The organism is Pseudomonas sp. Sample_20 (assembly GCF_004307585.1).
GTDB classification, from domain to species: domain Bacteria; phylum Pseudomonadota; class Gammaproteobacteria; order Pseudomonadales; family Pseudomonadaceae; genus Aquipseudomonas; species Aquipseudomonas atacamensis.
On sequence record NZ_RCOA01000020.1, the window covers coordinates 56,474 to 114,144 of the forward strand.

The following is a 57,671-nucleotide window of genomic DNA, read 5'->3' on the forward strand; positions in this document are numbered from 1 at the left end:
CGAGCTGCTCTTCCAGACGTTTCATTTGCTGGCTGATCGCCGGCTGCGTGGTGCCAAGCTCCACCGCAGCAGCGGTAAAACTGCGATGGCGGGCCGCCGCTTCAAAAGCGCGCAGCAGATCGAGGGAGAGGTCACCGAGGGCGTCATACATAAGCTGTACTTATCCTAGTCATTGTCCGGCGCGGGCTTTACCGGAACAGGCATGGAATCCATGCTCGATCGCAGCACTCTCGCATAACTATTCAACATGGAATGCCGCGATCACATGAAGCGCAAGAACATTCTTTTCATCATGGCCGATCAAATGGCCGCGCCAATGTTGCCGTTCTACGGCCCATCGCCGATCAAACTGCCGAATCTGTCCCGCCTCGCCGCCCAAGGCGTGGTGTTCGATGCTGCTTACTGCAACAGCCCGCTGTGCGCGCCGTCGCGCTTCACCCTGGTCAGTGGCCAGTTGCCGAGCAAGATCGGCGCCTACGACAACGCGGCCGATTTCCCCGCCGACATTCCAACTTACGCGCATTACCTGCGGCGTCTCGGCTACCGCACCGCGCTGTCGGGCAAGATGCATTTCTGCGGGCCGGACCAGTTGCACGGTTATGAAGAACGCCTGACCAGCGACATCTACCCGGCCGATTACGGTTGGGCGGTGAACTGGGACGAGCCGGACGTGCGGCCGAGCTGGTATCACAATATGTCTTCGGTGCTGCAAGCCGGGCCGTGCGTGCGCACCAATCAGCTGGATTTCGACGAAGAGGTGGTGTTCAAGGCGCAGCAATACCTGTTCGATCACATCCGCGAGGACGGCGAGCAACCGTTCTGCCTGACCGTGTCGATGACTCACCCGCACGATCCGTACACGATTCCCAAGGCTTTCTGGGATCTGTATGGCGATGCTGATATTCCGTTGCCTACAGCCTTGAACCAGGACGAACTCGATCCGCACTCGCAACGTCTGCTCAAGGTTTACGACCTGTGGGACAAGCCGCTGCCTGTGGATAAGATCCGCGATGCCCGTCGCGCCTACTTCGGCGCTTGCAGCTATATCGACGCCAATGTCGGCAAACTGCTGCAAACCCTTGAGGAAACCGGGCTGATCGATGACACCATCATCGTCTTCTCCGGTGACCATGGCGACATGCTCGGCGAGAAGGGCCTCTGGTACAAAATGCACTGGTTCGAGATGGCCGCGCGGGTGCCGCTGTTGATCAGCGCACCGGGACAATTCGAGGCGGGCCGGGTCAGCGCCGCGGTTTCCACCGCAGACTTGCTGCCGACGTTCGTGGATCTGGCCGGTGGCACGCTTGAGCCGGGCCTGCCACTGGACGGCCGTTCCTTGCTGCCACACCTGCAAGGGCAGGGCGGGCATGACGAGGTGTTCGGCGAATACATGGCCGAAGGCACTGTCAGCCCGGTGATGATGATCCGCCGCGGCGCCTACAAATTTATCTACAGCGAAAGCGACCCGTGCCTACTCTTCGATGTGGATAACGATCCGCGCGAAGAGGAGGAGCTGAGCCAATCGCCGCAACATCGTCAGCTGTTCGAAGACTTTCTCGCTGAAGCGCGGGCCAAGTGGGACATTCCGGCGATCCACCGGGACGTACTGGCCAGCCAGCGCCGACGCCGTTTCGTCGCCGATGCGTTAACCATCGGCAAGCTGAAGAGCTGGGATCACCAGCCGCTGGTCGATGCCAGTCAGCAGTACATGCGCAACCACATCGACCTTGATGATCTGGAGCGCAAGGCACGTTACCCACAACCCTGCCAAAACCAATAACGTTAAGGGGAAGTCCATGCGCAAGTTATCCACAGCTGTCACCGTTGGTCTGATCGCATTGAGCAGCGCCTCGGCTTTCGCCGAGCAAAGTTGCGAAACCGTGAAGATGGCCGATCCGGGCTGGAGCGACATCGCCGCGACCAATGCCATCACCGGATTTCTGCTCGACGGCATGGGCTACAAGGCCAAGGTCGACACCCTCGCGGTGCCGATCACCTTTGGCGGCTTGAAGGATGGCCAGGTGGACGTGTTCCTCGGTAACTGGATGCCGGCGCAGCAGGGCTTCTATGACAAGTTCGTCGCCACCGGTGATGTGACGCAATTGGCCAAGAACCTCGAAGGCACTGAATTCACCCTCGCCGTCCCCGACTATGTCTGGGAGGCGGGTGTGCATGATTTTGCCGACCTGAACAAATTCGCCGACAAGTTCGACAAGAAAATCTACGGCATCGGTTCGGGCGCGCCGGCGAACATTTCGCTGCAGGAAATCATCAAGAAGAATGACTTCAACATGGGGCAGTGGAAGCTGATCGAGTCCAGCGAACAGGCGATGCTCGCCGAAGTGTCGCGGGCGGTGAAGAAACAGAAATTCGTCACCTTCCTCGGCTGGACGCCACACCCGATGAACGTGCAGCTGAAAATGCGTTACCTGAACGGCGGCGAAAAATACTTCGGCGACACCGGCAACGTATTCACACTGACCCGTACGGGCTACGCCGAGGCCTGCCCGAATGTGGGCAAGTTGCTGACCAATCTGGCATTCACCCAGGACATGGAGAACAGCATCATGGCCGAGGTGGTGAACAAGAAGGTCAGCAATGCCGAAGCGGCGAAGGCGTGGATCAAGGCCAATCCGGCGGTGCTGGACAAGTGGCTGGATGGGGTGAAGACCGTGGATGGCAAGGATGCGTTGATGGCGGTGAAGGCCAAGCTTTGATCTCAGGGTTGCTGGAATAGCGTTCGGCTGGAGATTTTTGCCCCCTCACCCCAGCCCTCTCCCCCAAGGGAGCGAGGGGGAAAGGGAGCCGATCGCTGTTGAATCAAAACTTGCGTTCAACGCCGAAATCGCAGGTCGGTGAATCTTCAACAAACAGCTCGGTCAGTCCCCTCTCCCTCAGGGAGAGGGCTAGGGTGAGGGGCTTTTACACCTGACACCCTGATAACCTTGAACAAAACCCCAACCGCGAGGCCCCATGGCCATCCCCAGCCGCCATTCACTTTTTCCTTTCCTGAGCTGGTTGCCACGGCAAACCCGAGCCAGCGTCGGGCGGGACCTGATCGTCGGCCTCAGTGGTGCGATTCTCGCCTTACCCCAGTCGATTGCCTACGCACTGATTGCCGGGCTGCCACCGGAATACGGACTCTATGCGGCGATCATCCCGGTATTGATCGCGTGCCTGTGGGGTTCGTCATGGCATCTGATCTGCGGCCCGACGGCGGCGATTTCCATCGTGCTGTACGCCAGCGTCAGCCCGCTCGCCGTGCCTGCGTCCGAGGACTACATCACCCTGATCCTGCTGCTGACGTTCCTTGCGGGGATTTTCCAGTGGCTGCTCGGTTTGCTGCGCTTCGGCGCGCTGGTGAATTTCGTTTCGCATTCGGTAGTGCTCGGCTTCACCCTCGGCGCCGCCGTGGTGATCGCCATCGGGCAATTGCCCAATCTGCTCGGGCTGGAATTGCCGGCCAACACCACAGCGCTCGCCAGCCTGATGGATTTGCTGCGACATCTGGGGGCTGTGGATAAGCCTTCACTGATGCTCGGCGTCGCCACGGTAATCGTCGGCGTGACCCTGAAAAAACTTCTGCCGCGCTGGCCGACGCTGTTGCTCACGCTGGTGCTGGCCAGCCTGCTGGTGTGGATCTGGCCGGGAATGTTCGGTCATGTGCATCTGGTCAGCGCTTTCGTCGGACGCCTGCCGCCGCTGAGCGCCTTGCCGCTGGATCTGGAGGTGATCCTGCGCCTGCTGCCAAGCGCCGTGGCGGTGGGCATGCTCGGGCTGGTCACCAGTCTGTCGATCGCCCGTTCGATATCGGCGCGCTCTCAACAGTTGCTCGACGCCAATCAGGAAGTCCGCGCACAGGGTCTGTCGAACATCGTCGGTGCGTTCTTTTCCGGGTCGCTGTCCGCCGGATCGTTTACCCGCTCGGGATTGAGTTATGAGGCGGGTGCCTGCTCGCCGCTGGCCGGGGTGTTTTCGGCGCTCTGGGTGGCGCTGTTCGCGGTGTTCGGCGCGGGGCTGATCGCGCACATTCCGATCCCGGCCATGGCCGGCAGCATCCTGTTGATCGCCTGGGGTCTGGTCGATCACCGGGGCATTCGCGCTTTGCTGCGGGTCAGCCGCGCCGAGTTCGTGGTGATGGCCCTGACCTGTCTTGCGACCTTGCTGCTGGAATTGCAGACGGCGATCTACGCCGGGGTGCTGGCGTCGTTGTTTTTCTACCTCAAGCGCACCTCGCAACCACGGGTGCAGCATTGGCGCGATGGTGACGACGATGTGTTGCGCGTGGGCGGTTCGATCTTTTTCGGCGCCAGCCATTACCTGCAAGTGCGCCTGCAACGCCTGCATGGCGCACGGGTGGTGATCGAGGCGCAGCAGATCAACTTTATCGATTATTCGGGGGTGGAGATGCTGCATCAGGAAGCGCGACGCCTGCTGGGCCAGGGTCGCAGCCTGACCCTGCGCCGGGCGCGGCCGCCGGTGGTGGAGGAGTTGAGGAAGCTGGAAGGGGCTGAGAAGTGCCCGATCAGGTTTGAGGATTGATCTGATATCGCGGTGGTGATGCGATTCGCGAGCAAGCTCGCTCCCACATTGATCGTATTTCAATGTGGGAGCAAAGCTTAAAGGGCCAGTTGGCGTCGCAGCTCGGCGAGCACCGGCGCGGTATCCGGGCGTACGCCACGCCACAGCCAGAACGCCTCCGCCGCCTGCTCGGCGAGCATGCCCAGACCATCCATCGCCAGCGCCGCGCCGTGCTCAGTGGCCCAGCGGCAAAACGCGGTCGGTTCCTTGCCGTACATCATGTCGTAGCACAGCGTCTGGCCTGGCTCGATCAGGCTTGGCGCAATCGGCGGCACGTCACCGGTCAGGCTGGCGGAGGTGGCGTTGATGATCACGTCCACCGGTTCGCGCAGCCAGTCGAAACCACTGGCCGACACCGGCCCGAGGTCGCAGAACAACTCGGCCAGCAGTTCAGCCTTGTCCACGGTGCGATTGGCGATGATCACCGAGGCCGGCTTCTCCGCCAGCAATGGCTCCAGCGCACCGCGCACCGCGCCGCCAGCGCCGAGCAAAAGGATGCGCTTACCGGTCAGGCTGAACCCGGCATTCACCGTCAGATCGCGGACCAGGCCGGCGCCATCGGTGTTGTCGCCGAGCAGTGAGCCATCGTCCAGTTTGCTCAAGGTGTTCACCGCACCGGCGCGCTGCGCGCGGGCGGTCAGGCTGTCGGCCAGACGGTAGGCGTCTTCCTTGAACGGCACCGTCACATTGGCGCCGCGCCCTTCGCGAAAGAACGCCGTGGCGCAGCCGGCAAAATCATCCAGCGGCGCCAGCAGCGTGCTGTAATCGAGGCGTTGGCCGGCCTGTTCGGCGAACAACTGGTGAATCATCGGCGACTTGCTGTGGCCGATCGGGTTACCAAAAACAACGTAACGATCCATCACCCGTCCTCAGGCCTCGGCCAGCCAGTCGCGATCCTGCAGGAAATACTCGGTCAGACGCGCTTCTGCGCTGCCCGGCTCGGCCTTCCAGTCATAACCCCAGCGCACTTGCGGCGGCAGCGACATCAGAATCGATTCGGTACGGCCACCCGATTGCAGGCCGAACAGCGTGCCACGGTCGTAAACCAGGTTGAATTCGACGTAGCGGCCTCGGCGGAATTCCTGGAATTCGCGCTGCTGAGCAGTGAAGGCGTCGTTCTTGCGCCGCTGCACGATCGGCAGGTAGGCCTCGATGTAGGCATCGCCGATGGCGCGCATGAAGGCGAAACTGGTGTCGAAATCCCACTCGTTCAGATCGTCGAAGAACAGACCGCCAATGCCGCGCGGCTCATGGCGATGCTTGATGTGGAAGTAGGTGTCGCACCAGGCCTTGTAGCGCGGGTAGACGTCCGCACCGAACGGCGCACAGGCTTGCTCGGCGACGCGGTGCCAATGAATGCAATCTTCCTCAACGCCGTAATACGGGGTCAGGTCGAAACCGCCGCCAAACCACCAGACCGGTTCTTCGCCTTCTTTTTCAGCAATGAAAAAACGCACGTTGGCGTGGGAGGTCGGCACATGCGGGTTGTGCGGGTGGATCACCAGCGACACGCCGAGCGCCTCGAAACCACGCCCGGCCAGTTCCGGCCGATGGGCACTGGCCGACGGCGGCAGGCCGCTGCCGAACACGTGGGAAAAGTTGACCCCGCCCTTTTCGATCAGCGTGCCGTTTTCCAGCACGCGGGTGCGCCCGCCACCGCCCGCCGGCCGGGTCCAGGCGTCTTCGACGAAGCATTTGCCGCCGTCTTCGGTTTCCAGTGCAGCGCAGATGCGGTCTTGCAGATCGAGCAGATAGGCCTTTACGGCGTCGGTGCGGGTCGTCATGGCTTCACCTTGAATCGGGCGGCGCCCCGGCAGGCGGGCGGCGCAAATGGGCGCGTAGCATACCATCGCAGACCGGCGCGCCGCAGTTGACGAAGATCAAGCAGGGGAGTTGGATAGAGGGCTTAGCAACGACCCAAGGAGAGCAGGCAGATGGCAAAGCGTATCCAGTTCCGCGCCCACGGCGGTCCCGAAGTGCTCGAGTATGTTGACTACGAACCCGCTGCGCCCGGGCCGAATCAGGTGCGCGTGGCCAACCAGGCGATCGGCCTGAACTTCATCGACACCTATTACCGCAGCGGCCTCTATGCGCCACCCGCGTTGCCGTCCGGCCTGGGTTCGGAAGGCGCCGGCACGGTCGAAGCAGTGGGCAGCGACGTCACCCGTTTCAAGGTCGGCGATCGCGTCGCATACGGCAGCGGCCCGCTCGGCGCCTACAGCCAGCTGCATGTGCTGCCGCAGGACAATCTGGTGCACCTGCCCGATGAAATCAGTTTCGAAACTGCCGCCGGGGTCATGCTCAAGGGCCTGACCGTGCAATACCTGCTGCGCCAGACCTACCAACTGCAGGGCGGCGAAACCATCCTGTTCCACGCCGCAGCCGGTGGCGTCGGCTCGCTGGCCTGCCAATGGGCCAAAGCGCTGGGCGTGAAGCTGATCGGCACCGTCAGCTCGAAGGAGAAAGCCGAGCTGGCCAAAGCCAACGGCGCCTGGGCGACCATCGACTACAGCCATGAAAACGTTGCCGAGCGCGTGCTGGCGCTGACTGACGGCAAGAAAGTCCCGGTGGTGTATGACGGCGTCGGCAAGGACACTTGGCTCACATCCCTGGACAGCGTCGCACCTCGGGGCCTGGTCGTGAGTTTCGGCAATGCTTCGGGCGCAGTCGACGGCGTCAATCTGGGCATTCTCGCCGCAAAGGGTTCGCTCTACGTCACCCGGCCTACGCTGGCGACCTACGCCAACAACGCCGAGAACCTGCAACGCATGGCCGACGAGCTGTTCGAGATGATCATCAGCGGCAAGTTGAAGGTCGACATCAGCCAGCGCCATGCACTGGCGGATGCGGCGAAAGCACAAACCGAACTGTCGGCACGGCGCACGACCGGTTCCACCATTCTGCTGCCATAACACCTCAAGTTGATACTCGGCGAACTCCTCCATGAGTTCGCCGAGCATCTTGCGGCTATATCAAGTACATCTTGCGGTGAAGTTTCTTCACCGCAGGCCTACGACCGGCAAACTTCCTGCGCAACTTCTTCGATTCATATACGAGCCATTTCTCAGCCCACTCTTCAATCACTGGCGGATCAATACTGACGGTTAAAAACATCACGATACTCCGGCTGATGCGCGTTCATGTTCACAGGCTGATCCAGGGCCATTAGGATTTGTCGCCACTCGGCAGACATCAGCCAATAATCGCCCCGAGCACGCTGCTCGATATGCATGGCGTGCGAAGCAATAGGTGTCAGGCCGAAACGCTGAAACAGTTGTCGCTGTGGCGATCTGCACAAGGCCGTCACCCCCTGATATCCGCGATCGATCGCCCATTCGGCGGCGGTAGCGAGCAGGCCATTGATCGACACCGGCCGGTGCTGCTGGGAATGGGTGATCAAGCGACTGAATTCGACATGCCGTGCCAATGCCACAGTGGGAGACACATGATGCTGCGCCAGTGAAGCCCATTCGAAGGGCGCCGGGGTTGCCCGCAGCACCGCAATAAGCTGATCACGCTGATACAACAGAAAGTGCGTGCTGCGTGAGGTGATCGCCAGTCGGGTTTCCAACGCCCGGGCTCTGGAGGTGAGCATGTAATGCTGCAATCGCAGGCGAAACTGTCGATTGATGAAGCGTTCAAATTCCCCGGCATCCGATCCTGCCTCAAGAATGGCTACACGATAGTCGGCCTGTTGATTCTTGAGTGTCTCCTGAAAGCCCTGCAGATAATCCTTGAGGTGTAAATCCGTAATATCCATTACTTCTCCGCAGCCATTAATATTTCGAAGTTGCTTCAAGCACATTGAAAGAATGGATGCTTTTGGAAATCTCGCCACTGCACGCGTTCTGATAATCACGTGGGAAAACTTACAGATATTTCAGACTCAAAGATTCGTCTGACGCATGCAAGAACAATGGCAACGGATAAGTTCTGAACGAATGCAGGAATAAACTGCGGGCATGCGCAGAACTCCTCGGCGACGCCGAGGAGTCCGCAAAAAAATAAAAAGAATGGCGTCAGTCAGGACGAACGACGTTACCGGTGGCGAGGTCGCGGATCACGCTGGGATTCTTGCGCCCGCCAAGGCTCCCGCCGAGCACCACATCGACCTGCCCACGGAAATACTGCTCGATGCGCAAACGCGTGCGCGCCGGCGGTCGCCCCTGGGGGTTGGCCGATGTGGAAATCAATGGCCCGACCAGCGAGCACAGGTCGCGCACCTGCGGGTGATCGCTGACCCGCAGCGCCACGGTGTCATGCACGCCTGTGACCCATTCCGGCAACAGGTTCTGATGCGGCACCAGCCAGGTGTTCGGCCCCGGCCAGGTGCTGGCCATGCGGTCGATCCAGTCCTGCGGGAAGTCCTCGAAGAGGAAATCGAACTGGCGGATATTGTCGGCGACCAGGATCAGCCCTTTGCTCACCGAGCGATTCTTGATCGCCAGCAAACGGTCCACCGCGTCTTCGTTCCACGGGTCGCAACCCAGCCCCCAGACGGCTTCGGTTGGATAGGCAATCACCGCGCCGGCGCGAACTTCACGCGCGGCTTGTTGCACACGCCAACTGTTGACCATGAAAAAACTCTCCACAAACAGGTTTCGCGCAGTTTACCGATCTTCATCGTAAAACCTAGCTCGACCGCGCCAGCCAGCGACCGTTTTCGCATACCGCACGGCCTTCGATTTCCAGCTCGGTCAACGTTGCCAGCACTTTCGGCAACGCCCAGCCACAGCTCGCGGCCAGGGCCTCGCTGGTGTGCGGCGCCGCGTGCAACAGCGCCAGCAACGGGTGATCGGCCTGCGGCGCCGCCGTGGATAACAGTGGCTGCTGCCAGCCGCGCAGGGCTTCAAGGATGTGTTCGATAGTCTCCACCAACACCGCCCCGTCGCGAATCAACTGGTGACAACCGCGCGCGCCGGGGTGATGGATCGAGCCCGGAATGGCATAAACCTCGCGGCCCTGTTCGGCTGCCAGCCGCGCGGTGATCAACGAACCGCTGGCAACACTGGCCTCGACCACCAGTACGCCGAGGGACAACCCGCTGATGATGCGGTTGCGCCGGGGGAAGTTGCTCGGGCTCGGCCCGGCGTCCAGCGGAAACTCGGAAAGCACCGCGCTGCCCGAGGCAATCATCGCCTCGGCCAGGCGTTTATTGCGTTGTGGATAAAAATTTTCCAGCCCCGTGCCGAGCACACCCACGGTCAAGCCGCCAACATCCAGAGCAGCCTGGTGGGCAGCGGCATCGATGCCCAGCGCCAGACCACTGTTGATGACAAAACCGGCCCCGGCCAGACTGCGGGAAAACGCCGCCGCCGTATCCATGCCCGGGCGCGAAGCGCGGCGGCTGCCGACCATCGCCAGTTGCGGTTTTTCCAAAATCGACGGATCGCCGGCGACGAATAACAGCGGCGGCGGATCGGCAATTTGCGCCAGCAACGCTGGATAATCCGCTTGGTCCCACATCAATAAATGCTGGTCGGGGTGCTCTAGCCAGCGCATTGCGTGGCTGGCGCCGTCGCGCACCGCTGGACAACGCCGTGCTTCGGCGCAGGCCGCCGGCAACCCCAGTGAGCGCCAGGCACTGGCCGGCGCGCTGAGGGCTTTCGACGCCGAGCCGAAGGCTTCGAGCAATATGGCAAAACGCTTGGGGCCGATATCCGGCATGCGGTGCAGGCGCAGACGCGCTTCCAGTTCCGCCGGGGAAATGGCCGTACTGACAGACAACATGAATGGATCATCCTTGATCGTTCTATGCTCCGAACCATTCGGAACAAGCTGTGGATAACTCTGTTGGTAACTTGTTAAGCAAGCTTACGGATTTCGCACCTTGTCGAGCACCGCCAGCGAGCGTGAAGCATTGAGGACCAGGCCGTAACTGAGTTTGTCGTAGGTGCGGAACACCATCAGCAGGCCGGCGCGTTCATCGGGAATTTTCAGCGGCTGGCCGGTGATCCGGTCGCGCACGGTTTCGCCGGTTTTCATCACCGCCAGAACATTGCCTTCGGCCAGACCGTCACGTTTGCCTTTGTTCAGGGTAACCACGTCCATTACACCGATCTGCGTTACGCCGCGTGGCACGTCAATGATCAGCCCGTCGATGGAACGCTTCGGCGCGCTGGGCATGAAAGTCGAATTGATCGAACGTTCTTCACCGCCGAACAAGCGGTCACCGAGGCGCACTTCCTGGGTGGTGCGTTGCAAGGCGAGGGTGGCGACGTCGCCTTCGGTGGCAATAATCTCGCCGCCGCCGATATCGTCGGCGTTGATGCCGAGAAACTCCTTGGTCTGCGGGTCGGTGTAGACCTTGCCCTGGCGGAAGATGCCGTACACCGGTTGCTCCGGATCGAAATGGCCACGGGCGAAGATGCGGTCACCGGTACCGCTGAGCACCCGTTCGGCATCGCCGGCGACGATGTACGGCGCCTTGTCGAAGTCTTCGGCCTTGTCGACGATACGGTTGCTCAGCAGAAAGCTGTTGATCGATTTCAGCGGAATGCTCGGAATCGCCTCGGCCACCGGGCTGGTGCGAATCCGTGGCGAGAGCTTGATGGTGCCGCGCGACTCGCCACGATGGACGGTCAGTTGCGGCTGGCCGTTGACGTAGCTGAGGGTCAGCGTGTCGCCGGGATAGATCAGGTTGGGGTTTTCGATCTGCGGGTTGGCCCGCCACAATTGTGGCCATTGCCAGGGCTCGCGCAGGTATTTGCCGGAAATGTCCCAGAGCGTGTCCCCTGAAACCACCGTGTATTGCTGTGGAAAACCATCCCTGAGTTGCACTTGCCCTTGCGCGGCGCCGGCCGAAGCCAGAAGCAGCAGGGCGAGTAGTGTTTTCCTCATGCAGTGAATCCCTTTATCATGTGCATTCGCGTGAATCGTCAGAGCCCCCGTGGCTCGCTTCTGTTTTTCAGAAGCTACGCTTCACAACGGTAGCCTGCATCTTCGGACCCGCCAGGCCATCGACCCGACTTTACTCAACGTGTGCAGCAATCGAAGCCTATGGCCATTTTAAACATCCTCGAATTTCCGGACCCGCGTCTGCGCACTATCGCCAAACCAGTGGCTGTAGTGGACGACGAAGTGCGTCAGTTGGTCGACGACATGTTTGAAACAATGTATGAAGCGCCGGGCATCGGCCTCGCCGCGACCCAGGTCAACGTGCACAAACGTATCGTCGTGATGGACCTGTCCGAAGACCGTACCGAGCCACGGGTGTTCATCAACCCCGAGTTCGAACCGCTGACCGACGAGATGGACCAGTATCAGGAAGGCTGCCTCTCGGTACCGGGCTTCTACGAAAACGTCGACCGCCCGCAGAAGGTCAAAATCAAAGCGCTGGACCGCGACGGCAAGCCCTATGAGCTGATCGCCGAAGGCCTGCTCGCGGTGTGCATCCAGCACGAATGCGACCACCTCAACGGCAAATTGTTCGTCGATTACCTGTCCACGCTCAAACGCGACCGGATCAAGAAGAAGCTGGAAAAGCTGCACCGCCAGAACGCTTGATGCCCCTCTTCAAAGGCTTGCTGCGGCAAGCCTTTTTCTTTTTATGAGACGCCTTTCATGACTGAGCCACTGCGCATTGTTTTTGCCGGCACCCCGGAATTCGCCGCCGAACACCTCAAGGCCCTGCTGAGCAGCCCGTACGAGATAGTTGCGGTCTACACCCAGCCGGATCGCCCGGCCGGACGTGGGCAAAAACTGATGCCAAGCCCGGTCAAACAACTCGCCCTGGAAAATAATATCCAGGTGTTGCAGCCGCCGACCTTGCGCAATGCCGAGGCCCAGGCGGAGCTGGCCGCGCTGAAGCCGGACTTGATGGTGGTGGTCGCTTACGGTTTGATCCTGCCGCAAGCGGTGCTGGATATTCCGCGTCTGGGTTGCATCAACAGCCATGCATCATTGCTCCCGCGCTGGCGCGGTGCGGCGCCGATCCAGCGCGCGGTCGAACACGGCGATGCCGAAAGCGGTGTAACGGTGATGCGCATGGAGGCCGGGCTGGATACCGGGCCGATGCTGCTCAAGGTCGTCACTGCGATCAGCGCTGAAGATACCGGCGGCACCCTGCATGATCGCCTCGCCGAGATGGGGCCGCCCGCCGTGGTGCAGGCGATTGCCGGTCTGGCTGCCGGCACCCTGCAAGGTGAGGTGCAGAATGACGAACTCGCAACCTACGCACACAAACTCAACAAAGACGAAGCACGCATCGACTGGAACCGTCCGGCGGTGGAGCTGGAACGTCTGGTCCGCGCCTTCAACCCGTGGCCGATCACCCACAGCACGCTCAATGGCGAAGCGTTGAAAGTGCTGGCCGCCACCGTGGCCGACGGCACTGGCGCTCCGGGTGAAATCCTCAGCGCCAGCAAGGATGGCCTGATTGTCGCCTGCGGTGCACAAGCGCTGTGTCTGACCCGCCTGCAATTGCCCGGCGGCAAGGCGCTGAACTTCAGCGACCTGTTCAACAGCCGCCGCGAGAAATTCGCCGTTGGCAGCGTCCTCGGCGCAGCGGTGGACGCGCAATGAATCCGCGTCTGGCCGCCGCCAAGGCACTCGCTGCCGTACTTAGCGGCAAAGCCTCGCTGAACAGCTCCCTGCCGACGCAACTGGACAAGGTCGAGGATCGCGATCGCGGTTTCACTCAGGACCTGGCCTTCGGCACCGCACGCTGGCAGCCACGCCTGTCGGCACTGGCGGAAAAACTCCTGCAGAAACCATTCAAAACCGCCGACGCTGATGTCGAGGCGTTGCTGCTGGTTGGTCTGTACCAATTGCTCTACACCCGCGTGCCGGCCCACGCCGCCATCGGCGAAACCGTCGGTTGTGCCGACAAGCTGAAAAAGCCTTGGGCCAAAGGTCTGCTCAACGCGGTGCTGCGCAATGCCCAGCGCGAAAGCGAGACGATCTTCGCCGAACTGGAACGCGACCCGGTGGTGCGCACGGCTCACCCGCGCTGGCTGCAAAAATCCCTGAAAGCCTTCTGGCCGCAACAGTGGGAAGCCATCTGCGCAGCGAACAACGCGCATCCGCCGATGATCCTGCGGGTCAACCGTCGCCATCACAGTCGCGATGCTTATCTCGCGCTGCTGGGCGAAGCCGGGATCGCCGCGACGCCGTGCGTTTACAGCCGCGACGGCATCGTCCTCGAAGCTGCTGCCGACGTGCGCAGCCTGCCGGGTTTCACCGAAGGCTGGATCAGCGTGCAGGACGAAGCCGCGCAACTGGCCGCCGACCTGCTTGATCTGGCGCCGGGGCAGCGGGTGCTCGACGCCTGCTGCGCCCCTGGCGGCAAGACCTGCCACATCCTTGAAGCCGAACCGGCGCTGGCCGGGGTGGTGGCGGTGGATCTGGAAGCCAAGCGTCTGGTGCGGGTGAAGGAAAACCTCGAGCGCCTCGGCCTCGACGCTGAACTGATCGCCGCCGACGGTCGCGAGATCGACAAATGGTGGGACGGCAAACCGTTCCAGCGCATCCTCCTCGACGCGCCATGCTCGGCCACCGGGGTGATCCGCCGTCATCCGGACATCAAGCTGACCCGCCAGCCCGACGACATCGTCGCCCTCGCGCAACTGCAAGGCGAACTGCTCGACGCCATGTGGAAAACCCTCGAGGTCGGCGGCATCCTGCTCTACGCCACGTGCTCGACGCTGCCGACCGAAAACACCGAAGTCATCGCTGCGTTTCTCGAGCGCACCCCCGGTGCCCGTGAACTGGACCTGGCCACAGCGGCCGGGATCAAGCAGCCCCATGGTCGCCAGTTGCTGGCCCAAGAGGGCGGGCATGACGGGTTCTACTACGCCAAGCTGATCAAGATCGCCGCTGCGCGCGGCTAAACGGATTCATGGAGTGACTGGATGAAAATCATCATCCTCGGTGCGGGACAGGTCGGCGGTTCGCTGGCCGAACATCTGGCCAGCGAGGCCAACGACATCACTGTGGTCGACACCGATGGCGAGCGCCTGCGCGACCTCGGCGACCGCCTCGACATCCGCACCGTGCAGGGCCGGGGCTCGCTGCCGTCGGTGCTGCGTCAGGCCGGTGCCGACGACGCCGACATGCTGGTCGCGGTGACCAACAGCGACGAAACCAACATGGTTGCCTGCCAGGTCGCCCACACGCTGTTCCACACGCCGACCAAGATCGCTCGCGTGCGCGAAGCGTCGTACCTCAATCGCGAGGAACAGCTGTTCCAGAACGAAGCGATTCCGGTCGACGTGCTGATCAGCCCCGAGCAGGTCGTGACCAATTACATCAAGCGCCTAATCCAGCACCCCGGCGCATTGCAGGTGATCGACTTCGCCGAAGGCGCGGCGCAACTGGTGGCGGTGCGCGCCTATTACGGCGGGCCGCTGGTCGGCCAGCAACTGCGCCAGTTGCGTGAGCACATGCCGAACGTCGAAACCCGCGTCGCGGCGATCTTCCGCCGTGACCGGCCGATCCTGCCCCAGGGCGACACGGTGATCGAGGCCGATGACGAGGTGTTCTTCATCGCTGCCCGTGAGGACATTCGCGCAGTAATGAGCGAAATGCGCCGCCTCGACGAAACCTACAAACGCATCGTTATCGCCGGGGGCGGGCAGATCGGCGAACGCCTGGCCGAGGCCATCGAAAGCCGTTATCAGGTGAAGATCATCGAGATGAGCCCGGCGCGCTGCCGCTACCTCTCCGATACCCTCGACAGCACCGTGGTCTTGCAGGGCAGTGCGTCGGATCGCGATCTGCTGCTGGAAGAGAACATCGCCGACGCCGATATCTTCCTCGCCCTGACCAACGACGATGAAGCCAACATCATGTCGTCGCTGCTGGCCAAACGGCTGGGGGCGAAGAAGGTCATGACGATCATCAACAACCCGGCCTACGTCGACCTGATCCAGGGCGGCGACATCGATATCGCCATCAGCCCGCAACTGGCGACCATCGGCACCTTGCTCGCCCACGTGCGCCGAGGCGATATCGTCAGCGTGCACTCACTGCGGCGCGGCGCGGCGGAAGCGATCGAGGCGATTGCCCACGGTGATGCGAAATCCAGCAAGGTGATCGGCAAACCGATCGAGAAGATCGGCCTGCCGCCGGGCACCACCATCGGCGCAGTGATCCGCAACGAGAAAGTGATCATCGCCCACGACGACACGGTGATCGAAGCGGGCGACCATGTGATTCTGTTCCTTGTGGACAAAAAGCATATTCGCGATGTGGAGAAGCTGTTCCATGTGGGGTTGAGCTTTTTCTGAAGTTGATCGTTCCCACGCTCCGCGTGGGAATGCAACCCGGGACGCTCTGCGTCCCATAAGCGGACGCAGAGCGTCCAATGAGGCATTCCCACGCGGAGCGTGGGAACGATCACTCAAACGAGGTTGCAAAAAATGCTCGAATCCCTGGAAAAAATGCTCGCCAAGGGTGTGGATAACGCGCTTCTGCGCTTCGGTCTGGGCAAGGGTTATCTGGACTTGGGTGAAAACGCCAAGGCTGCCGAGCATTTTCAGCGTTGTGTCGCTTTCGATCCGAAATACTCGGCAGCGTGGAAGCTGCTGGGCAAGGTGCAGCTGGCGCTAGGTGATCACGCCGCTGCGCGTCAGGCCTGGGAACAAGGCCTCGAAGCGGCCCGCGCCCATGGTGACAAACAGGCCGAAAAGGAGATGACGGTGTTCCTGAAGAAGCTCGAGCGACAGGCGCCTTGAGCTACCGATAGTGCAAGGCGAGGCCGTCTGCATTAACCGTCCCCCAAGCGAAGTTGCTCAGTACCAGCGCGCCTCGCCCGGCGGACGCTTCTTGAAGCGTTTCATGCTCCACATGTACTGGCTCGGATACGCCGCAACATAACGTTCCACTACCTTGCTCATCGCCGCGCAGGACTCTGCGGTATCGGTGCTGTACATGGCTTCGGGCGCGGCTTCGAGAATGACTTTGTAGCCCGAGCCGTCAGGCAGGCGCAGGGCATGCAGGAACACACCGACCGCTTTGCCGCCGGCCAGCATGTTCGGCACGAATTTGCTGGTCAGTGCCTGAGTGGCGAAGAACGGCACGAAAATCCCGGCGGATTCGGCCGGTTCCGGGTCGGCGGGAATGCCCACGGCACCGCCCTTGCGCACTTCCTTGATGACGCTGAGAATGCCTTCCTTGGTCGACGCTGCGACCTTGTTGCCCAGTTGCACGCGCTGTTTGCGCAGCAATTCATCCACTGCCTTGAGCTTCGGCGGACGGTAGAAAATGATCGGTTTGCACTGGCTGCAATAGAAGTGGTTGAGCACTTCCCAGTTGCCGAGGTGGCTGGTGATGCCGACCACGCCTTTGCCCGAGGCCAGCGCCTCCTTGAGCACATCGAGGCCTTCAACTTCGCGAACCAGATCGATCGAGCGCTGCGCCGGCCAGATCCACGCGCAGGCGCTTTCGGTCAGCGACTTGCCGATGTCCTTCAGACTCTGCCCGACCAGGCGCTCACGTTCGGCCGCATCCATCTGGGGAAAACACTTGGCGAGGTTGATCCGCACCACGTCGCGGGAACGGTTGGGGGTCTTCCACATGATCCAGCCGATCGCCGAACCCACGGCCTGCACGGCCCGCCATGGCAGCAGGGCAAACAGCCGCAGAGCGCCTACCAGCAAGGCGCCTTTAAACTTTTCCACAGGTCACTCCTGATCTTTGTGCTGTGCGCGAGGCGGGCATTCTAACCGGCGTTGGCGAGCTGCGCGTAGCGGTCGCAATCCTGGGTGTGGTCCATGACCATGCCCGAGGCCTGCATCAGCGCGTAGCAAATGGTCGGACCGACGAAGGTGAATCCGGCTTTTTTCAGCGCCTTGCTCATTGCCAGCGCTTCGGGGGTGATCGCCGGGACTTCGCTGCGATCCTTGAAATGATTGATGATCGGTTGGTCGCCCACGAATGACCAGAGCAACGCCACCGGATCCTCCAGCGCCAGCCACGCCTGCGCATTACGCCGAGCAGCGTTGAGCTTGAGGCGATTGCGGATGATGCCCGGATCGAGCATCAGTTCGTCGATTTCGGCGTCACTCATCTGCGCCACGCGCTGCACATCGAAGCCGAACAGCACCTGACGGTAACGCTCGCGTTTGCGCAGCACAGTGATCCACGACAACCCGGCCTGGAACCCTTCGAGCAAAAGCAACTCGAACAAACCCTGCGCATCGCGCAGCGGCGTGCCCCACTCCTGATCGTGATAAGCCATGTACAGCGGATCTTCGGTACACCAAAAGCAGCGTGGCATAAGGCTCCAGGGGGCGTGCGCAGCAACGAATCGGGTATACTCCCGCTCTTTAAATCGCAGCCCAAGAAACAGGTGAATTTCGTGAGCCAGCCTACGCCAGCCGTGCGTACCTTCCAAGACTTGATCCTCGCGCTCCAGCAATACTGGGCCGAGCAAGGTTGTGTGGTACTTCAGCCCTACGATATGGAAGTAGGCGCCGGCACTTTCCACACCGCGACCTTCCTGCGCGCCATCGGCCCGGAAACCTGGAACGCCGCGTACGTGCAGCCAAGCCGCCGTCCGACTGACGGCCGTTACGGCGAAAACCCGAACCGTCTGCAGCACTACTACCAGTTCCAGGTAGTCCTGAAGCCGAACCCGGACAATTTCCAGGAGCTGTATCTGGGCTCGCTCAAGCATGTCGGCCTCGACCCGCTGGTGCACGACATCCGCTTCGTCGAAGACAACTGGGAATCGCCGACCCTCGGCGCCTGGGGTCTGGGCTGGGAAGTCTGGCTCAATGGCATGGAAGTCACCCAGTTCACCTACTTCCAGCAAGCGGGCGGCATCGAGTGCTACCCGGTGACCGGCGAGATCACCTACGGTCTCGAGCGCCTGGCGATGTACCTGCAAGGCGTCGATTCGGTCTACGACCTGGTCTGGGCTGACGGCCCGTTCGGCAAAGTCACCTACGGCGATGTGTTCCACCAGAACGAAGTGGAGCAGTCCACCTACAACTTCGAACACGCCAACGTCGACAAACTGTTCGAGCTGTTCGACTTCTATGAAAGCGAAGCCAAGCGCCTGATCGAACTCGACCAGCCGCTGCCGTTGCCGAGCTACGAAATGGTGCTGAAGGCGTCGCACACCTTCAACCTGCTGGATGCGCGCCGGGCGATCTCGGTGACTGCGCGTCAGCAATACATTCTGCGCGTACGCACCCTGGCGCGTTCCGTTGCGCAAGCCTACCTGCTGGCCCGCGCCAAGCTGGGCTTCCCGATGGCGACCCCGGACCTGCGTGACGAAGTACTGGCCAAGCTGGAGGCTGCACAATGAGTGCGCAAGATTTTCTGGTTGAACTGGGCACCGAAGAACTGCCACCCAAAGCCCTGAACACTTTGGCTGATGCGTTCCTCGCCGGTATCGACAAGGGCCTGCAAGCCGCTGGCCTGAGCTACGAAAGCAAAACCGTTTATGCCGCGCCACGTCGTCTGGCTGTGCTGATCACTGCGCTGGCCACTCAGCAGCCGGATCGCAGCATCAACCTCGATGGCCCGCCACGTCAGGCCGCGTTCGACGCTGACGGCAATCCGACTCAGGCCGCCCTGGGCTTTGCCAAGAAGTGCGGCGTCGAGCTGAGCGAAATCGACCAGAGCGGTCCGAAACTGCGTTATAGCCAGAACATCGCCGGCAAGCCGACCGCGAGCCTGCTGCCGACCATCGTCGAAGATTCGCTGAACGACCTGCCGATCCCGAAACGCATGCGTTGGGGTGCGCGCAAGGAAGAATTCGTGCGTCCGACCCAGTGGCTGGTGATGCTGCTCGGTGACCAGGTCATCGACTGCACGATCCTCGCGCAGAAGGCTGGCCGTGAATCCCGTGGTCACCGTTTCCATCATCCGGAGAGCGTGCGCATCGGTTCGCCATCGAGCTACCTCGCCGACTTGCGTGCCGCTTACGTATTGGCCGATGCCAACGAGCGTCGCGAGATCATCAGCAAGCGCACCGAAGAGCTGGCCACCCGTCAGGAAGGCACGGCGATCGTGCCGCCGGCACTGCTCGACGAAGTGACTGCGCTGGTGGAATGGCCGGTGCCGCTGGTGTGCTCGTTCGAGGAACGCTTCCTCGACGTACCGCAAGAAGCGCTGATCACCACCATGCAGGACAACCAGAAGTATTTCTGCCTGCTGGATGCCGACGGCAAGTTGCTGCCACGTTTCATTACCGTGGCCAACATCGAAAGCAAAGACCCGCAGCAGATCATCGCCGGTAACGAGAAAGTGGTTCGCCCACGCCTGACCGACGCCGAGTTCTTCTTCAAGCAGGACAAGAAGCAGAAACTCGAAGACTTCAACCTGCGCCTGCAGAACGTGGTGTTCCAGGAAAAACTCGGCAGCGTCTACGACAAGGCCGAGCGCGTATCGAAACTGGCCGCGTACATAGCCGCACGTATCGGCGGCAACGCCTCGTGGGCTGCCCGCGCGGGCCTGCTGTCGAAGTGCGACCTGGCAACCGAAATGGTCGGCGAGTTCCCGGAGATGCAAGGTGTCGCCGGTTACTACTACGCCCTCAATGACGGCGAGCCGCAGGACGTCGCGCTGGCCTTGAACGAGCAGTACATGCCACGCGGTGCCGGTGCCGAATTGCCGGCGACCCTGACCGGTGCAGCCGTCGCCATCGCCGACAAGCTCGACACTCTGGTCGGCATCTTCGGTATCGGCATGCTGCCAACCGGCAGCAAAGACCCGTATGCCCTGCGCCGTGCGGCACTGGGCGTGCTGCGTATCCTGATCGAGAAACAACTGGATCTGGACCTGAACGACGCCGTGGCTTTCGCGGTGACTGCGTTCGGCGGCAAGGTCAAGGCTGCCGGCCTCAACGAAGCCGTGCTGGAATTCATCTTCGACCGTCTGCGTGCGCGTTATGAAGACGAAGGCGTCGACGTCGCCACCTACCTGTCGGTACGTGCACTGAAGCCGGGTTCGGCGCTGGACTTCGACCAGCGTGTGCAGGCGGTGCAGGCCTTCCGCAAACTGCCGGAAGCGGCAGCGCTGGCGGCGGTGAACAAGCGCGTGTCGAACCTGTTGAGCAAAGTCGAAGGCTCGGTACCGACCGTGGTCGAGGCGAAGTATTTCGACAATGCCAACGAGTTCTCGCTGTACTCGGCGATCCAGCAAGCGGATCAGGCCGTGCAGCCAATGGCCGCGGCGCGTCAGTACAACGAATCGCTGGCACGCCTGGCGGCACTGCGCGAGCCGGTCGATGCGTTCTTCGACGCGGTGATGGTCAATGCCGACGATGCCAATGTGCGGGCCAACCGTTACGCGCTGCTGGCGCGCCTGCGTGGCCTGTTCCTCGGTGTTGCCGACATTTCGCTGCTGGGTTGAGGGATTGCTGTTGAAACTGCTGATTCTCGATCGTGACGGCGTGATCAATTACGACTCCGATGCCTACATCAAGTCGGTGGAGGAGTGGATTCCGCTGCCCGGCTCGATCGAAGCGATCGCGCAGTTGAGCAAGGCCGGCTGGACGGTGGCGGTGGCCACCAACCAGTCGGGCATCGCTCGCGGCTATTACGATCTCGCCACCCTCGAGGCCATGCACGCGCGCCTGCGCGAGCTGGTCGCGGCGCAGGGCGGCGAAGTGGGCTTGATCGTGTACTGCCCGCATGGCCCGGACGAAGGTTGCGATTGCCGCAAACCGAAACCGGGGATGTTGAAAACCATTGCCGAGCATTACACGGTGCCGTTGACCAACGTCTGGTTCGTCGGCGACAGCCTTGGTGACCTGGAGGCCGCCAAAGCCGTCGATTCACAGCCAGTTTTGGTGAAGACCGGGAAAGGCGAAAAGACTCAGGGCAAAACCTTGCCGGTTGGCACCCTGATTTTTGACGATCTGGCGGCGATTGCCGCAGAACTTATCCACAACTAGAGTACTTCTGAATTTCCTGGCCAGGGATTGCTCGGGAGTGCGCTTGAACAGTCGGGCATTTGCCCCGTAACGGTAACCGTCGCCATGTCGATACTGCGGGCCTTCAGAATCTTTCTTTTCTACCTGCTGCTGGGCACAACAGCGTTGCTGTGGTGCAGCCTGAGCTTTTTCATCGCGCCGTTTCTGTCCTTCAAGGCGCGCTATCGTTTCATCAACGTGTACTGGTGCCGTTGCGCCCTGTGGCTGACCAAGGTTTTCCTCGGCATCAGCTACGAAATCAAAGGCGCGGAAAACGTGCCGGACCGGCCCTGCGTGATTCAATCGAACCACCAGAGCACATGGGAGACGTTCTTTCTCTCCGCTTATTTCTCGCCATTGAGCCAAGTGCTCAAGCGCGAATTGCTTTACGTGCCGTTCTTCGGCTGGGCCATGGCCATGCTGCGCCCGATCGCCATCGACCGCGACAACCCGAAGGCCGCGCTCAAGCAAGTCGCGGCCAAAGGCGACGAGCTGCTCAAGGACAACGTCTGGGTATTGATCTTTCCGGAAGGGACACGAGTCCCCTACGGCACCGTTGGAAAATTCTCCCGCAGTGGCAGCGCATTGGCTGTGAATGCGGCGCTTCCGGTGCTGCCGATTGCACACAATGCCGGCAAATTCTGGCCGAAAATCGGCTGGGGCAAACAGGCCGGAGTGATCACCGTGGTCATCGGCGAACCGATGTACGCCGAAGGCAGTGGGCCGCGCGCCATCGCTGATCTCAATGACCGTGTGCAGGCGTGGAACGAGAAGACCCAGCGCGATATGGGCTCGCTGCCACCGGCGCCACAGGCACCGGCCGGGAGTGATCAACTGGCTGTCTGAATTTTGTGGATAACCTGTGTACGCTTTTGCTTCAAAAGTCCGTGATCGTTTTGTAACTTATTGATTTTCATCGATATTTTTAAATCGATAAGTTGAACGAAATCCGTGCATAAGTTTTATTCGGATGTAAAAAAACCGGTCGTTATAGCCGGTTTTTTTGTGCCTCTTTTTCATTCAGAAATCAGCGGCAAATCGATGCGGAATGTGGTTCCCGCGTCGACCACGCTGCGACACTCGATTGTGCCGCCATGATGATCAATCACGGCTTTGACCATCGACAGACCCAGGCCCACACCGTCGATGCCCTGGGCGGAGGAGAAACGCCGATACTGGCTGAACAGGTCAGGCAATTCATCGGCGGCGATGCCCTTGCCCTGATCGGACAATTCGCAGCGCAGCCACTGCCCATCACAGCTGACCGTCAGTTGCACCGTGCTGTCTGCCGGGCTGTACTTGATCGCGTTTTCCAGCAGGTTGAACAGGGCGCGCGTCAGCAATCCCTGATCGGCCAGAATCAGCCGCTCCTGACATTCCTCATCAACTTCGTTAAGCAGCTCGATGCGTTTCTGCTGAGCGATAGGCAGGGCCTGATCGAGGACGTCCAATACCAGCATCGCGAACAATGTCGGGCGGAACTGATAGGTCTCGGACTCAGCCCGCGCCAACAAGACGAAACCATCGGTCAGATCCAGCGCCCGGCGGACCTGACGCTCAATCTGCTCGAACAGCGGCGCATCAGCACCCGCTTGGTGACGATGCACATCCAGCAGGGCGAGGATCGCCGAATGCGGCGCCCGCAGGTCGTGGGAAAGAAAACGCAGCAGGACGCCGCGTTGCTCCTCGGCCGCACGCTCGGCACTCAAATCCGTCAGGCTGAGCAGCCAACCGATCGGCGTATCGCCGTCGACCGGCAGCAGCGCCGCTCTTTCCAGGCGCAGACTGCGTTCCTTGTGATCGCGAAATTCCAGCAGCGGCAGAGTGGCCAGCGGCGGTCGCGGCGCTGTGGATAATTCCGGATAGCCGAGCCGTGCGAGTTGCCCGAGTACGTCATCGCCCACCAGCGAATCTTCGAACAGTTCGCGCGCCTTGCGATTGCCCAGCAGGATCTTGCCCTGCGGATCACTGATCAGCGTCGCCACCGGCAGGTATTCCAGGCCGTCGGCGATGAACCGCCGGGTGTCGCGGGTGCGGCTCATGGCTTGTTCGAGCGCCATGATCTGGCCCTGCAAACGGTCGGCACCGGTGAAGCGGGTCCGGCGGCGTTCAGGGAAGACTTTCGGTTCGCTGTCCAGACGTGCCAGCTCCCAGCCGAAGTAGGTCAGCACCACGCTCAGGCGTCGCCAGTTCCAGATCAGGTAACCGAACAACATCCCCAGCGCTGCTGGCGTTGGCGACCACCAGTAGCGGACTTCGGCCAGGAGGGCGCTGGCTATCAGCGCACAGGCCATGCCGATCAAGGTGACCCACAGCGCCCAACGCGGCCGCCACAGCAATAATCCCAGCGCACCGGCGACCATCGCCACGGACAACAGCGCGCCGGGCGCTGGCGACGGATTGTGCAGATTGATCTGGGCGCGATAAGACAACAAGGCAGTCAGCGGCAACAGCACTAGACTTATCCACAACCACTCGCGCACCAGCCGGCGGAACAGACGCTGGACCTGGCTCGGCTCACGACTTTCACGTCGGCGTTGAGTGTTATGCATGAGGCACAGGGCAGGGCAGTGGGAATGGTTTCATAGGTCTCAGGTCTGAGGCGTAGACCCGAAGAATCATAGCGGACGTCGACCAACGACGGGCTGCTTCTTTCATCGCAGCCGGGGAGTCGTTATTGTCGACATCCCAGCCCCAGCGACAAGGAACACCGCCGATGCGCGTTGCCATTCTGGACGACGAACCCGCCGAACTGCGCCGGGTCGAGCAAACCCTGGAGCAAATGGCCGAAGCTGGCGAACAGCCGTGGTCACTGCACAGCTTCGAGCGCGGCGAAGACTTGTTGCGCCAGTTGCGTCGGGAGACTTTTGACCTGCTGATCCTCGATTGGCAACTGCCGGACCTCACAGGCCTGGCACTGCTGCGCTGGACCCGCGAACACATGGAGGCGCCACCCGCTGCAATCATGCTCACCAGCCGCGACGGCGAGAGCGATATCGTTCAAGCCTTGAATGCCGGGGCCGACGATTATGTCAGCAAGCCGTTTCGCCCGAATGAGTTGAAGGCGAGGGTGGCAGCGGTATTGCGTCGGCATAGCCAACCGCGCAGCGCGGCGGGCGAAGTACAGACGTTCCACGATCTGACTTTCGACGATGCGGAACTGACCGTCACCCGTGAAGGCAAACCGATCCTCATGACCGAACGCGAATACCGCTTGGCGCGCTGCCTGTTCAGCAACCTGGGGCGGCCATTGTCGCGGGATTACCTGTACGAGCGCTTCTGGCCGAACGAGGAGACAACTTCCTCGCGGCCGCTGGATACGCATATCTACCGATTGCGCAACAAGCTCGGGCTGACAGCGGATCGGGGTTGGCAGTTGCTGACAATTTATGGATATGGGTATCGGTTGGAGAGTGTCGGCACTGGGAATGAGTGAGGCAAAAAAAACCCCGGCATTGGCCGGGGTTTTTCATGAGCGGGTAGCAATCAGGATCAGAAATCCAGGTTGGAAACCGCCAGTGCGTTGCTCTCGATGAAGTCTCGGCGAGGTTCGACCGCATCACCCATCAAGGTGTTGAAGATCTGGTCTGCACCGATGGCGTCTTCGATAGTGACCTTCAGCATGCGGCGCACGCTTGGGTCCATGGTGGTTTCCCACAGCTGATCCGGGTTCATTTCGCCCAGACCTTTGTATCGCTGAATGGTGTGGCGCTTGGTGCTTTCGGCCATCAGCCAGTCGAGGGCTTCCTTGAACTCGGTAACGGCTTTCTTGCGCTCGCCACGCTGGATGTACGCGCCTTCGTCGAGCAGGGTGCTCAGTTGCGCGCCCAGAGTGACCACGGTTTTGTAGTCGTTGCTGCCGAAGAAGTCGCGGTTGAAGGTGACGTAGTTCGACAGGCCGTGGGAGATCAGTTCGACCTCTGGCAGCCAGACGCCACGTTCACGGTCTTCGCGCAGGCTGGCCTTGTAGACCAGGCCGGACTTCTCGTTGGTACGCAGGCGAACTTCGTACTGGGCCAGCCACTCTTGCATCGCTGCGTGGTCGCCAAGGGTTTCGAGGCTGACGGCCGGCAGGTAGATGAAGTGCTCGGTCAGTTCCTGTGGGTACAGGCGCGACAGACGCTTGAGCGTCTTCATGACCATGCGGAAGTCGTTGACCAGACGTTCCAGCGCTTCACCGGAAATGCCCGGGGCTTCTTCGTTCAGGTGCAGGCTTGCATCTTCCAGGGCCGACTGCGTCATGTACTCTTCCATGGCGTCGTCGTCTTTGATGTATTGCTCTTGCTTGCCTTTCTTGACCTTGTACAGCGGTGGCTGGGCGATGTAGATGTAGCCACGCTCGATCAGCTCCGGCAGCTGACGGAAGAAGAAGGTCAGCAGCAGGGTGCGGATGTGCGAACCGTCGACGTCAGCATCGGTCATGATGATGATGTTGTGATAGCGCAACTTGTCGATGTTGTACTCTTCGCGACCGATGCCGCAGCCCAGCGCGGTGATCAGCGTGCCCACTTCCTGGGACGAGATCATCTTGTCGAAACGGGCTTTCTCGACGTTGAGGATCTTGCCCTTCAACGGCAGGATCGCCTGGGTCTTGCGGTTACGTCCCTGCTTGGCAGAACCGCCAGCGGAGTCACCCTCCACCAGGTACAGTTCGGACAGCGCCGGGTCTTTCTCCTGGCAGTCAGCGAGTTTGCCCGGCAGGCCGGCGATGTCCAGCGCGCCTTTGCGGCGGGTCATCTCACGGGCCTTGCGCGCGGCTTCACGGGCGCGGGCGGCGTCGATCATCTTGCCGACCACCAGCTTGGCTTCGTTCGGGTTTTCCAGGAGGAAGTCGGAGAAGTACTTGCCCATCTCCTGCTCGACCGCGGTCTTCACTTCGGAAGACACCAGCTTGTCTTTGGTCTGCGAGCTGAATTTCGGATCCGGCACTTTCACCGAGATGATTGCGGTCAGGCCTTCACGGGCATCGTCACCGGTGGTGGCGACTTTGTGCTTCTTCGCCAGACCTTCCTGCTCGATGTAGTTGTTCAGGTTACGCGTCAGTGCCGAGCGGAAGCCCACCAGGTGGGTGCCGCCGTCGCGCTGCGGAATGTTGTTGGTGAAGCACAACAGGTTCTCGTTGAAGCTGTCGTTCCACTGCAGGGCGATTTCCACGCCGATGCCGTCTTCACGCTGAATGTTGAAGTGGAACACTTGGTTGACCGCAGTCTTGTTGGTGTTCAGGTATTCAACGAACGCACGCAGGCCGCCTTCGTACTTGAACAGTTCTTCCTTGCCGCTGCGCTCGTCCTTGAGGACGATGCCGACACCTGAGTTGAGGAAGGACAGTTCACGAATGCGCTTGGCGAGGATGTCCCAGCTGAAGTGAATGTTCTTGAAGGTTTCGCTGGAGGCCTTGAAGTGAATCTGGGTGCCGGTGGTTTCGCTGTCGCCAACGATGGCCATCGGTGCCTGAGGCACGCCGTGGACGTAGGTCTGTTCCCAGATCTTGCCACTGCGGCGAACGGTCAGGACCAGCTCTTCGGACAATGCGTTCACTACCGAAACACCTACACCGTGCAGACCGCCGGAAACCTTGTAGGAGTTGTCGTCGAACTTACCGCCAGCGTGGAGGACGGTCATGATGACCTCTGCGGCGGAAACGCCTTCCTCTTTATGCACGTCTACCGGGATGCCACGACCGTTGTCTTTAACGGTGATGGATTCGTCCGGGTGGATGATGATGCTGATGTCGTCGCAATGGCCGGCGAGGGCTTCGTCGATCGAGTTGTCGACCACCTCGAACACCATGTGGTGCAGACCGCTGCCATCGTCGGTGTCACCAATGTACATACCGGGACGTTTGCGTACGGCATCCAGGCCTTTCAGCACTTTAATGCTCGTTGAGTCGTACGTATTTTCTTCGCTCAATGCCTTCACTCCCGATGGTCGTGGGTCTGGGTGATACGGCCCTGTTCCACGTGGAACAAAGCGACTGGCGTTTCCGTCTGCCAGCCTTCCCTCAGTAATTCGTGATCTACACAGGTGATGAACACCTGGCAGCGTAAGTCTTCCAGCAAGCGGCACAGCGCGCGACGGTGGCTCTCGTCCAGCTCGGACGGCAAGTCATCCACCAGATAAATACACTGTCCGCGACGGCCCTGGCTGACCAGGTGCCCTTGGGCAATCCGTAGTGCACAGACCACAAGCTTCTGCTGACCCCGGGACAGGATGTCCGCGGCATTGTGTGCGCCCAATCTGAGACGCAAATCAGCTCGTTGCGGTCCGGCCTGGGTGTGCCCCATCTGCTGGTCCCGTTGCACGGAACCGGCGAGTACGGCGCTCAATTCGCGGTCCTTGTCCCAGCCTCGGTAATAGCTGAGCGTCAAACCCTCGAGCTCAACCAGTTCGCTCAAGGTCTGTTCGAAGACCGGTTTCAAGGCTGTGATGTAAGCGCGGCGGTATTCATCGATTTCAGCGCTGGCCTGGCACAGTTCCCTGTCCCAAACCGCTTGCGAAACGGCGTCAAGTGTACCATGCCGCAGCCAGGAGTTTCTCTGGCGCAGCGCCTTCTGCAAACGCTGCCAAGTGGCCATGAAACGCGGTTCAACGTGGAACACACCCCAGTCCAGAAACTGGCGGCGAATCTTTGGCGCTCCTTCCAGCAGACGGAAGCTGTCCGGGTTGATCAACTGCAACGGCAGGATCTCCGCCAGCTGCGCAGCGCTACGGGCGTTCTGGCCATCGATGCGAATCTGGAACTCGCCTTGACGGTCGCGAGAAATCCCCAGCGCACTGTGCCCGCCTTCAGCCAGCTCAACCTGACCAAATACAGTACAGGCGAGCTGTTCGTACTGAATGACGGGCAACAGCCGCGTGCAGCGAAACGAACGGGCAAGCCCCAGCAGATGAATGGCTTCCAGAACACTGGTTTTGCCGCTGCCGTTGGCGCCGTAAAGAATGTTGATGCGTGGGGAGGGGGAGAAGGTCACCGGGTGCAGATTGCGCACCGCGGTGACCGAAACACGACTTAACGACATTCAGGATCAGCTGATTACAGACGCATCGGCATGACAACGTAAGCCGAATCGTCATTGTCAGACTCTTGCACCAGCGCACTGCTGTTGGAGTCGGACAGGATCAGGCGAACCTGCTCGGTGGTCATCACGCCCAGCACGTCGAGCAGGTAGCTGACGTTGAAACCGATCTCCAGCGAGCCGCCGTTGTACTCAACGCCCACTTCTTCTTCAGCTTCTTCCTGCTCCGGGTTGTTGGCCTGGATCTTTAACTGACCGCTGGCCAGTTGCAGACGGATACCGCGGTACTTCTCGTTGGACAGAATCGCGGTACGGCTGAAGGCTTCACGCAAGGCTTGACGATCGCCGAGTACCAGCTTGTCACCACCTTTGGGCAGCACGCGCTCGTAATCCGGGAATTTACCGTCGACCAGTTTCGAGGTAAAAGTGAACTCGCCAGTGGTGGCGCGGATGTGGTGCTGGCCGAGGACGATGCTGACATTGCCATCCGGCTCGGTGAGCAGACGCGCCAACTCGAGGATACCTTTACGCGGCACGATCACCTGATGGCGATCCGGCTGACCGATATCGGCTTGCATCGAGCACATTGCCAGACGGTGACCGTCGGTAGCCACGGCGCGGATCACACCAGCGGAAACTTCCAGCAGCATGCCGTTCAGGTAGTAACGCACGTCCTGCTGGGCCATGGCGAAGCTGGTGCGTTCGATCAAGCGACGCAGTTTGCTCTGCTCCAGGCTGCACGTCAGCGAGCCCGGGCCTTCTTCAACAGTCGGGAAGTCGTTGGCCGGCAGGGTCGACAGGGTGAAGCGGCTGCGGCCGGCCTTCACCACCAGTTTCTGCTCGTCGACCTTGATATCGATCAGCGCGTCGTTGGGCAGGCTTTTGCAGATGTCCATCAGCTTGCGCGCCGGCACGGTGATGGAGCCCGTTTCGGCCGGCTCTTCGAGTTGCACACGACCGACCAGCTCGACTTCCAGGTCGGTACCGGTCAGCGACAGTTGCTGGCCTTCGACGACCAACAGCACGTTGGACAGTACCGGCAAGGTCTGTCGGCGCTCGACGACGCCTGCGACCAGTTGCAGGGGTTTCAACAGGGCTTCGCGTTGAATGGTGAAATGCATGGTCTAGTCCCTTGCCTTAATAAGCTGCGCTGGTGTTCATCAAGTGGTCAGTGTACGCAGCAGGTTCTTGTAGTCCTCGCGGATGTCCGCGTCGGATTCCTTAAGTTCGTTGATCTTGCGGCAGGCGTGCAGCACGGTGGTGTGGTCGCGGCCGCCAAACACATCGCCGATTTCCGGCAGGCTGTGGTTGGTCAGTTCCTTGGACAACGCCATGGCCACCTGACGCGGACGAGCCACCGAGCGCGAACGGCGCTTGGACAGCAGGTCGGAAATCTTGATCTTGTAATACTCGGCGACGGTGCGCTGAATGTTATCCACAGAAACAAGTTTGTCCTGCAACGCCAGCAAGTCTTTGAGGGATTCGCGAATCAGCTCGATGGTGATGTCGCGGCCCATAAAGTGCGAGTGAGCGATCACACGTTTCAGCGCACCTTCCAGCTCACGGACGTTAGAGCGAATGCGCTGGGCAATGAAGAACGCGGCGTCATGCGGCAACTCGACTTTGGCCTGATCGGCCTTCTTCATCAGGATCGCCACGCGGGTTTCCAGTTCCGGCGGCTCGACCGCAACGGTCAGGCCCCAGCCGAAGCGGGATTTAAGGCGTTCTTCAAGGCCTTCGATTTCTTTCGGGTAGCGGTCACTGGTGAGAATGACCTGCTGACCACCTTCAAGCAACGCGTTGAAGGTGTGGAAAAACTCTTCCTGGGAACGCTCCTTGCGAGCGAAGAACTGAATATCGTCGATCAGCAAGGCGTCCACCGAACGGTAGAAACGCTTGAATTCGTTGATGGCGTTCAGTTGCAACGCCTTGACCATGTCGGCCACGAAGCGCTCGGAATGCAGGTACACAACCTTGGCATTCGGATTCTTCTTTAATAGATGGTTGCCCACCGCGTGCATCAAGTGAGTTTTACCCAGACCGACGCCGCCATAAAGGAACAGCGGGTTGTAGCCGTGCTTGGGATTGTCCGCCACCTGCCAGGCCGCCGCACGGGCGAGCTGGTTGGATTTACCTTCGACGAAGTTTTCGAAGGTGAACGTGCGATTCAGGTAACTGGTGTGCTTGAGCGCACCTTCAACCTGCACGGTGCGCTGCTCCGCGCGAACCGGGGCCTGCTGCGAAGCGGCGCCGGCCATCGGGTCGAAGCTGTCGCGGGAAGGTTCTTCGCTGACTTCAGCGGCCTTCTGTGTGGAACGTTTGGCCGGAGCAGGGGCTGGCGTCGGTGCCGGATTGCTCGCTGGCACATTATTGGCCTGCGCCTGAGCAACCTGCGCGGCCGCCAATGGCGCATTGGGTGCGGCACGAGGTGCCGAGCTGCGTTTGCTGCCTATTAACAAGGACAGCGCCGGCGTCGAGCCATTGCCGTGCTCATCCAGCAATTCAAGGACGCGGCCCAGGTACTTTTCGTTGACCCAGTCCAGCACGAAACGATTCGGTGCGTAGACGCGCAACTCGTCGCCTTCGGCTTCGACCTGTAGTGGACGGATCCAGGTGTTGAATTGTTGGGCAGGCAGCTCTTCGCGCAAAAGCTCCACGCACTGCTGCCAAAGTTCCACTGACACGGATATCCCCTAAGTTGAAAGCCGGTGAGGCAAAAACAAGCGGCCATTGTAGCGGCGAGCGATTCACTTATCCACATGCAGGTAGGTTCGTCACCATCATTTATCAACGCGTTAACGCATTAAAAGGCGACCAACGGCATGTGAATAAGCCCTGTGGATAAACGCCTCTGAGGGCACTGGACAACTGGGGGCTAAACCCGGTGGATAACCAGCCTGTGGATAACAGGCCATTTCACGCACAGCTTATCCGATAGCGCAGCACAGGCTGAACACTGTTTTCCACTGTAGTTGTCATTCTCTGTACACCACACAAAATAAGGCCTGATAGCAGTTATCCACAGAAGATGGCGTGTCTAGCTTTTACAAGCTTTACAGAAAAGCTTTAAATAATTCCCTTCTTTATTTCTATATCTGGCTGACAGGCTTTCGAGCTTAAACCCTGCCCGGATCTATTTATAAGGAAACGCTGGTTGGAAATTGACCTGAAGGCTTGCTTTCTCTAGAATCCCCGGTCTCTTAAAACGGGGGCCATTCCGGCCCGTTGTGGACGAACCAGGTAACACGACATGAAACGTACTTTCCAACCAAGCACTATCAAACGCGCTCGTACCCACGGTTTCCGTGCTCGCATGGCTACCAAGAACGGCCGCGCAGTCCTGTCGCGTCGTCGCGCCAAAGGTCGTGCGCGTCTGGCAGTTTGATAATCCGGTACTGGAGGTGAGTCAGGACTTCAGTCGGGAAAAGCGTCTGCTTACCCCCCGGCATTTCAAGGCGGTCTTTGACTCCCCTACCGGCAAGGTTCCGGGGAAAAATCTCCTGCTCCTTGCACGCAACAACGATCTTGATCACCCCCGTCTCGGGCTGGTTATCGGGAAAAAGAGCGTAAAGCTCTCCGTTGAGCGCAATCGCCTCAAACGTCTGATGCGCGAATCGTTCCGTCTGCACCAGGATTCACTGGTCGGCTGGGACATCGTTATCGTCGCGCGCAAAGGTTTGGGTGATGTAGAAAACCCCGAATTGATTCAGCATTTCGGCAAACTCTGGAAGCGTCTGGCACGCAACAAGCCCGTTCCGGCAGTCAAAACCGAAACTGTAGGGGTAGACAGTACCGATGCGTAAACTGGCCCTCGTTCCGATCCAGTTTTATCGCTATGCCATTAGTCCTTTAATGGCCAGCCACTGTCGCTTCTACCCCAGTTGTTCCTGCTACGCGTATGAAGCCATTGAAAATCATGGCCTTCTGCGCGGTGGCTGGCTGACCTTTCGTCGTTTAGGTCGCTGTCATCCGTGGAATCCCGGTGGTTATGACCCGGTTCCACCTGTCCCTACCTCCCGTTCTTCTTCGATGGCCGAGTAATCATGGATATCAAACGCACGATCCTGATCGTCGCCCTGGCAATCGTGTCCTACGTCATGGTTCTTAAATGGAACCAGGATTATGGTCAGGCTGCCCTGCCGACTCAGAATGTTGCTTCCAGTACGACTACATCCGGTTTGCCGGACACCGCCACTGGCACAAATGCCGCCAGTGACGATATTCCGCGCGCCGCCAGCGATACCAGCGCACCTGCCGAAACGCCGGTCGCCGCCAGCAAGGATCTGATTCAGGTCAAGACCGATGTGCTCGATCTGGCGATCGATCCACAGGGTGGCGACGTTGCGCAACTGACTCTGCCTTTGTATCCACGTCGTCAGGATCGTCCTGACGTTCCGTTCCAGCTGTTCGATAACGGCGGCGAACGTGTATATCTGGCGCAAAGTGGTCTGATCGGTACTAACGGCCCGGATGCAAACCCGGCCGGTCGTCCGGTTTATTCCTCGGAGAAGAAGGTTTACCAACTGGCTGACGGTCAGGATCAACTCGTCGTTGACCTGAAATTCAGCAAGGACGGCGTCAACTACATCAAGCGTTTCACCATGAAACGTGGCCTGTACGACGTCGCTGTCTCCTACATTGTGGATAACCAGAGCGCTCAGCCCTGGAACGGCGCAATGTTTGCCCAGTTGAAGCGCGATGCCAGCGCTGATCCTTCGTCGACCACTGCTACTGGCACCGCGACTTACCTGGGCGCTGCCCTGTGGACAAGTTCCGAGCCGTACAAGAAAGTGTCGATGAAGGACATGGACAAGGCGCAGCTCAAGGAAACCGTCACCGGTGGTTGGGTAGCCTGGCTGCAGCACTACTTCGTGACTGCGTGGATTCCGGCCAAGGGCGAAAACAACATCGTCCAGACCCGTAAAGACAGCAAAGGCAACTACATCATCGGTTACACCGGTCCTACTCTGACCGCTGCTCCAGGTGCAAAAGTTGAAACCAGCGCTGTGCTGTACGCAGGTCCGAAAAGCCAGGCTGTGCTGAAAGAGTTGTCCCCAGGTCTGGAACTGACCGTCGACTACGGCATTCTGTGGTTCATTGCCCAGCCGATCTTCTGGCTGCTGCAACATATCCACGCCATTGTCGGAAACTGGGGCTGGTCGATCATCTTCCTGACCATGCTGATCAAAGGGATTTTCTTCCCGCTGTCGGCTGCCAGCTACAAATCGATGGCGCGCATGCGTGCCGTGGCTCCGAAACTGGCTGCGCTGAAAGAGCAACATGGCGATGACCGGCAGAAAATGTCGCAAGCCATGATGGAGCTGTACAAGAAAGAGAAGATCAATCCACTGGGCGGCTGCTTGCCGATCCTCGTGCAGATGCCGGTCTTCCTGTCGCTGTACTGGGTTCTGCTGGAAAGCGTGGAAATGCGCCAGGCGCCGTTCATGCTGTGGATCACTGACCTGTCGATCAAGGATCCGTTCTTCATTCTGCCGATCATCATGGGCGCAACCATGTTCATCCAGCAGCAGCTGAACCCGACGCCTCCGGATCCGATGCAGGCGAAGGTCATGAAAATGATGCCAATCATCTTCACCTTCTTCTTCCTGTGGTTCCCGGCGGGTCTGGTGCTGTACTGGGTTGTGAACAACTGCCTGTCGATTGCACAACAGTGGTACATCACGCGTAAGATCGAAGCGGCGACGAAAAAAGCCGAGGCGTAACTTGCACTGTGGATAACACCACTCAAAACGCCCCCTAGTGGGGCGTTTTGCTATCTGCCACTTTTGTCTGGATGCCGCTTTATGAGCACACCCCGTGAAACCATCGCTGCTGTCGCCACTGCTCAAGGGCGCGGCGGTGTGGGCATCGTCCGTATTTCCGGGCCGTTGGCCAGCGTGGCGGCAAAAGCCATCAGCGGCCGAGAGCTGAAACCGCGTTACGCCCATTACGGGCCGTTTTTCAGTGACGACCAGCAAGTGCTGGACGAAGGTCTGGCTTTGTATTTTCCGGGGCCGAACTCGTTCACAGGCGAAGACGTGCTGGAACTCCAAGGTCACGGCGGCCCAATCGTGCTGGACATGTTGCTCAAGCGCTGCCTGGAACTGGGTTGTCGTCTGGCCCGTCCTGGGGAATTCAGCGAGCGCGCCTTCCTCAATGACAAACTCGATCTGGCCCAGGCCGAGGCAATCGCCGATTTGATCGAAGCCAGTTCTGCCCAGGCTGCGCGCAATGCGCTGCGTTCATTGCAGGGTGCGTTTTCCCAGCGTGTGCATAACCTGACCGAGCAACTGATCGGTTTGCGTATCTACGTTGAAGCCGCGATCGACTTCCCGGAAGAGGAAATCGACTTTCTCGCCGACGGCCATGTGCTGAGCATGCTCGACAAAGTACGCGATGAGTTATCCACAGTGCTGCGCGAAGCAGGGCAGGGCGCGTTATTGCGTGATGGCATGACCGTCGTCATCGCAGGGCGTCCGAATGCCGGTAAATCAAGCCTGTTGAATGCTCTGGCCGGTCGCGAGGCTGCCATCGTTACCGAGATTGCCGGCACCACGCGGGATATCCTGCGCGAGCATATCCACATCGACGGCATGCCATTGCACGTTGTCGATACCGCAGGACTGCGGGACACGGACGATCATGTGGAAAAAATTGGTGTGGAACGGGCCTTGAAAGCCATTGGTGAAGCGGATCGGGTTTTACTGGTGGTCGATGCGACCGCACCAGAGGCACTGGATCCTTTTGCCTTGTGGCCAGAATTCCTTGAGTCTCGACCGGATCCGGCGAAAGTCACCCTGATCCGTAACAAGTCCGATCTGACCGGTGAAGCGGTTTCTCTGGAAACCAGTGATGACGGCCACGTGACCGTCAGTCTCAGCGCCAAGTCCGCCGAAGGCCTCGATCTGCTGCGGGACCACCTCAAGGCGTGCATGGGTTACGAGCAGACCTCGGAAAGCAGCTTCAGCGCACGTCGCCGGCATCTGGAAGCACTGCGTCACGCCAGCGCGGCACTGGAACATGGCCGCGCGCAACTGACGCTGGCGGGCGCTGGCGAGTTGCTCGCCGAGGATTTGCGCCAGGCTCAGCATTCCCTGGGTGAAATTACCGGGGCGTTCAGCTCTGATGATTTGCTCGGAAGGATTTTCTCCAGCTTCTGCATCGGCAAATAACCCTCCTGCTATTCACAGACAGGTCCGTTCGCGACCTGTCTGCTTCCCTCTTTTCTAAAATCCTCCAAGAGTGCCGGGCAGATTTTTTCTCCCTGAGCGGTTTTCGGCTTCCCGATACCTCTTCCTCCATCAAATTTTTGTGGATTAAGCCCTGTGAATAACTGCCACTGAGGGCAGTTGATAACAGGGCCTCAAAACTGGAGATAACCCACGCTGTGGATAACCACCCCTTTCATCCACAGGCTTAAACCGGTTATCCAATGGCCTCATTGCCACATGAGCACAGAGTTTTGAACCTCTGTACACGTTGAAAAATAAGACTTGTAGCGATCTATCCACAGAAACGTGGTTCAGTAAGAATAAACATAAAAACAAAGGTTTTATAAATTTCTCTCTTTTTTATTTTTTTAACCTCGAGTTCTCCACAGCTGGTTAAATTTTGTGCAGAGGGTTCTTTAGAAAGGGCGAAGTCCCTATACTTGCCGACCAGGTCCAGAAACCTGGTTTCAATATTTCCTGAATGACCTACTTAAGCAGGCACGAGGTGCGTGGTGGATTTCCCTTCCCGTTTTGAAGTGATCGTCATCGGCGGCGGTCATGCCGGTACCGAGGCAGCACTGGCGTCAGCACGCATGGGGGCAAAAACCCTGTTGCTGACGCATAACGTGGAAACCCTCGGCGCCATGAGTTGCAACCCGGCCATCGGTGGCATCGGCAAAAGCCATCTGGTCAAGGAAATCGATGCCCTCGGCGGCGCGATGGCCATGGCTACCGACAAGGGCGGCATCCAGTTTCGCGTGTTGAACAGCCGCAAAGGCCCGGCAGTACGGGCCACCCGTGCGCAAGCCGACCGAATTCTCTATAAGGCCGCTGTCCGCGAAATCCTGGAAAACCAGCCAAACCTGTGGATATTTCAACAGGCTGCTGACGACCTGATCGTCGAGCAGGAGCAAGTCCGTGGTGTGGTTACACAGATGGGGCTGCGTTTCTTCGCCGATTCCGTGGTGTTGACCACCGGTACATTCCTCGGCGGACTTATCCACATCGGTTTGCAGAATTTCTCCGGCGGTCGCGCCGGTGATCCACCGTCGATTGCTCTGGCCCACCGTCTGCGTGAGTTGCCATTGCGTGTCGGGCGCCTGAAAACCGGTACACCGCCGCGTATTGATGGCAAATCTGTGGATTTTTCGGTGATGACCGAGCAACCGGGCGATACACCAATTCCGGTGATGTCGTTCATGGGCAACAAGGAACAGCATCCGCGTCAGGTCAGCTGCTGGATCACCCATACCAATGCCCGCACCCACGAAATCATCGCGGCGAACCTCGATCGTTCGCCGATGTATTCCGCTGCCGGTGAAATCGAAGGCGTCGGCCCGCGTTATTGCCCGTCGATCGAAGACAAGATTCATCGCTTTGCCGACAAGGAAAGCCATCAGGTGTTCATCGAACCGGAAGGTCTGACCACCCATGAGCTGTATCCGAACGGGATATCCACAAGCCTGCCGTTCGACGTGCAATTGCAGATCGTGCAATCGATCCGCGGCATGGAAAACGCACACATCGTGCGTCCGGGTTATGCGATCGAGTACGACTACTTCGATCCGCGCGACCTGAAGTACAGTCTGGAAACCAAAGTCATCGGCGGTCTGTTCTTCGCCGGGCAGATCAACGGCACCACCGGTTACGAAGAAGCCGGCGCTCAAGGTCTGCTCGCCGGGGCCAACGCTGCGCTGCGGGCCAAGGGCAAAGAAGCCTGGTGTCCGCGCCGCGATGAAGCGTACATCGGCGTTCTGGTCGACGACCTGATCACCCTCGGTACCCAAGAGCCGTACCGTATGTTCACGTCCCGCGCCGAGTACCGCCTGATTCTGCGCGAAGACAACGCCGACCTGCGTCTGACCGAAAAAGGTCGCGAGCTCGGGCTGGTCGATGACGCGCGCTGGGCGGCCTTCTGCAAGAAACGCGAAAGCATCGAGTTTGAAGAACAGCGTCTGAAAAGCACCTGGGTAAGGCCGAATACCCCGCAGGGCGATGCTATTGCTGACAAGTTCGGCACGCCGCTGACTCACGAGTACAACCTGCTCAACCTGTTGAGCCGTCCGGAAATCGACTACGCCGGTCTGGTCGAAGTGACCGGGCAGGGCGCCGAAGATCCACAGGTCGCCGAGCAGGTCGAGATCAAGACCAAATACGCCGGTTACATCGACCGCCAACAGGACGAAATCGCCCGTCTGCGCGCCAGCGAAGACACGAAATTGCCTGTGGATATCGATTACACCAACATCTCCGGTCTGTCCAAGGAGATCCAGAGCAAGCTCGGCGCCACCCGTCCCGAGACGCTGGGCCAGGCTTCGCGGATTCCTGGCGTAACCCCGGCAGCGATTTCGCTGTTGATGATTCATTTGAAAAAACGCGGCGCGGGCCGTCAGTTGGAGCAAAGCGCTTGAGTGCCAAGGTCACTTCGCAACACGCCGAAGAGTTATCCACAGGAGCCCGCGAGCTCGGTGTCCATCTCACTGAAACCCAGCACGAAATGCTGCTGGGTTATCTGGCCCTGTTGATCAAATGGAACCAGGCCTACAACCTGACCGCTGTGCGCGATCCGGACGAAATGGTTTCGCGGCACTTGCTCGATAGTCTCAGCGTGATGTCGTTTATCGAAAACGGTCGCTGGCTCGATGTCGGCAGTGGCGGTGGCATGCCTGGTATTCCGTTGGCGATTCTGTACCCGGACTCGCAAGTGACCTGTCTGGACAGCAACGGCAAGAAAACCCGCTTCCTGACTCAGGTCAAACTGGAGCTGAAGCTGAATAACCTGCAAGTTATCCACAGTCGCGTAGAAGCCTTCCAGCCTGCACAGCCATTCAAAGGGATCATTTCCCGGGCGTTCAGCAGCATGGAAAACTTCACCAACTGGACGCGTCACCTCGGCGATGCCGATACACGCTGGCTGGCAATGAAGGGCGTTCATCCGGCCGATGAGCTGGTAGCATTGCCGGCAGATTTCAAACTCGATAGCGAACACGCCCTGGCCGTCCCCGGTTGCCAAGGCCAACGCCATCTGCTGATACTGCGCCGCACGGCATGATTGGGAACACAAGCAAGAATGGCTAAGGTATTCGCGATAGCGAACCAGAAGGGTGGTGTGGGCAAAACCACCACCTGCATCAACCTCGCAGCATCCCTGGTCGCGACCAAGCGCCGGGTGCTGTTGATCGATCTCGATCCACAGGGCAACGCCACCATGGGTAGCGGTGTGGATAAACATGGTCTGGAAAACTCGGTCTACGATCTGCTGATCGGTGAATGCGACCTGGGCCAGGCCATGCACTTCTCCGAGCACGGCGGTTATCAACTGCTGCCGGCCAACCGTGATCTGACCGCAGCAGAAGTGGTGCTGCTGGAAATGCAGATGAAGGAAAGCCGTCTGCGCAGTGCGCTGGCGCCGATCCGTGACAACTACGACTACATTCTGATCGACTGCCCACCGTCGCTGTCGATGCTCACGCTCAACGCACTGGTCGCCGCTGACGGGGTGATTATTCCCATGCAGTGCGAATACTTTGCGCTGGAAGGTTTGAGCGACCTTGTGGATAACATCAAGCGCATCGCTGAACTGCTCAATCCGAACCTGAAAGTCGAAGGCCTGCTGCGCACCATGTACGACCCGCGCCTGAGCCTGATGAACGATGTTTCGGCGCAGCTCAAGGAACACTTCGGCGATCAGCTGTACGACACGGTGATCCCGCGCAACATTCGCCTGGCCGAAGCACCGAGCTACGGCATGCCGGCGCTGGCTTACGACAAGCAATCGCGTGGCGCCCTGGCCTATCTGGCTCTGGCGGGCGAGATGGTTCGTCGTCAGCGTAAAAATTCACGCATTGCTGCTGCTCAGCCAACTTAAGGAATCCCCATGGCCGTCAAGAAACGAGGTCTCGGACGTGGACTGGATGCACTGCTGAGTGGTCCGACGGTCAGCGCGCTGGAAGAACAAGCCGCGCAGGCCGACACCCGCGAACTGCAACACCTGCCGCTGGACCTGCTGCAGCGCGGCAAATATCAGCCGCGCCGCGACATGGACCCGCAGGCACTGGAAGAGCTGGCGCAGTCGATCAAGGCTCAGGGCGTGATGCAGCCGATCGTGGTACGCCCGATTGGCGGCGGTCGCTTCGAGATCATTGCCGGTGAACGCCGCTGGCGCGCCAGTCAGCAGGCCGGGCAGGAAACCATCCCGGCGATGGTTCGCGATGTGCCGGATGAAACCGCCATTGCGATTGCGCTGATCGAGAACATCCAGCGTGAAGACCTCAACCCGATCGAAGAAGCCGTCGCCTTGCAGCGCTTGCAGCAGGAATTCCAGCTGACTCAGCAGCAGGTTGCCGAGGCTGTGGGTAAGTCGCGGGTGACTGTGGCTAACCTGTTGCGACTTATTGCACTGCCTGAAGTGATCAAGACCATGCTGTCGCACGGTGACCTGGAAATGGGTCACGCGCGTGCCTTGCTCGGTCTGCCGGACAATCAGCAGGTCGAAGGGGCGCGACATGTTGTCGCACGAGGACTGACTGTGCGCCAAACCGAGGCACTGGTTCGTCAGTGGTTGAGTGGCAAACCGGAGCCTGTGGAAGCTGCAAAACCCGACCCGGACATCGCTCGCCTCGAGCAGCGCCTGGCCGAGCGCCTAGGCTCTGCGGTGCAGATTCGCCATGGCAAGAAGGGCAAAGGTCAATTGGTGATTGGTTATAACTCGCTCGACGAGCTTCAAGGTGTGCTCGCACACATCCGCTGAAACATTTCCTCATGTAGCGCGCAGTCGGAAATCACTACCTGACAGTTGAATAGGGGCAGAACCGCCCCTATACTCTGCGCGCATTTTGTCGGCACAAATTATGCCAAGTTATTGAATTTCGGCAGCCGACCATTGGAGAGCAACTGTGATGGAAACCCGCACGCCAAACCGCTTGCCTTTCCATCGCCTGGCGGTTTTTCCGGTGTTGATGGCTCAATTTGTCATTCTGCTCATTGCCGCTTTGGCGCTCTGGCAATGGCATGGAGTCGTTGCCGGATACTCGGGACTTTGCGGAGGCCTGATAGCCTTGCTGCCCAATGTTTATTTCGCTCACAGGGCATTTCGGTTTTCCGGCGCCCGAGCAGCCCAGTCCATCGTCCGGTCTTTTTATGCCGGCGAGGCAGGCAAACTTATTTTGACGGCAGTGCTGTTTGCACTGGTGTTCGCAGGTGTGAAGCCACTGGCGCCGATCGCAGTATTCGGCGTGTTCGTGCTGACGCAGTCGGTCAGCTGGTTCGCTCCCCTGCTGATGAGAACAAGACTTTCGAGACCTTAGGGCGTTTGAGGCAACCATGGCAGAGACAACCGCTTCGGGCTATATCCAGCACCACTTGCAGAATCTGACTTTCGGTCAGCTACCCAACGGCGGCTGGGGCTTTGCCCACACCGCAGCAGAGGCCAAGGAAATGGGCTTCTGGGCTTTCCACGTCGATACCCTCGGCTGGTCGGTCGCGCTGGGTCTGATCTTCGTTCTTCTTTTCCGCATGGCGGCGAAGAAAGCGACTTCGGGTCAGCCGGGTGCCTTGCAGAACTTCGTTGAAGTATTGGTCGAATTCGTCGATGGCAGCGTGAAAGACAGCTTCCATGGCCGTAGCCCGGTGATTGCACCGCTGGCGCTGACCATCTTCGTCTGGGTGTTCCTGATGAACGCCGTCGACCTGGTACCGGTCGACTGGATTCCTCAGCTGGCCATCCTGATCTCCGGCGATGCTCACATCCCGTTCCGCGCCGTGTCGACTACCGACCCGAACGCGACTCTGGGCATGGCGTTCTCGGTGTTCGCACTGATCATTTTCTACAGCATCAAGGTCAAGGGCATCGGCGGCTTCATCGGCGAACTGACCCTGCACCCGTTCGGCAGCAAGAACATCTTCGTTCAGGCCCTGCTGATCCCGGTGAACTTCCTGCTGGAATTCGTCACCCTGATCGCCAAGCCGATCTCTCTGGCTCTGCGTCTGTTCGGCAACATGTATGCCGGCGAGCTGGTGTTCATTCTGATCGCTGTGATGTTCGGCAGCGGCCTGCTCTGGCTCAGCGGCCTGGGCGTTGTTCTGCAGTGGGCGTGGGCTGTATTCCACATCCTGATCATCACCCTGCAGGCGTTCATCTTCATGATGCTGACCATCGTCTACCTGTCGATGGCGCACGAAGAAAACCATTAAGACCAGTCTCGACTAGTCTGATGTTCCTCCCGGTCAAACGGGAGGGAGCTCCTTGCGGGGCAGCTGAAACGATTTGTTTTACCGCTTTAATCTAAAAAACCTAAACCATACGACGTAAAAGTCGGGAGGAAAGATGGAAACTGTAGTTGGTCTAACCGCTATCGCTGTTGCACTGTTGATCGGCCTGGGCGCACTGGGTACCGCAATTGGTTTCGGCCTGCTGGGCGGCAAGTTCCTGGAAGGCGCAGCGCGTCAGCCAGAAATGGTTCCAATGCTGCAAGTGAAAATGTTCATCGTTGCCGGTCTGCTCGACGCCGTAACCATGATCGGTGTTGGTATCGCTCTGTTCTTCACCTTTGCGAACCCGTTCGTTGGTCAGATCGCTGGCTGATTACTCGGATCTTCCGGGTAATTTGGTGTGATGGACAACGTAACTGCGAGGTGTTGGCGTGAACATTAATGCGACCCTGATTGGCCAGTCCGTTGCGTTCCTGATTTTTGTACTGTTCTGCATGAAGTATGTATGGCCTCCGGTCATCGCTGCTCTGCACGAACGTCAAAAGAAGATCGCTGATGGTCTGGACGCTGCCAGCCGTGCAGCTCGCGACCTGGAGTTGGCCCAAGAGAAAGCGGGTCAGCAACTGCGCGAAGCGAAAGCTCAGGCAGCTGAAATCATCGAGCAAGCCAAGAAACGCGGTAACCAGATCGTCGAAGAGGCTGTTGAAAAAGCCCGTATCGACGCTGACCGTGTGAAGGTTCAGGCTCAAGCCGAGATCGAACAGGAACTGAACAGCGTCAAAGACAAGCTGCGTGCCCAAGTGGGCTTGCTGGCTGTTGGCGGCGCCGAGAAGATCCTGGGTGCCACAATCGATCAAAACGCGCACGCAGAGCTGGTTAACCAACTGGCTGCTGAAATCTAAGCGAGGGCGATCATGGCAGAACTGACCACGTTGGCCCGACCTTACGCTAAGGCGGCCTTCGAGCACGCTCAGGCCCACCAGCAACTGGCCAATTGGTCAGCCATGCTCGGCCTGGCAGCAGCGGTGTCGCAAGACGACACCCTGCAGCGCGTGCTCAAGGCCCCGCGACTGACGAGCGCAGAAAAGGCCGCCACGTTCATTGACGTGTGCGGCGACAAGTTTGATGAAAAGGCACGCAATTTCATCAACGTCGTTGCCGAGAACGACCGTCTCCTGCTTCTGCCGGAGATCGCCGCTCTGTTCGACCTGTACAAGGCCGAACAAGAGAAATCGGTAGACGTTGAAGTGACCAGTGCATTTGCATTGAACCAAGAACAGCAAGACAAACTCGCCAAGGTTCTCAGTGCACGACTCAACCGGGAAGTGCGCCTGCAAGTTGCGGAGGACGCTGCCTTGATTGGTGGTGTCGTGATCCGCGCCGGCGACCTGGTTATCGATGGCTCGATTCGCGGCAAAATCGCGAAACTTGCCGAAGCATTGAAATCTTGAGTTTGAAGGGGCAGCAGAGCAATGCAGCAACTCAATCCTTCCGAAATAAGTGAAATTATCAAGGGCCGCATCGACAAGCTCGATGTGACCTCCCAAGCCCGTAACGAAGGCACTGTCGTCAGCGTATCTGACGGCATCGTGCGGATTCACGGTCTGGCCGACGTCATGTACGGCGAGATGATCGAGTTTCCGGGCGGCGTCTACGGTATGGCTCTCAACCTGGAGCAGGACTCCGTAGGTGCCGTGGTATTGGGCTCCTACCAGTCGCTGGCTGAAGGCATGAGCGCCAAGTGCACCGGCCGCATCCTCGAAGTTCCTGTTGGTAAGGAATTGCTGGGCCGCGTAGTCGATGCTCTGGGTAACCCTGTTGACGGCAAAGGTCCACTGGGCAACACCGAGACCGACGCGGTCGAGAAAGTTGCTCCAGGCGTGATCTGGCGTAAGTCGGTAGACCAGCCTGTACAGACTGGCTACAAGGCTGTCGATGCCATGATCCCTGTCGGCCGTGGCCAGCGTGAGCTGATCATCGGTGACCGTCAGATCGGTAAAACCGCTCTGGCGATCGACGCGATCATCAACCAGAAAGACAGCGGCATTTTCTGCGTCTACGTAGCCATCGGTCAGAAGCAATCGACCATCGCCAACGTGGTTCGCAAGCTGGAAGAAAACGGCGCCCTGGCCAACACGATCATCGTGGCTGCCAGTGCTTCGGAATCTCCTGCGCTGCAATTCCTGGCACCGTACTCCGGTTGCACCATGGGTGAATTCTTCCGCGACCGCGGTGAAGACGCGCTGATCGTTTATGACGATCTGTCCAAGCAGGCAGTGGCTTACCGCCAGATTTCCCTGCTGCTGCGCCGTCCACCAGGCCGTGAAGCTTACCCAGGCGACGTGTTCTATCTCCACTCCCGTCTGCTGGAGCGCGCATCCCGCGTTTCGGAAGAATACGTAGAGAAGTTCACCAACGGCGCAGTGACCGGCAAAACCGGTTCCCTGACCGCACTGCCGATCATCGAAACCCAGGCTGGCGACGTTTCCGCGTTCGTTCCGACCAACGTGATTTCCATCACCGACGGTCAGATCTTCCTGGAATCGGCCATGTTCAACTCGGGCATCCGCCCTGCAGTGAACGCCGGTGTTTCGGTATCCCGTGTGGGTGGTGCCGCTCAGACCAAGATCATCAAGAAGCTCTCCGGTGGTATCCGTACCGCTCTGGCTCAGTACCGTGAACTGGCGGCATTCGCCCAGTTCGCTTCTGACCTGGACGAAGCGACCCGCAAGCAACTTGAGCATGGTCAGCGCGTTACCGAGCTGATGAAGCAGAAGCAATACGCACCAATGTCGATCGCTGACATGGCGCTGTCGCTGTATGCCGCTGAGCGTGGGTTCCTGACTGACATTGAAATCGCCAAGGTCGGCAGCTTCGAACAAGCGCTGATTGCTTTCTTCAACCGCGATCACGCCGATTTGATGGCCAAGATCAACGTTAAAGGTGACTTCAATGACGAAATCGACGCTGGCATGAAAGCCGGTATCGAGAAGTTCAAGGCCACCCAAACCTGGTAAGCCGCAGCGGGAGCCGCGAGGCTCCCGCTTGCTAACCTGATAGGTGTTACATGGCAGGCGCAAAAGAGATTCGCAGTAAGATTGCGAGCATCAAAAGCACGCAAAAGATTACCAGCGCCATGGAAAAAGTGGCGGTCAGCAAAATGCGCAAGGCACAAATGCGCATGGCTGCTAGCCGTCCTTATGCGGAGCGTATCCGCCAGGTAATTGGGCATCTGGCCAACGCCAACCCGGAATACCGCCACCCGTTCATGATCGACCGTGAAATCAAGCGCGTCGGTTATGTCGTCGTGAGCAGTGACCGTGGTCTGTGCGGCGGCTTGAACACCAACCTGTTCAAGGCCCTGGTCAAGGACATGGCGGTAAACCGCGAAAACGGCGTCGAGATTGATCTGTGTGTAGTCGGTAGCAAGGGTGCGGCCTTTTTCCGCAACTTCGGCGGTAACGTCGTTGCAGCTATCAGCCACCTGGGTGAAGAGCCGTCGATCAATGACCTGATCGGCAGCGTCAAGGTGATGCTGGATGCCTACCTGGACGGCCGTATCGACCGCCTGTCCGTGGTGTCCAACAAGTTCATCAACACCATGACGCAACAGCCTACCGTGGAGCAGTTGATTCCACTGGTGGCAACCCCGGATCAGGATCTCAAGCACCACTGGGACTATCTCTACGAACCGGACGCCAAAGAGCTGCTTGACGGCTTGATGGTCCGTTACGTCGAGTCGCAGGTCTACCAGGCGGTGGTCGAGAACAACGCGGCTGAACAGGCTGCGCGGATGATCGCGATGAAGAACGCTACTGACAACGCCGGTGATTTGATCAGCGATTTGCAGCTGATCTACAACAAGGCGCGTCAGGCTGCGATCACCCAAGAGATCTCGGAAATCGTCGGCGGCGCTGCCGCGGTTTAACGGTTCAAATATTCAGAGGATCCAGCTATGAGTAGCGGACGTATCGTTCAAATCATCGGCGCCGTTATCGACGTGGAATTTCCACGCGACAGCGTACCGAGCATCTACAACGCGCTGACTGTACAAAGCGCGGCCGCAACCACCCTGGAAGTTCAGCAGCAGCTGGGCGACGGCGTGGTGCGTACCATTGCGATGGGTTCCACCGAGGGCTTGAAGCGCGGTCTGGAAGTCACCGACTCTGGCGCAGCCATCTCCGTACCGGTCGGTAAAGCGACCCTGGGCCGGATCATGGACGTCCTCGGTAACCCGATCGACGAAGCTGGCCCGATCGACACCGAAGAGCGCTGGGGCATTCACCGCGCAGCACCTTCGTTCGCCGAGCAAGCAGGCGGCAACGACCTGCTGGAAACCGGCATCAAGGTTATCGACCTGGTCTGCCCGTTCGCCAAGGGCGGTAAAGTCGGTCTGTTCGGTGGTGCCGGTGTAGGCAAAACCGTAAACATGATGGAACTGATCCGTAACATCGCCATCGAGCACAGCGGTTATTCCGTGTTCGCCGGCGTGGGTGAGCGTACTCGTGAGGGTAACGACTTCTACCACGAGATGAAGGACTCCAACGTTCTGGACAAAGTGGCACTGGTTTACGGTCAGATGAACGAGCCGCCGGGAAACCGTCTGCGCGTAGCACTGACCGGCCTGACCATGGCCGAGAAGTTCCGTGACGAAGGTAACGACGTTCTGCTGTTCGTCGACAACATCTATCGTTACACCCTGGCCGGTACTGAAGTATCCGCACTGCTGGGCCGTATGCCTTCGGCAGTAGGTTACCAGCCGACCCTGGCTGAAGAGATGGGCGTTCTGCAAGAACGTATCACTTCGACCAAGGAAGGTTCGATCACCTCGATCCAAGCGGTATACGTACCTGCGGACGACTTGACCGACCCGTCGCCAGCGACCACCTTCGCCCACTTGGACGCCACCGTCGTTCTGTCCCGTGACATCGCTTCCCTGGGTATCTACCCAGCGGTAGATCCACTGGATTCGACTTCGCGCCAGCTGGACCCGAACGTGATCGGCCAGGACCACTACGACACCGCTCGCGGCGTTCAGTACGTTCTGCAGCGTTACAAAGAGCTGAAAGACATCATCGCGATCCTGGGTATGGACGAGCTGTCGGAAGCCGACAAACAGTTGGTTAACCGTGCTCGTAAGATCCAGCGCTTCTTGTCGCAGCCGTTCTTCGTGGCTGAAGTCTTCACCGGTGCTTCGGGTAAATACGTTTCCCTGAAAGACACCATTGCTGGCTTCAAAGGCATCCTCAACGGTGACTACGACCACCTGCCAGAACAAGCGTTCTACATGGTTGGCGGCATCGAAGAAGCGATCGAGAAAGCCAAGAAACTGTAATCCCGGCGCCCGGCAACGGGCGCTAATTTAGGTTGAGGCAATCAGATGGCTATGACAGTCCATTGCGATATCGTCAGCGCGGAAGGGGAAATCTTTTCCGGCCTGGTCGAGATGGTGATTGCGCACGGTGCACTGGGTGATCTTGGTATCGCTCTGGGTCACGCGCCGCTGATCACTAATCTCAAGCCGGGTCCGATCCGCCTGATCAAGCAAGGCGGGGAAGCCGAGGTGTTCTACATCTCCGGTGGTTTCCTCGAGGTTCAGCCGAACATGGTCAAGGTACTTGCCGATACCGTGCAACGTGCTGCCGACCTGGATGAAGCTCAGGCTCAGGCAGCTCTCAAGGCTGCCGAGAATGCCCTGAACGAAAAAGGCGCGGACTTCGATTACGGCGCCGCTGCCACACGTCTGGCCGAGGCTGCAGCCCAGCTGCGCACCGTCCAGCAGATCCGCAAGAAGTTTGGCGGTTAATCCGTCAGCCGCTTATTGTGCGATTGATAAAAAAGGGTAGCCTCGGCTACCCTTTTTTCTTTTCCGAATTCCCACAAACCGGTCGCAGTTGCTGACCACCCAGGATTGGTAGCCAGTCATGTCTCTCGAAATCGTTATCCTCGCGGCCGGTCAAGGCACTCGCATGCGCTCCGCGCTGCCCAAGGTGCTGCACCCGATTGCCGGCAACTCCATGCTCGGCCATGTTATCCACAGCGCTCGGCAACTTGATCCACAACGCATTCACGTGGTGATCGGTCACGGTGCTGATGTGGTGCGTGAGCGTCTGGCAGCTGATGATCTGAATTTCGTGTTGCAGGACAAGCAATTGGGCACTGGCCATGCCACCGCCCAAGCGGTGCCGTTCATTGATGCCGACACTGTGCTGATTCTTTACGGCGATGTGCCGCTGATTGAAGTGGAAACCCTGCAACGTCTGCTCAAGCATGTCGTGCCGGGCCAGATGGGTTTGCTCACTGTCGAGCTGGATGACCCGACCGGTTACGGCCGCATCGTGCGTGATGCTGACGGCAAGGTCGCGGCAATCGTCGAGCACAAAGACGCCAGCGAAGCGCAACGTGCGATCACCGAAGGCAACACCGGCATCCTCGCTGTGCCGGCCAATCGCCTGGCAGACTGGATGAGTCGCCTGTCGAACAACAACGCGCAGGGCGAGTACTACCTCACCGACGTAATCGAAATGGCGGTCAGCGATGGTCTGGTGGTGGCTACCGAACAGCCGCACGACCCGATGGAAGTGCAGGGTGCCAATGATCGCAAGCAGCTCTCTGAACTGGAGCGTCATTACCAGTTGCGCGCCGGCCGTCGCCTGATGGCTCAAGGCGTGACCCTGCGTGACCCGGCGCGTTTCGATGTGCGTGGCGAAGTCAGCGTCGGCCGCGATGTGCTGATCGATATCAACGTGATCTTGGAAGGCAAGGTGATCATTGAAGACGACGTACAGATCGGCCCGAACTGCGTGATCAAGGACAGTACCCTGCGCAAAGGCGTGGTGATCAAGGCCAACAGTCATATCGAAGGGGCCATTCTCGGTGAAGGCAGCGACGCCGGTCCCTTCGCGCGTTTGCGCCCGGGCACTGTGCTCGAAGCGCGCGCCCATGTGGGTAACTTCGTTGAGCTCAAAAACGCCCACATGGGCGAGGGTGCCAAGGCTGGCCACCTGACCTACCTGGGCGATGCCGAGATCGGCGCGCGCACCAACATCGGCGCCGGCACCATCACCTGCAACTACGATGGCGCCAATAAGTGGAAAACCGTTTTGGGCGCTGATGTATTCATCGGTTCCAATAACTCGCTGGTTGCGCCTGTGGATATCTCCAACGGTGCAACTACCGCTGCCGGCTCGACCATCACGCAAAATGTGGATAACGCTCAGCTGGCGGTTGGCCGAGCCCGTCAGAAGAACATTGACGGCTGGAAGCGGCCGGAAAAAATCAAGAAATCCTGATTTATCCACAACCTCCTGTGGGAGCGAGCCTGCTCGCGAATGCGGTTTGTCAGTCACGTTTTCAGTGGCTGAGACTGCCCTTTTGCGAGCGGGCTCGCTCCCACAGTCATTTCAATCTTTCTGAATTTTTCTCCCCGCGTCTTGACGGCAACCTTTCGATAGAGTTTCATTGCTTGCGTTATATTTCGAATCGAAACTTAAGCCGCCATGTCCAAACGCAACACTCCTCAGCGTCGTCATAACATCCTCGCCTTGCTCAACGAGCAGGGCGAAGTCAGTGTGGATGAGCTGGCCAAGCGTTTCGAAACTTCCGAAGTTACGATTCGCAAGGATCTCGCTGCGCTGGAAACCCATGGTCTGTTGCTGCGTCGTTACGGCGGTGCGATCACCATGCCGCAAGAGCTGGTCGCAGAAACGGCGCAGAGTATTTCGAAGTACAAGCAGGCGATCGCCCGCGCGGCGGTCAAGCGCATCCGCGAGCACGCGCGCATCATCATCGACAGCGGCAGCACCACCGCCGCGATGATTCCCGAACTGGGCCAGCAACCGGGTCTGGTGGTGATGACCAACTCGCTGCATGTCGCCAATGCCTTGAGCGAACTGGAACACGAGCCGGTGCTGCTGATGACCGGCGGCACTTGGGATCCGCACTCGGAATCCTTTCAGGGCCAGGTCGCCGAGCAGGTACTACGCTCTTACGACTTCGACCAACTGTTCATCGGCGCCGACGGCATCGATCTGGTGCGCGGCACCACCACCTTCAATGAACTGCTCGGCCTCAGCCGGGTAATGGCCGACGTTGCGCGAGAAGTGATCGTCATGGTCGAGGCCGACAAGATCGGTCGCAAGATTCCCAACCTGGAGCTGCCCTGGAGCAGCATCCATACCCTTATTACCGATGATCGCCTGCCCGTCGAGGCACGCGATCAGCTTCAGGCCCGAGGGATCACGTTGATCTGTGCGGCTGTCAGTCAGGAGAAATAACCATGTGTGGCATTGTCGGCGCAGTAGCTGAACGTAATATCACCGCCATCCTTCTTGAAGGCCTGAAGCGCCTCGAATACCGCGGCTATGACAGCGCCGGTGTGGCGGTTTATACCAACGACCAGACCCTGGAACGCATGCGCCGTCCGGGCAAGGTCAGCGAACTGGAAACCGCGCTGGCCGAACAGCCGCTGGCCGGCCGTCTCGGTATCGCCCACACCCGTTGGGCTACCCATGGCGCGCCGTGCGAGCGCAATGCCCACCCGCATTTTTCCGGTGACATTGCGGTGGTGCACAACGGCATCATCGAGAACCACGAAGCCCTGCGCGAACAGCTGAAAGCGCTGGGCTATGCGTTCAGCTCGGACACCGACACCGAAGTCATCGCGCACCTGCTGACCCACAAGCTCAAGGAACAACCGGACCTGACTGCCGCGCTCAAAGCGACCGTCAAGGAGCTGCATGGCGCCTACGGTCTGGCAGTGATCAACGCACAGCAACCGGATCGTCTGGTTGCCGCGCGCAGTGGCAGTCCATTGGTGATCGGCTTGGGCTTGGGCGAGAATTTCCTCGCTTCCGACCAGTTGGCTCTGCGTCAGGTCACTGACCGCTTCATGTATTTGGAAGAAGGCGATATCGCTGAAATCCGTCGCGACAGCGTGCAGATTTGGGATGTAACCGGCAATGCCGTCGAACGCGCTACCGTGCAGTACACCGATGGTGCCGAAGCCGCCGACAAGGGTGAGTTCCGCCACTACATGCTCAAGGAAATCCACGAACAACCGACCGTGGTTCAGCGCACCCTCGAAGGTCGTCTGGGCACCAATCAGGTGCTGGTTGAGGCATTCGGTCCGCAAGCCGCCGAGCTGTTCGCCAAAGTGCGCAATGTGCAGATCGTCGCCTGCGGCACGAGCTATCACGCCGGTATGGTCGCGCGTTACTGGCTCGAAGAACTGGCCGGTATTCCGTGCCAGGTCGAAGTCGCCAGCGAATTCCGTTATCGCAAAGTGGTAGTGCAGCCGGACACGCTGTTCGTGACCATCTCGCAGTCTGGCGAAACCGCGGACACCCTCGCGGCGCTGCGCAATGCCAAGGAGCTGGGTTTCCTCGCCAGCCTGGCGATCTGCAACGTCGGCATCAGCTCGCTGGTGCGTGAATCCGATCTGACCCTGTTGACGCAGGCCGGTCGCGAAATCGGCGTGGCCTCGACCAAAGCCTTCACCACGCAACTGGTCGGCCTGTTGCTGCTGACTCTATCGCTGGGTCAGGTGCGCGGCACTCTGGCTAACGGCGTCGAAGCCACACTCGTCGAAGAACTGCGTCGCCTGCCGACCCGTCTCGGCGAAGCGCTGGCGATGGACAGCACCGTGGAAAAAATCGCCGAGCTGTTCGCCGAGAAAAACCACACCCTGTTCCTCGGCCGTGGTGCGCAATTCCCGGTCGCGATGGAGGGTGCCTTGAAGCTCAAGGAGATCTCCTACATCCACGCTGAAGCCTATCCGGCCGGCGAGCTCAAGCACGGCCCGCTGGCACTTGTGGATAACGACATGCCGGTGGTCACTGTCGCGCCGAACAACGAACTGCTGGAGAAGCTCAAGTCCAACCTGCAGGAAGTCCGCGCTCGCGGCGGCGAGTTGATCGTGTTCGCGGATGAGAAGGCTGCGATGACCAACGGCGAAGGTACCCACGTGGTGCAAATGCCGCACATCCACGACATTCTCTCGCCGATCCTTTATACGATCCCGTTGCAACTGTTGTCGTACTACGTCGCCGTGCTCAAGGGCACCGACGTTGATCAGCCGCGCAACCTGGCGAAATCGGTGACCGTGGAATAAGTTATCCACAGATGATCTACGCTTTGGTTTTAGAGAATTAAAACTGTCGCGGGAGAATTAAAACTGTCGCAGGAGTCGGAGGGCTGCCTCACCGCCTCCTGCGAAGCCCGTAGCCCATCGCATGACCCCCTACCTTTCCTGTTCCCAGGGACCGGCCGCCCCCATGCTGTTGCGAATCCAACCTGATGAATCGCTCCGTTCGTATGTTGAGCGGAACCTTTTCCTACAGTTAAATAATACTGATTTAGATATTTTGAAAGAGCCAGGCCTCCGTTACTTTCATTGGACTAGCTGGCAGGTAGTCTTCATTGCAAATGTTATGGAATGGCATGGTTGTTATGGATTTAATAAGTTGGTGCATTTGCACTCCGACTTCCCTTTTCGAAGCGTCTTCAAGTCACGGGGTAACTTATCGTATTCGGGGTCAGAGTTCATACAGCAGTCTTACCGCTTTGACTCTCTTGCGGATACCCGTGCCTATTGCCCGTCGTGCGTAAATGAAGATATGCGGCTCCTAGGCTACTCATACTGGAGACGTATTCATCCTCATGTAACCGTCTGCGCAAAGCATAACGTCAGTCTGCTCTCCTACTGCCAATTCTGTGCGCAGCCGTTCTCTCGTGATGGCCACGCTGTTCAGGTGATGTGGGGTGGATGTGCGGGGCATAATCTAGGAGAGGCGGAGCCTACGGCTAATAAGGACCCTCTGGCACTGCGTCTGGCACAGTTCTTCGAAAGAGCCTGTTCCCTCAAGTATCATATCGCAGCGGAAACGGCTCTAGATGTTCTCGTAAATAAGGTCAAGGATACCGATTCTTATATTTTTGCACGCGGCTTGAGGCAGGATATAGAGCAACTTATAGCAAAAGTTGAATTAGGTCAGCGCCCATTCTTCGAATTTTTTGATACCGATGGGCGACGATATGAGATGCTGGAGTTGCTGGCGGTCGTTTACGATAGTTTTGATGATTTTCTGGGCGATTGCTTACGTCTTGAACCAAGCCCTGTACCTATCAATTCCTATTGGAATACTTATCGAGTTTATAGTGATGGCCATGAGCACTACGTAGAGGAAGATTATCGTCTTGGAGTAAGCTCATGGATATGCAGCGATGTCATAGGCTACCTCGGAAATCCACACCGAGACCTTCGGCCAAGGATATATCCCTGCTGTAACCTACCTCATCCCCGGCGCAAGGGGCATCAACTCAAGCCTGAACTGGTAAAGGCTTCACTCCCTAAGGTTCGTCGGCTTGGAGCAACCGGTTGGGCTCCAGTAACCACGAGCGTCTCCCCGCAGGGTTACCAGTCATCCGTTGACGGCGCTAGTGTCCGACTATTGCAGTAAGGTAAGCCTTACCCTAGCGTTCTGCGTGGGAACGGAGGCCATATGCTTACAATAGATCTGCTCGCTCCCTGTTCTTCCGCTCCTCTCTGTTGCTGGAGCGGCCAATACCGTTGTTTCGTTGCGCGGAGGGAACAGGTTCAGGGCCAGGCGACCCACGTCCTTGGCAACGGTCGTCTAGCTTCTGCTTGGTTAACGCGTCCTGCGCTTGGCTTAGACAGCCGCACTCCCTGTTGCCTTTTGCAGAACTCGAAGGGTTTTAGTCAGGTCCGCGAACTGCTGATGAGGATCGAGTACGGCGTTTACTGTTAAGGCGGGGTTACTGAATGAGGCCGGCGGGAGCTGGAGCGCAGGCCCACTACCCGCTGGCTGAGAACGCTGATAGGCGATCTGATTTAGCTGACTGCAATTCTATTTCCAGGGCTGTGGCGTTTGTTGACTCAATGAAAATTCTCAACCTGTTGCTTGTCGGTTCTCAAGAAATCACTCAACGGTAATGCTGACGCTGCCATGAAACTTCGGGGGCATATACGACTGGCGGTAACTTACAAATAACTCGTATGATTGACTGTAATGTCAACTATTGAAGTATCTCGGATAGAAGCTGCCTCGTTTTTGGATAGTGAAGTTTCTGCTCAAGCGAAGAAAAAAGGTTAGGGACTATTCGGTACAGGTCACGTTTACGGATTTTCTTACGGTCGTCAGAACACGCTATGAAGGCTTTCACAACCAACCCACATAGACTCTCATCACGGTCGTCCCAGTTAATTGCGACGTAGTTACCAATCCTACCACTTGGTAGAGAGGCCGTTTGCGAAAATAACCAAAGGCGGTCGTTTCTATAGAGCCATGCATAGACACTGGGAACGAGGCGCTTAATGAGGTTCGCGCTGGCGTTAGGCGACTTATTTACAGCTCTAGTCCATAAGTTTCGTTGTTCCTCAAGCCGTTTGAGTTTTACAATTTTTTTAAATTGCTGGTCGATTCCTGGGTTTAAACGCAGTATTCGGTTCACAGTGCTTATTGATACTCCATATGTATCGCAGGCCTCTTTCTTACTGCTCCCAGCTACTAGTGCTCCTAGGATCTGTTCTTTTAAATCACTGAATAGTTTTTTAGGTTTCGGTGTTCCATTTCCCCTTCTTGGGTTTGAACATGCTACAGCGGCAGTATCAGCCAGTATTGAGTTTTGAAGTCGGTTAGACGCTGGAAGCTTTTTCTGATTCAAAGCGTGTTGGTATGACTTGACAAATGATTCTAAGCTTCCGAAAAGCCACCAAATCAGGGTCAGATGCTTTAACGGATGGCAGGAACCACGGGGGTTGCGAGTCATTTGGGCAATGAATCCTAAGGCTCGCCTACGAGAGGTTGGCAAAGCTGTGAAAGGCGGGAACTCCTTGAGCTTTGCACAATTTTCCGAAAAACAGTCGGCTGCGGCGTCACGCGCCTTCTGGAAGCCGCCCAGATTACTGAAGGCTTCCTTGTAGACCTGAGCAACTGTAGTTAGATCAAACCGACAGGTGGTACCTAGTTTCCACAATGCTACAGCTGAGTCAGACATGCTTTGGAGTGCTGCGAGGGTTGCTGGATCTGCCACTGACTGAGCAGGCACCCTAAGTGTTAATTCATCGGGAATAAGCCACTGAAGCCCCCTAGACCACTGTCTGTTTTCGTTTGACTCTGAGAGCAAAATTCCATGCACCGGGCAGGTTGTTACGCCGGGAATCTGGTGAGATAGGTGCCAATATTTGGACCCAAAGTCTGATTGGTCTGCTGCCATACATTTCATACACGCCTTTAAAGGGTGCTCTCCACCGAAGCGTCCCGTCACAAGCCCGAGTCGATATTTAATCGATCCAATATTGGAGCCGATCAATGCCTGCTTGAGTTCCTGAACGTGTTGAGATGATTGAAATGGAAAGAATATAGGTGAAATAGTGTGGGCGGTTATTATTTCCTGTGAATGGCCCCAAACAGATTTTGCACAATCGCTTAGTAAACCCAGATTGCTTGGAAAGTCATGGGAAAAGTTTTTAGTGTCGCTTCCGAAAATAAAATTCAGCGTATCTCTAGGTGATTGATTACCCCACAGAATATGCTGGCGACTACATAAACTATAAAAGCATTCATCAGGGAGCCAATGAAGCAATGGTAATTTTTTACCTGTGAGGTTCATATGCTCCTCCCTCAAAGCATATGAGTTTAGTCCATTATTTTTTCGTCGTAATTCCTATAAATTATCAACGTATAGGGGGTTAGGCATACTAGTTTTAAGCTGTCTTTGCCTGCGCCTGGAGGCGCCCTGGGGCGGCATAGGCATGGAATGGACCGGAATCTTGTGTGCGCTCCGTACATGCAGAAAGTAGATCTATCGGATGGCTTGAAAAAGTTAAGTAAGATTATGCTCAAACTTGTTGTCAGCTAGGAATTTCCAGCGTTAACATGTTTAGTTAACCGTCCTAGCGGCTCAACGCGCTGCGTAAGCGAGACGGCGAAATGGTATGGAGAGCTCGCGGCCGGATCACAATCGGCGGCGACGCCTAAGGTAGAGCTATCGAAAGAAATTCGGATGACAGCTAGCTAAACGAGAGCGCTGGAAGTCAGTTAGACAAAGGCCCAAGTGCGACCTTGGGCCCTTGTGGATAAGTCAGACAAGCCACCTGACTTGCCCATTGTCTATTCCTTGCATGTGAGACGTCAAGTTTCGCACGGACTCGCTCATCCACAAGAATCTCCGCGTTATCCACAACCGGATACGCGGTTACCTGCCCGCAGGATAAGGGTTTCGCCGGTGTGCACGTTGTTATCCCCAACGCGCATTCGCTGGGAAATCTGGTTAGCTTGGAAAGCTTGGATGAAACCGCAGGAACGATTTGACCTGATCATGAATCGCCAGACCCGGTTCGAATGGGGTCGGGAATATGTACCGTCCACGTTGGCGGTTCCCCGAGAAGCACCAAAAGGGTCTCGAATCAGCAGGCTGCATAGCCGAAAGTTGGGGCGCACGCTTCATCTCCTTTCCAACCCGGAAAAAGTGTTTGCGCAATTAGCCCTCTACCACCCTGACCTTTTTGAGCTGCACGAGCAGAAAATGCTTTGGCCTGTGAATACAGGGCATCCATTGAGAGGGCATCCGCGGACGAAGGGCACATTTCCGGCCCCTCTCCGCGGAACCGTGGATATCGCGAGGGAGATCGGTTTTAAGCATCATGAAATCGTAATCGAAGACGCGAGCGGTAGCAGGCGTTGGATCCCATACCCATACCAGGGCGACCTTCTGCTCTATCTCCTCAATTGTCGAGGAGAACCGTTCGCTATCAACTGGACTGTCAAGGACCAGGCCGAAGCATTTCGAGAACGTCGGAGCAGGTCTGCGAAGACCCCTGTTCAGCAGAAGAAGGACCGCGAGCATGCCGAACTCCGGGGAGAGCTTGAACGGCGATACTACGAAAGCGCCGGCATTCGAACCGTAGAGGTTTTCCGTGATCTGCTATCGCCGACGATCCAGGCAAATCTAGACCTGTTGTTTGGTATGCACGGTCTTGATTTCTCACTTGAACCGAATCTGCTCGAAGATTTCGGCGGTGCGGTGGCTGATGCCGTGCAGGCTGGGAAGCCAGTGGCCTACACGGCGATTGACTACGGTGCTAGGTGGGGTTTCCGGGACCAATTCATTGCCAAGATCTACCAACTTATTTGGGACCGAAAGCTTCAGGTCGATTTCAGCGAACCTATCTTGATCGATCGCCCGCTGATTACCGGTGGATGCGATCTGCTCCAGGAGTTCGGCTCGCTTTTCGAAGAGGCCGCGCCATGAGGGCAGGCTCGCGAATCATCGCTCCGGGAGGGTTTCGCAACCTCACACAAGGCGATGTCTACCACTTCCTAGTCAGCGATGGCCAGCGAAACCGTGTTCGCTTGGTCGAATTCAAGGACGATGGAAAGCACATCAGCACGCACCTGCTTCAACTGAGCCGGATCGATTTTGAGGAGGCAGTCGAGGATGGGTGGCTGCTTGAAGATGGCCCGGCTGATTCTACTCCTCCATGGCTTACGCCCGTCGAAGGTGTGGCCATCGACTACCTGGAACACCGGCGAGTTTCAACGAAAGAAAGCTACGAGCAGAAGGTGAACAAGCGCTTTGCTGCCATATCCGGCTTGGTTGCTCGCCAAAACGAAATCCTCGCGAGCGATGATCCTGATGCCCTGATTAACGCCTACGCCAAAGCTCAACGACCCCATCAGAACGCAGCCAGGACGAGGCTCTGGTTCTATTCCTACGTGGTGTTTGGCCGGACCAAGTGGTCCTTGCTGCCACCTCTCCATCGTA

At 58.6% G+C, this 57,671-nt stretch carries 53 protein-coding genes (2 of these 53 running past the window's edge); 38 read left to right on the forward strand and 15 right to left on the reverse strand.

From position 1 onward, the window contains the following. Nucleotides 1-151 carry the start of a LysR family transcriptional regulator gene (locus D8U70_RS03930; protein ID WP_122603554.1) on the reverse strand. The gene continues 800 nt to the left of window position 1, outside the view, so the window shows 151 of its 951 coding nt (coding positions 1-151); its start codon is at nt 149-151; the stop codon falls past the left edge of the window. Between the two features lie 114 nt (nt 152-265). On the opposite strand from D8U70_RS03930, the gene betC reads away from it, so the two are divergent. The 3 genes from betC (at nt 266) to D8U70_RS03945 (ending at nt 4,542) form a co-directional block, all read left to right on the forward strand. Next, complete coding sequence (gene betC, locus D8U70_RS03935) at nt 266-1,780, forward strand: choline-sulfatase (protein WP_130928325.1); 1,515 nt, start codon at nt 266-268, stop codon at nt 1,778-1,780. 16 nt (nt 1,781-1,796) lie between these two features. Beyond that, nucleotides 1,797-2,717 (forward strand): choline ABC transporter substrate-binding protein, encoded by a 921-nt coding sequence (gene choX, locus D8U70_RS03940; RefSeq protein ID WP_130928326.1) that lies wholly within the window; start codon nt 1,797-1,799, stop codon nt 2,715-2,717. A 256-nt stretch (nt 2,718-2,973) separates the two neighbouring features. After that, complete coding sequence (locus tag D8U70_RS03945; RefSeq protein WP_130928327.1) at nt 2,974-4,542, forward strand: SulP family inorganic anion transporter; 1,569 nt, start codon at nt 2,974-2,976, stop codon at nt 4,540-4,542. A 77-nt stretch (nt 4,543-4,619) separates the two neighbouring features. Here D8U70_RS03945 and aroE read toward each other — a convergent pair whose 3' ends face one another. After that, nucleotides 4,620-5,441, reverse strand: coding sequence for a shikimate dehydrogenase (gene aroE / locus D8U70_RS03950; RefSeq protein ID WP_130928328.1), 822 nt, complete (start codon nt 5,439-5,441; stop codon nt 4,620-4,622). A gap of 9 nt (nt 5,442-5,450) precedes the next feature. Then, nucleotides 5,451-6,365 carry an oxygen-dependent coproporphyrinogen oxidase gene (gene hemF / locus D8U70_RS03955; RefSeq protein WP_071173933.1) on the reverse strand — a complete coding sequence of 305 codons (915 nt, stop codon included), beginning with the start codon at nt 6,363-6,365 and terminating at the stop codon, nt 5,451-5,453. Between the two features lie 150 nt (nt 6,366-6,515). Between hemF and D8U70_RS03960 the strand changes: the two genes are divergently transcribed. After that, nucleotides 6,516-7,493 carry a quinone oxidoreductase gene (locus tag D8U70_RS03960; protein ID WP_024014962.1) on the forward strand — a complete coding sequence of 326 codons (978 nt, stop codon included), beginning with the start codon at nt 6,516-6,518 and terminating at the stop codon, nt 7,491-7,493. Nucleotides 7,494-7,672: 179 nt separating this feature from the next. Here the strand turns inward: D8U70_RS03960 and D8U70_RS03965 are convergent, their stop codons facing one another. From D8U70_RS03965 to D8U70_RS03980, 4 genes are all read right to left on the reverse strand, one after another. After that, the gene (locus D8U70_RS03965; protein ID WP_130928329.1) at nt 7,673-8,341 is read right to left on the reverse strand and encodes a hypothetical protein; all 669 of its coding nucleotides are present in this window, start codon (nt 8,339-8,341) and stop codon (nt 7,673-7,675) included. 259 nt (nt 8,342-8,600) lie between these two features. After that, on the reverse strand, nt 8,601-9,158 hold the full coding sequence (locus D8U70_RS03970; protein WP_130928330.1) for an L-threonylcarbamoyladenylate synthase: 558 nt from the start codon (nt 9,156-9,158) through the stop codon (nt 8,601-8,603). Nucleotides 9,159-9,213: 55 nt separating this feature from the next. Then, nucleotides 9,214-10,311: a DNA-processing protein DprA gene (gene dprA, locus D8U70_RS03975; RefSeq protein WP_122705423.1), complete on the reverse strand. Its 1,098-nt coding sequence runs from the start codon at nt 10,309-10,311 to the stop codon at nt 9,214-9,216. 84 nt (nt 10,312-10,395) lie between these two features. Then, the gene (locus tag D8U70_RS03980) at nt 10,396-11,421 is read right to left on the reverse strand and encodes a LysM domain-containing protein (RefSeq protein ID WP_122705425.1); all 1,026 of its coding nucleotides are present in this window, start codon (nt 11,419-11,421) and stop codon (nt 10,396-10,398) included. 159 nt (nt 11,422-11,580) lie between these two features. On the opposite strand from D8U70_RS03980, the gene def reads away from it, so the two are divergent. From def to D8U70_RS04005, 5 genes are all read left to right on the forward strand, one after another. Beyond that, complete coding sequence (def, locus tag D8U70_RS03985; RefSeq protein WP_016772378.1) at nt 11,581-12,087, forward strand: peptide deformylase; 507 nt, start codon at nt 11,581-11,583, stop codon at nt 12,085-12,087. Between the two features lie 57 nt (nt 12,088-12,144). Then, nucleotides 12,145-13,104 (forward strand): methionyl-tRNA formyltransferase, encoded by a 960-nt coding sequence (fmt, locus tag D8U70_RS03990; RefSeq protein ID WP_130928331.1) that lies wholly within the window; start codon nt 12,145-12,147, stop codon nt 13,102-13,104. Then, nucleotides 13,101-14,411, forward strand: coding sequence for a 16S rRNA (cytosine(967)-C(5))-methyltransferase RsmB (gene rsmB, locus D8U70_RS03995; RefSeq protein ID WP_130928332.1), 1,311 nt, complete (start codon nt 13,101-13,103; stop codon nt 14,409-14,411). Before fmt ends, rsmB begins: the two co-directional genes overlap by 4 nt. Nucleotides 14,412-14,432: 21 nt before the next feature. After that, nucleotides 14,433-15,809, forward strand: coding sequence for a Trk system potassium transporter TrkA (gene trkA / locus D8U70_RS04000; protein ID WP_016772381.1), 1,377 nt, complete (start codon nt 14,433-14,435; stop codon nt 15,807-15,809). 132 nt (nt 15,810-15,941) lie between these two features. Next, complete coding sequence (locus tag D8U70_RS04005) at nt 15,942-16,256, forward strand: tetratricopeptide repeat protein (protein WP_095182323.1); 315 nt, start codon at nt 15,942-15,944, stop codon at nt 16,254-16,256. A gap of 57 nt (nt 16,257-16,313) precedes the next feature. On the opposite strand, the gene D8U70_RS04010 is transcribed toward D8U70_RS04005, so the two are convergent. Together D8U70_RS04010 and D8U70_RS04015 are read right to left on the reverse strand one after the other, a co-directional pair. After that, the gene (locus tag D8U70_RS04010; RefSeq protein WP_016772383.1) at nt 16,314-17,201 is read right to left on the reverse strand and encodes a lysophospholipid acyltransferase; all 888 of its coding nucleotides are present in this window, start codon (nt 17,199-17,201) and stop codon (nt 16,314-16,316) included. Between the two features lie 41 nt (nt 17,202-17,242). Then, a complete protein-coding gene (locus D8U70_RS04015; protein ID WP_056791133.1) occupies nt 17,243-17,800 on the reverse strand; it encodes a DNA-3-methyladenine glycosylase I in 558 nt (185 codons plus the stop codon). 81 nt (nt 17,801-17,881) lie between these two features. Between D8U70_RS04015 and glyQ the strand changes: the two genes are divergently transcribed. The 4 genes from glyQ to D8U70_RS04035 all read left to right on the forward strand — a co-directional run bounded on the left by glyQ (nt 17,882) and on the right by D8U70_RS04035 (nt 22,294). Then, nucleotides 17,882-18,835, forward strand: coding sequence for a glycine--tRNA ligase subunit alpha (gene glyQ, locus D8U70_RS04020; RefSeq protein ID WP_003187265.1), 954 nt, complete (start codon nt 17,882-17,884; stop codon nt 18,833-18,835). Further along, on the forward strand, nt 18,832-20,886 hold the full coding sequence (glyS, locus tag D8U70_RS04025; protein ID WP_130900656.1) for a glycine--tRNA ligase subunit beta: 2,055 nt from the start codon (nt 18,832-18,834) through the stop codon (nt 20,884-20,886). The genes glyQ and glyS overlap by 4 nt, the downstream gene beginning before the upstream one ends. Nucleotides 20,887-20,890: 4 nt before the next feature. Beyond that, the gene (gmhB, locus tag D8U70_RS04030) at nt 20,891-21,430 is read left to right on the forward strand and encodes a D-glycero-beta-D-manno-heptose 1,7-bisphosphate 7-phosphatase (protein WP_163018924.1); all 540 of its coding nucleotides are present in this window, start codon (nt 20,891-20,893) and stop codon (nt 21,428-21,430) included. 84 nt (nt 21,431-21,514) lie between these two features. Further along, the gene (locus D8U70_RS04035) at nt 21,515-22,294 is read left to right on the forward strand and encodes a lysophospholipid acyltransferase family protein (protein ID WP_130928333.1); all 780 of its coding nucleotides are present in this window, start codon (nt 21,515-21,517) and stop codon (nt 22,292-22,294) included. A 170-nt stretch (nt 22,295-22,464) separates the two neighbouring features. On the opposite strand, the gene D8U70_RS04040 is transcribed toward D8U70_RS04035, so the two are convergent. After that, nucleotides 22,465-24,000, reverse strand: a complete 1,536-nt coding sequence (locus D8U70_RS04040) for a HAMP domain-containing sensor histidine kinase (RefSeq protein ID WP_130928334.1) — start codon at nt 23,998-24,000, stop codon at nt 22,465-22,467. A 164-nt stretch (nt 24,001-24,164) separates the two neighbouring features. Here D8U70_RS04040 and D8U70_RS04045 point away from each other — a divergent pair, with 164 nt between their 5' ends. Next, nucleotides 24,165-24,884, forward strand: a complete 720-nt coding sequence (locus tag D8U70_RS04045; protein ID WP_110644624.1) for a response regulator transcription factor — start codon at nt 24,165-24,167, stop codon at nt 24,882-24,884. 56 nt (nt 24,885-24,940) lie between these two features. On the opposite strand, the gene gyrB is transcribed toward D8U70_RS04045, so the two are convergent. The 4 genes from gyrB to dnaA are packed head-to-tail and all read right to left on the reverse strand — an operon-like array spanning nt 24,941 to nt 31,148. Further along, nucleotides 24,941-27,358: a DNA topoisomerase (ATP-hydrolyzing) subunit B gene (gene gyrB, locus D8U70_RS04050; protein WP_024014948.1), complete on the reverse strand. Its 2,418-nt coding sequence runs from the start codon at nt 27,356-27,358 to the stop codon at nt 24,941-24,943. A gap of 5 nt (nt 27,359-27,363) precedes the next feature. After that, nucleotides 27,364-28,467, reverse strand: a complete 1,104-nt coding sequence (gene recF, locus D8U70_RS04055) for a DNA replication/repair protein RecF (protein ID WP_130928335.1) — start codon at nt 28,465-28,467, stop codon at nt 27,364-27,366. 14 nt (nt 28,468-28,481) lie between these two features. Continuing rightward, complete coding sequence (gene dnaN, locus D8U70_RS04060; RefSeq protein WP_016772390.1) at nt 28,482-29,585, reverse strand: DNA polymerase III subunit beta; 1,104 nt, start codon at nt 29,583-29,585, stop codon at nt 28,482-28,484. A gap of 39 nt (nt 29,586-29,624) precedes the next feature. Then, the gene (gene dnaA, locus D8U70_RS04065; protein ID WP_024014947.1) at nt 29,625-31,148 is read right to left on the reverse strand and encodes a chromosomal replication initiator protein DnaA; all 1,524 of its coding nucleotides are present in this window, start codon (nt 31,146-31,148) and stop codon (nt 29,625-29,627) included. A 566-nt stretch (nt 31,149-31,714) separates the two neighbouring features. Between dnaA and rpmH the strand changes: the two genes are divergently transcribed. The 22 genes from rpmH to D8U70_RS04180 all read left to right on the forward strand — a co-directional run bounded on the left by rpmH (nt 31,715) and on the right by D8U70_RS04180 (nt 53,344). Then, nucleotides 31,715-31,849 carry a 50S ribosomal protein L34 gene (rpmH, locus tag D8U70_RS04070; RefSeq protein ID WP_003213577.1) on the forward strand — a complete coding sequence of 45 codons (135 nt, stop codon included), beginning with the start codon at nt 31,715-31,717 and terminating at the stop codon, nt 31,847-31,849. Between the two features lie 16 nt (nt 31,850-31,865). Further along, nucleotides 31,866-32,267: a ribonuclease P protein component gene (rnpA, locus tag D8U70_RS04075; protein ID WP_024014946.1), complete on the forward strand. Its 402-nt coding sequence runs from the start codon at nt 31,866-31,868 to the stop codon at nt 32,265-32,267. After that, entirely contained in the window at nt 32,260-32,505 is a 246-nt protein-coding gene (yidD, locus tag D8U70_RS04080) for a membrane protein insertion efficiency factor YidD (protein WP_027901580.1), read from the forward strand. The genes rnpA and yidD overlap by 8 nt, the downstream gene beginning before the upstream one ends. A gap of 2 nt (nt 32,506-32,507) precedes the next feature. Beyond that, entirely contained in the window at nt 32,508-34,187 is a 1,680-nt protein-coding gene (gene yidC / locus D8U70_RS04085) for a membrane protein insertase YidC (protein WP_041476523.1), read from the forward strand. Between the two features lie 81 nt (nt 34,188-34,268). Then, nucleotides 34,269-35,636 (forward strand): tRNA uridine-5-carboxymethylaminomethyl(34) synthesis GTPase MnmE, encoded by a 1,368-nt coding sequence (mnmE, locus tag D8U70_RS04090; RefSeq protein ID WP_130928336.1) that lies wholly within the window; start codon nt 34,269-34,271, stop codon nt 35,634-35,636. A 551-nt stretch (nt 35,637-36,187) separates the two neighbouring features. Beyond that, entirely contained in the window at nt 36,188-38,086 is a 1,899-nt protein-coding gene (mnmG, locus tag D8U70_RS04100; protein WP_130928337.1) for a tRNA uridine-5-carboxymethylaminomethyl(34) synthesis enzyme MnmG, read from the forward strand. Then, nucleotides 38,083-38,727, forward strand: coding sequence for a 16S rRNA (guanine(527)-N(7))-methyltransferase RsmG (gene rsmG / locus D8U70_RS04105; protein ID WP_130928338.1), 645 nt, complete (start codon nt 38,083-38,085; stop codon nt 38,725-38,727). The genes mnmG and rsmG overlap by 4 nt, the downstream gene beginning before the upstream one ends. 18 nt (nt 38,728-38,745) lie before the next feature. Further along, nucleotides 38,746-39,543, forward strand: coding sequence for a ParA family protein (locus D8U70_RS04110; RefSeq protein ID WP_016772400.1), 798 nt, complete (start codon nt 38,746-38,748; stop codon nt 39,541-39,543). 9 nt (nt 39,544-39,552) lie between these two features. After that, nucleotides 39,553-40,425: a ParB/RepB/Spo0J family partition protein gene (locus D8U70_RS04115; RefSeq protein ID WP_007960777.1), complete on the forward strand. Its 873-nt coding sequence runs from the start codon at nt 39,553-39,555 to the stop codon at nt 40,423-40,425. A 148-nt stretch (nt 40,426-40,573) separates the two neighbouring features. After that, on the forward strand, nt 40,574-40,981 hold the full coding sequence (locus tag D8U70_RS04120) for a F0F1 ATP synthase subunit I (protein WP_016772401.1): 408 nt from the start codon (nt 40,574-40,576) through the stop codon (nt 40,979-40,981). Nucleotides 40,982-40,997: 16 nt separating this feature from the next. Next, nucleotides 40,998-41,867 carry a F0F1 ATP synthase subunit A gene (gene atpB, locus D8U70_RS04125; protein WP_016772402.1) on the forward strand — a complete coding sequence of 290 codons (870 nt, stop codon included), beginning with the start codon at nt 40,998-41,000 and terminating at the stop codon, nt 41,865-41,867. 133 nt (nt 41,868-42,000) lie between these two features. Then, nucleotides 42,001-42,258 carry a F0F1 ATP synthase subunit C gene (gene atpE, locus D8U70_RS04130; protein WP_003097235.1) on the forward strand — a complete coding sequence of 86 codons (258 nt, stop codon included), beginning with the start codon at nt 42,001-42,003 and terminating at the stop codon, nt 42,256-42,258. A gap of 58 nt (nt 42,259-42,316) precedes the next feature. Next, nucleotides 42,317-42,787, forward strand: a complete 471-nt coding sequence (locus tag D8U70_RS04135) for a F0F1 ATP synthase subunit B (RefSeq protein WP_016772403.1) — start codon at nt 42,317-42,319, stop codon at nt 42,785-42,787. Between the two features lie 12 nt (nt 42,788-42,799). Continuing rightward, complete coding sequence (locus tag D8U70_RS04140) at nt 42,800-43,336, forward strand: F0F1 ATP synthase subunit delta (protein WP_016772404.1); 537 nt, start codon at nt 42,800-42,802, stop codon at nt 43,334-43,336. Nucleotides 43,337-43,357: 21 nt separating this feature from the next. Beyond that, nucleotides 43,358-44,902, forward strand: coding sequence for a F0F1 ATP synthase subunit alpha (gene atpA, locus D8U70_RS04145; RefSeq protein ID WP_016772405.1), 1,545 nt, complete (start codon nt 43,358-43,360; stop codon nt 44,900-44,902). Nucleotides 44,903-44,952: 50 nt separating this feature from the next. Next, nucleotides 44,953-45,813 (forward strand): F0F1 ATP synthase subunit gamma, encoded by an 861-nt coding sequence (gene atpG, locus D8U70_RS04150; protein WP_007911960.1) that lies wholly within the window; start codon nt 44,953-44,955, stop codon nt 45,811-45,813. A 27-nt stretch (nt 45,814-45,840) separates the two neighbouring features. Further along, a complete protein-coding gene (gene atpD, locus D8U70_RS04155) occupies nt 45,841-47,220 on the forward strand; it encodes a F0F1 ATP synthase subunit beta (protein WP_016772406.1) in 1,380 nt (459 codons plus the stop codon). A 45-nt stretch (nt 47,221-47,265) separates the two neighbouring features. Then, on the forward strand, nt 47,266-47,691 hold the full coding sequence (locus D8U70_RS04160; protein ID WP_016772407.1) for a F0F1 ATP synthase subunit epsilon: 426 nt from the start codon (nt 47,266-47,268) through the stop codon (nt 47,689-47,691). 118 nt (nt 47,692-47,809) lie between these two features. After that, nucleotides 47,810-49,177, forward strand: coding sequence for a bifunctional UDP-N-acetylglucosamine diphosphorylase/glucosamine-1-phosphate N-acetyltransferase GlmU (glmU, locus tag D8U70_RS04165; RefSeq protein ID WP_130928339.1), 1,368 nt, complete (start codon nt 47,810-47,812; stop codon nt 49,175-49,177). A 207-nt stretch (nt 49,178-49,384) separates the two neighbouring features. Continuing rightward, nucleotides 49,385-50,161 (forward strand): DeoR family transcriptional regulator, encoded by a 777-nt coding sequence (locus tag D8U70_RS04170; protein ID WP_041476528.1) that lies wholly within the window; start codon nt 49,385-49,387, stop codon nt 50,159-50,161. Nucleotides 50,162-50,163: 2 nt separating this feature from the next. Beyond that, a complete protein-coding gene (glmS, locus tag D8U70_RS04175; protein ID WP_130928340.1) occupies nt 50,164-51,996 on the forward strand; it encodes a glutamine--fructose-6-phosphate transaminase (isomerizing) in 1,833 nt (610 codons plus the stop codon). A 163-nt stretch (nt 51,997-52,159) separates the two neighbouring features. Then, nucleotides 52,160-53,344, forward strand: a complete 1,185-nt coding sequence (locus D8U70_RS04180; RefSeq protein WP_130928341.1) for a hypothetical protein — start codon at nt 52,160-52,162, stop codon at nt 53,342-53,344. Nucleotides 53,345-53,921: 577 nt separating this feature from the next. Here the strand turns inward: D8U70_RS04180 and D8U70_RS04190 are convergent. Continuing rightward, the gene (locus D8U70_RS04190; protein ID WP_130928343.1) at nt 53,922-55,517 is read right to left on the reverse strand and encodes a TnsD family Tn7-like transposition protein; all 1,596 of its coding nucleotides are present in this window, start codon (nt 55,515-55,517) and stop codon (nt 53,922-53,924) included. Nucleotides 55,518-56,195: 678 nt separating this feature from the next. Here D8U70_RS04190 and D8U70_RS04195 point away from each other — a divergent pair. Then, nucleotides 56,196-57,158: a transposase gene (locus tag D8U70_RS04195; protein ID WP_130928344.1), complete on the forward strand. Its 963-nt coding sequence runs from the start codon at nt 56,196-56,198 to the stop codon at nt 57,156-57,158. After that, nucleotides 57,155-57,671, forward strand: partial view of a transposase gene (locus D8U70_RS27910; protein ID WP_130928345.1) — the 5' end (the start) only. Its footprint extends 1,496 nt past the window's final position; the window shows 517 of its 2,013 coding nt (coding positions 1-517); it begins with the start codon at nt 57,155-57,157; its stop codon lies off the right edge, out of view. Before D8U70_RS04195 ends, D8U70_RS27910 begins: the two co-directional genes overlap by 4 nt.

What these genes read in the sequence shown, in the direction of transcription:
- betC (WP_130928325.1), top strand. Translation starts at nt 266, where the DNA reads ATGAAGCGCAAGAACATTCTTTTCATCATGGCCGATCAAATGGCCGCG.
- choX (WP_130928326.1), top strand. Translation starts at nt 1,797, where the DNA reads ATGCGCAAGTTATCCACAGCTGTCACCGTTGGTCTGATCGCATTGAGC.
- D8U70_RS03945 (WP_130928327.1), top strand. Translation starts at nt 2,974, where the DNA reads ATGGCCATCCCCAGCCGCCATTCACTTTTTCCTTTCCTGAGCTGGTTG.
- aroE (WP_130928328.1), bottom strand. Translation starts at nt 5,441, where the DNA reads ATGGATCGTTACGTTGTTTTTGGTAACCCGATCGGCCACAGCAAGTCG.
- hemF (WP_071173933.1), bottom strand. Translation starts at nt 6,365, where the DNA reads ATGACGACCCGCACCGACGCCGTAAAGGCCTATCTGCTCGATCTGCAA.
- D8U70_RS03960 (WP_024014962.1), top strand. Translation starts at nt 6,516, where the DNA reads ATGGCAAAGCGTATCCAGTTCCGCGCCCACGGCGGTCCCGAAGTGCTC.
- D8U70_RS03965 (WP_130928329.1), bottom strand. Translation starts at nt 8,341, where the DNA reads ATGGATATTACGGATTTACACCTCAAGGATTATCTGCAGGGCTTTCAG.
- D8U70_RS03970 (WP_130928330.1), bottom strand. Translation starts at nt 9,158, where the DNA reads ATGGTCAACAGTTGGCGTGTGCAACAAGCCGCGCGTGAAGTTCGCGCC.
- dprA (WP_122705423.1), bottom strand. Translation starts at nt 10,311, where the DNA reads ATGTTGTCTGTCAGTACGGCCATTTCCCCGGCGGAACTGGAAGCGCGT.
- D8U70_RS03980 (WP_122705425.1), bottom strand. Translation starts at nt 11,421, where the DNA reads ATGAGGAAAACACTACTCGCCCTGCTGCTTCTGGCTTCGGCCGGCGCC.
- def (WP_016772378.1), top strand. Translation starts at nt 11,581, where the DNA reads ATGGCCATTTTAAACATCCTCGAATTTCCGGACCCGCGTCTGCGCACT.
- fmt (WP_130928331.1), top strand. Translation starts at nt 12,145, where the DNA reads ATGACTGAGCCACTGCGCATTGTTTTTGCCGGCACCCCGGAATTCGCC.
- rsmB (WP_130928332.1), top strand. Translation starts at nt 13,101, where the DNA reads ATGAATCCGCGTCTGGCCGCCGCCAAGGCACTCGCTGCCGTACTTAGC.
- trkA (WP_016772381.1), top strand. Translation starts at nt 14,433, where the DNA reads ATGAAAATCATCATCCTCGGTGCGGGACAGGTCGGCGGTTCGCTGGCC.
- D8U70_RS04005 (WP_095182323.1), top strand. Translation starts at nt 15,942, where the DNA reads ATGCTCGAATCCCTGGAAAAAATGCTCGCCAAGGGTGTGGATAACGCG.
- D8U70_RS04015 (WP_056791133.1), bottom strand. Translation starts at nt 17,800, where the DNA reads ATGCCACGCTGCTTTTGGTGTACCGAAGATCCGCTGTACATGGCTTAT.
- glyS (WP_130900656.1), top strand. Translation starts at nt 18,832, where the DNA reads ATGAGTGCGCAAGATTTTCTGGTTGAACTGGGCACCGAAGAACTGCCA.
- D8U70_RS04035 (WP_130928333.1), top strand. Translation starts at nt 21,515, where the DNA reads ATGTCGATACTGCGGGCCTTCAGAATCTTTCTTTTCTACCTGCTGCTG.
- D8U70_RS04040 (WP_130928334.1), bottom strand. Translation starts at nt 24,000, where the DNA reads ATGCATAACACTCAACGCCGACGTGAAAGTCGTGAGCCGAGCCAGGTC.
- D8U70_RS04045 (WP_110644624.1), top strand. Translation starts at nt 24,165, where the DNA reads ATGCGCGTTGCCATTCTGGACGACGAACCCGCCGAACTGCGCCGGGTC.
- recF (WP_130928335.1), bottom strand. Translation starts at nt 28,467, where the DNA reads ATGTCGTTAAGTCGTGTTTCGGTCACCGCGGTGCGCAATCTGCACCCG.
- dnaN (WP_016772390.1), bottom strand. Translation starts at nt 29,585, where the DNA reads ATGCATTTCACCATTCAACGCGAAGCCCTGTTGAAACCCCTGCAACTG.
- rpmH (WP_003213577.1), top strand. Translation starts at nt 31,715, where the DNA reads ATGAAACGTACTTTCCAACCAAGCACTATCAAACGCGCTCGTACCCAC.
- yidD (WP_027901580.1), top strand. Translation starts at nt 32,260, where the DNA reads ATGCGTAAACTGGCCCTCGTTCCGATCCAGTTTTATCGCTATGCCATT.
- yidC (WP_041476523.1), top strand. Translation starts at nt 32,508, where the DNA reads ATGGATATCAAACGCACGATCCTGATCGTCGCCCTGGCAATCGTGTCC.
- mnmE (WP_130928336.1), top strand. Translation starts at nt 34,269, where the DNA reads ATGAGCACACCCCGTGAAACCATCGCTGCTGTCGCCACTGCTCAAGGG.
- D8U70_RS04110 (WP_016772400.1), top strand. Translation starts at nt 38,746, where the DNA reads ATGGCTAAGGTATTCGCGATAGCGAACCAGAAGGGTGGTGTGGGCAAA.
- D8U70_RS04115 (WP_007960777.1), top strand. Translation starts at nt 39,553, where the DNA reads ATGGCCGTCAAGAAACGAGGTCTCGGACGTGGACTGGATGCACTGCTG.
- D8U70_RS04120 (WP_016772401.1), top strand. Translation starts at nt 40,574, where the DNA reads ATGGAAACCCGCACGCCAAACCGCTTGCCTTTCCATCGCCTGGCGGTT.
- atpB (WP_016772402.1), top strand. Translation starts at nt 40,998, where the DNA reads ATGGCAGAGACAACCGCTTCGGGCTATATCCAGCACCACTTGCAGAAT.
- atpE (WP_003097235.1), top strand. Translation starts at nt 42,001, where the DNA reads ATGGAAACTGTAGTTGGTCTAACCGCTATCGCTGTTGCACTGTTGATC.
- D8U70_RS04140 (WP_016772404.1), top strand. Translation starts at nt 42,800, where the DNA reads ATGGCAGAACTGACCACGTTGGCCCGACCTTACGCTAAGGCGGCCTTC.
- atpA (WP_016772405.1), top strand. Translation starts at nt 43,358, where the DNA reads ATGCAGCAACTCAATCCTTCCGAAATAAGTGAAATTATCAAGGGCCGC.
- atpG (WP_007911960.1), top strand. Translation starts at nt 44,953, where the DNA reads ATGGCAGGCGCAAAAGAGATTCGCAGTAAGATTGCGAGCATCAAAAGC.
- atpD (WP_016772406.1), top strand. Translation starts at nt 45,841, where the DNA reads ATGAGTAGCGGACGTATCGTTCAAATCATCGGCGCCGTTATCGACGTG.
- D8U70_RS04160 (WP_016772407.1), top strand. Translation starts at nt 47,266, where the DNA reads ATGGCTATGACAGTCCATTGCGATATCGTCAGCGCGGAAGGGGAAATC.
- glmU (WP_130928339.1), top strand. Translation starts at nt 47,810, where the DNA reads ATGTCTCTCGAAATCGTTATCCTCGCGGCCGGTCAAGGCACTCGCATG.
- D8U70_RS04170 (WP_041476528.1), top strand. Translation starts at nt 49,385, where the DNA reads ATGTCCAAACGCAACACTCCTCAGCGTCGTCATAACATCCTCGCCTTG.
- glmS (WP_130928340.1), top strand. Translation starts at nt 50,164, where the DNA reads ATGTGTGGCATTGTCGGCGCAGTAGCTGAACGTAATATCACCGCCATC.
- D8U70_RS04180 (WP_130928341.1), top strand. Translation starts at nt 52,160, where the DNA reads ATGCTGTTGCGAATCCAACCTGATGAATCGCTCCGTTCGTATGTTGAG.
- D8U70_RS04190 (WP_130928343.1), bottom strand. Translation starts at nt 55,517, where the DNA reads ATGAACCTCACAGGTAAAAAATTACCATTGCTTCATTGGCTCCCTGAT.
- D8U70_RS04195 (WP_130928344.1), top strand. Translation starts at nt 56,196, where the DNA reads ATGAAACCGCAGGAACGATTTGACCTGATCATGAATCGCCAGACCCGG.